Annotated in this window: 58 protein-coding genes and 1 riboswitch (2 of these 59 cut by a window edge); of the genes, 49 read left to right on the top strand and 9 right to left on the bottom strand. The window is 43.0% G+C overall.

What is annotated here, in order from left to right; genetic code table 11:
• On the top strand, positions 1-299 hold the 3' portion of the coding sequence (locus QRN39_RS14710; RefSeq protein WP_003214797.1) for a helix-turn-helix domain-containing protein. The gene continues 169 nt to the left of window position 1, outside the view; the window shows 299 of its 468 coding nt (coding positions 170-468); its start codon lies off the left edge, out of view; its stop codon occupies positions 297-299.
• Positions 300-358: 59 nt separating this feature from the next.
• Here the strand turns inward: QRN39_RS14710 and QRN39_RS14705 are convergent, their stop codons facing one another.
• The gene (locus QRN39_RS14705) at positions 359-706 is read right to left on the bottom strand and encodes a helix-turn-helix domain-containing protein (RefSeq protein WP_003214932.1); all 348 of its coding nucleotides are present in this window, start codon (positions 704-706) and stop codon (positions 359-361) included.
• A 207-nt stretch (positions 707-913) separates the two neighbouring features.
• Here QRN39_RS14705 and QRN39_RS14700 point away from each other — a divergent pair, with 207 nt between their 5' ends.
• The 6 genes from QRN39_RS14700 (at position 914) to QRN39_RS14675 (ending at position 6,639) form a co-directional block, all read left to right on the top strand.
• The gene (locus QRN39_RS14700) at positions 914-1,903 is read left to right on the top strand and encodes an asparaginase (RefSeq protein ID WP_003215391.1); all 990 of its coding nucleotides are present in this window, start codon (positions 914-916) and stop codon (positions 1,901-1,903) included.
• Positions 1,904-1,931: 28 nt separating this feature from the next.
• Positions 1,932-3,353: an aspartate ammonia-lyase gene (aspA, locus tag QRN39_RS14695; RefSeq protein ID WP_050944559.1), complete on the top strand. Its 1,422-nt coding sequence runs from the start codon at positions 1,932-1,934 to the stop codon at positions 3,351-3,353.
• Positions 3,354-3,496: 143 nt separating this feature from the next.
• On the top strand, positions 3,497-4,903 hold the full coding sequence (gene nhaC / locus QRN39_RS14690; protein ID WP_044140314.1) for a Na+/H+ antiporter NhaC: 1,407 nt from the start codon (positions 3,497-3,499) through the stop codon (positions 4,901-4,903).
• A gap of 297 nt (positions 4,904-5,200) precedes the next feature.
• Positions 5,201-5,626: a YwqH-like family protein gene (locus QRN39_RS14685; RefSeq protein WP_050944558.1), complete on the top strand. Its 426-nt coding sequence runs from the start codon at positions 5,201-5,203 to the stop codon at positions 5,624-5,626.
• A 42-nt stretch (positions 5,627-5,668) separates the two neighbouring features.
• Positions 5,669-5,932, top strand: coding sequence for a YwqI/YxiC family protein (locus QRN39_RS14680; protein ID WP_050944557.1), 264 nt, complete (start codon positions 5,669-5,671; stop codon positions 5,930-5,932).
• A gap of 281 nt (positions 5,933-6,213) precedes the next feature.
• Positions 6,214-6,639 (top strand): YwqH-like family protein, encoded by a 426-nt coding sequence (locus tag QRN39_RS14675; RefSeq protein ID WP_003214784.1) that lies wholly within the window; start codon positions 6,214-6,216, stop codon positions 6,637-6,639.
• Positions 6,640-6,684: 45 nt separating this feature from the next.
• On the opposite strand, the gene QRN39_RS14670 is transcribed toward QRN39_RS14675, so the two are convergent.
• A complete protein-coding gene (locus QRN39_RS14670) occupies positions 6,685-6,897 on the bottom strand; it encodes a hypothetical protein (RefSeq protein WP_223251185.1) in 213 nt (70 codons plus the stop codon).
• A 136-nt stretch (positions 6,898-7,033) separates the two neighbouring features.
• Between QRN39_RS14670 and QRN39_RS14665 the strand changes: the two genes are divergently transcribed.
• The 7 genes from QRN39_RS14665 (at position 7,034) to QRN39_RS14635 (ending at position 14,314) form a co-directional block, all read left to right on the top strand.
• Positions 7,034-8,992: a BglG family transcription antiterminator gene (locus QRN39_RS14665; RefSeq protein WP_284907510.1), complete on the top strand. Its 1,959-nt coding sequence runs from the start codon at positions 7,034-7,036 to the stop codon at positions 8,990-8,992.
• 89 nt (positions 8,993-9,081) lie between these two features.
• On the top strand, positions 9,082-10,392 hold the full coding sequence (locus QRN39_RS14660) for a PTS sugar transporter subunit IIC (protein ID WP_284907509.1): 1,311 nt from the start codon (positions 9,082-9,084) through the stop codon (positions 10,390-10,392).
• A gap of 175 nt (positions 10,393-10,567) precedes the next feature.
• The gene (locus tag QRN39_RS14655) at positions 10,568-12,001 is read left to right on the top strand and encodes a glycoside hydrolase family 1 protein (protein WP_284907507.1); all 1,434 of its coding nucleotides are present in this window, start codon (positions 10,568-10,570) and stop codon (positions 11,999-12,001) included.
• A gap of 12 nt (positions 12,002-12,013) precedes the next feature.
• A complete protein-coding gene (locus tag QRN39_RS14650; RefSeq protein ID WP_050944552.1) occupies positions 12,014-12,337 on the top strand; it encodes a PTS sugar transporter subunit IIB in 324 nt (107 codons plus the stop codon).
• A 19-nt stretch (positions 12,338-12,356) separates the two neighbouring features.
• Positions 12,357-12,686, top strand: coding sequence for a PTS sugar transporter subunit IIA (locus QRN39_RS14645; RefSeq protein ID WP_024423898.1), 330 nt, complete (start codon positions 12,357-12,359; stop codon positions 12,684-12,686).
• A gap of 65 nt (positions 12,687-12,751) precedes the next feature.
• A complete protein-coding gene (locus QRN39_RS14640) occupies positions 12,752-13,606 on the top strand; it encodes a polysaccharide deacetylase family protein (RefSeq protein ID WP_284907506.1) in 855 nt (284 codons plus the stop codon).
• 339 nt (positions 13,607-13,945) lie between these two features.
• Entirely contained in the window at positions 13,946-14,314 is a 369-nt protein-coding gene (locus QRN39_RS14635) for a VOC family protein (RefSeq protein WP_050944715.1), read from the top strand.
• Positions 14,315-14,378: 64 nt separating this feature from the next.
• Here the strand turns inward: QRN39_RS14635 and ribD are convergent, their stop codons facing one another.
• Genes ribD through QRN39_RS14620 form a run of 3 tightly spaced genes read right to left on the bottom strand, consistent with a single transcriptional unit; the run spans position 14,379 to position 17,089 of the window.
• The gene (gene ribD / locus QRN39_RS14630) at positions 14,379-15,470 is read right to left on the bottom strand and encodes a bifunctional diaminohydroxyphosphoribosylaminopyrimidine deaminase/5-amino-6-(5-phosphoribosylamino)uracil reductase RibD (RefSeq protein ID WP_284907505.1); all 1,092 of its coding nucleotides are present in this window, start codon (positions 15,468-15,470) and stop codon (positions 14,379-14,381) included.
• Positions 15,457-16,218: a GTP cyclohydrolase II gene (locus tag QRN39_RS14625; protein ID WP_003215082.1), complete on the bottom strand. Its 762-nt coding sequence runs from the start codon at positions 16,216-16,218 to the stop codon at positions 15,457-15,459. Before QRN39_RS14625 ends, ribD begins: the two co-directional genes overlap by 14 nt.
• A complete protein-coding gene (locus QRN39_RS14620) occupies positions 16,196-17,089 on the bottom strand; it encodes a VOC family protein (RefSeq protein ID WP_284907504.1) in 894 nt (297 codons plus the stop codon). Before QRN39_RS14620 ends, QRN39_RS14625 begins: the two co-directional genes overlap by 23 nt.
• A 176-nt stretch (positions 17,090-17,265) precedes the next feature.
• Here QRN39_RS14620 and QRN39_RS14615 point away from each other — a divergent pair, with 176 nt between their 5' ends.
• The 15 genes from QRN39_RS14615 (at position 17,266) to cydC (ending at position 33,755) form a co-directional block, all read left to right on the top strand.
• Positions 17,266-17,598 (top strand): winged helix-turn-helix transcriptional regulator, encoded by a 333-nt coding sequence (locus QRN39_RS14615; protein WP_050944548.1) that lies wholly within the window; start codon positions 17,266-17,268, stop codon positions 17,596-17,598.
• 370 nt (positions 17,599-17,968) lie between these two features.
• Positions 17,969-18,427: an NEAT domain-containing protein gene (locus QRN39_RS14610; protein WP_034620280.1), complete on the top strand. Its 459-nt coding sequence runs from the start codon at positions 17,969-17,971 to the stop codon at positions 18,425-18,427.
• A gap of 20 nt (positions 18,428-18,447) precedes the next feature.
• Positions 18,448-19,101, top strand: coding sequence for a heme uptake protein IsdC (isdC, locus tag QRN39_RS14605; protein WP_284907503.1), 654 nt, complete (start codon positions 18,448-18,450; stop codon positions 19,099-19,101).
• A gap of 18 nt (positions 19,102-19,119) precedes the next feature.
• The gene (locus QRN39_RS14600; protein WP_284907502.1) at positions 19,120-20,937 is read left to right on the top strand and encodes an NEAT domain-containing protein; all 1,818 of its coding nucleotides are present in this window, start codon (positions 19,120-19,122) and stop codon (positions 20,935-20,937) included.
• A gap of 75 nt (positions 20,938-21,012) precedes the next feature.
• Positions 21,013-21,900 (top strand): heme ABC transporter substrate-binding protein IsdE, encoded by an 888-nt coding sequence (gene isdE, locus QRN39_RS14595; protein ID WP_003214804.1) that lies wholly within the window; start codon positions 21,013-21,015, stop codon positions 21,898-21,900.
• A gap of 33 nt (positions 21,901-21,933) precedes the next feature.
• Positions 21,934-22,920, top strand: a complete 987-nt coding sequence (locus QRN39_RS14590; protein ID WP_044140297.1) for a FecCD family ABC transporter permease — start codon at positions 21,934-21,936, stop codon at positions 22,918-22,920.
• Positions 22,907-23,677, top strand: a complete 771-nt coding sequence (locus tag QRN39_RS14585) for an ABC transporter ATP-binding protein (RefSeq protein WP_003214769.1) — start codon at positions 22,907-22,909, stop codon at positions 23,675-23,677. Before QRN39_RS14590 ends, QRN39_RS14585 begins: the two co-directional genes overlap by 14 nt.
• 26 nt (positions 23,678-23,703) lie before the next feature.
• Positions 23,704-24,456, top strand: a complete 753-nt coding sequence (gene srtB / locus QRN39_RS14580; RefSeq protein ID WP_284907501.1) for a class B sortase — start codon at positions 23,704-23,706, stop codon at positions 24,454-24,456.
• Between the two features lie 18 nt (positions 24,457-24,474).
• Positions 24,475-25,413, top strand: a complete 939-nt coding sequence (locus QRN39_RS14575) for an ABC transporter substrate-binding protein (protein ID WP_284907500.1) — start codon at positions 24,475-24,477, stop codon at positions 25,411-25,413.
• Positions 25,410-26,423: a FecCD family ABC transporter permease gene (locus QRN39_RS14570; RefSeq protein WP_050944543.1), complete on the top strand. Its 1,014-nt coding sequence runs from the start codon at positions 25,410-25,412 to the stop codon at positions 26,421-26,423. The genes QRN39_RS14575 and QRN39_RS14570 overlap by 4 nt, the downstream gene beginning before the upstream one ends.
• 1 nt (position 26,424) lies before the next feature.
• The gene (gene isdG / locus QRN39_RS14565; RefSeq protein ID WP_106029455.1) at positions 26,425-27,546 is read left to right on the top strand and encodes a heme oxygenase; all 1,122 of its coding nucleotides are present in this window, start codon (positions 26,425-26,427) and stop codon (positions 27,544-27,546) included.
• 331 nt (positions 27,547-27,877) lie between these two features.
• The gene (locus QRN39_RS14560) at positions 27,878-29,293 is read left to right on the top strand and encodes a cytochrome ubiquinol oxidase subunit I (RefSeq protein ID WP_003214979.1); all 1,416 of its coding nucleotides are present in this window, start codon (positions 27,878-27,880) and stop codon (positions 29,291-29,293) included.
• Complete coding sequence (gene cydB / locus QRN39_RS14555) at positions 29,280-30,296, top strand: cytochrome d ubiquinol oxidase subunit II (RefSeq protein WP_044140290.1); 1,017 nt, start codon at positions 29,280-29,282, stop codon at positions 30,294-30,296. Before QRN39_RS14560 ends, cydB begins: the two co-directional genes overlap by 14 nt.
• Positions 30,296-32,032 carry a thiol reductant ABC exporter subunit CydD gene (cydD, locus tag QRN39_RS14550; protein WP_284907499.1) on the top strand — a complete coding sequence of 579 codons (1,737 nt, stop codon included), beginning with the start codon at positions 30,296-30,298 and terminating at the stop codon, positions 32,030-32,032. The genes cydB and cydD overlap by 1 nt, the downstream gene beginning before the upstream one ends.
• Positions 32,022-33,755, top strand: a complete 1,734-nt coding sequence (cydC, locus tag QRN39_RS14545) for a thiol reductant ABC exporter subunit CydC (protein WP_284907498.1) — start codon at positions 32,022-32,024, stop codon at positions 33,753-33,755. Before cydD ends, cydC begins: the two co-directional genes overlap by 11 nt.
• Before the next feature lie 57 nt (positions 33,756-33,812).
• Here the strand turns inward: cydC and QRN39_RS14540 are convergent, their stop codons facing one another.
• Positions 33,813-34,850, bottom strand: a complete 1,038-nt coding sequence (locus QRN39_RS14540; RefSeq protein WP_226804433.1) for a pectate lyase family protein — start codon at positions 34,848-34,850, stop codon at positions 33,813-33,815.
• Positions 34,851-35,324: 474 nt separating this feature from the next.
• Here QRN39_RS14540 and sigY point away from each other — a divergent pair, with 474 nt between their 5' ends.
• The 13 genes from sigY (at position 35,325) to QRN39_RS14475 (ending at position 46,620) form a co-directional block, all read left to right on the top strand.
• Positions 35,325-35,858 carry an RNA polymerase sigma factor SigY gene (gene sigY / locus QRN39_RS14535; RefSeq protein ID WP_003214662.1) on the top strand — a complete coding sequence of 178 codons (534 nt, stop codon included), beginning with the start codon at positions 35,325-35,327 and terminating at the stop codon, positions 35,856-35,858.
• On the top strand, positions 35,855-36,166 hold the full coding sequence (locus QRN39_RS14530; RefSeq protein WP_050944537.1) for a YxlC family protein: 312 nt from the start codon (positions 35,855-35,857) through the stop codon (positions 36,164-36,166). Before sigY ends, QRN39_RS14530 begins: the two co-directional genes overlap by 4 nt.
• A complete protein-coding gene (locus QRN39_RS14525) occupies positions 36,163-36,375 on the top strand; it encodes a transcriptional regulator (RefSeq protein ID WP_268459130.1) in 213 nt (70 codons plus the stop codon). Before QRN39_RS14530 ends, QRN39_RS14525 begins: the two co-directional genes overlap by 4 nt.
• Positions 36,376-36,687: 312 nt before the next feature.
• On the top strand, positions 36,688-38,058 hold the full coding sequence (gene gdhA, locus QRN39_RS14520) for an NADP-specific glutamate dehydrogenase (protein ID WP_284907497.1): 1,371 nt from the start codon (positions 36,688-36,690) through the stop codon (positions 38,056-38,058).
• Positions 38,059-38,141: 83 nt separating this feature from the next.
• The gene (locus QRN39_RS14515; RefSeq protein ID WP_003214702.1) at positions 38,142-38,255 is read left to right on the top strand and encodes a hypothetical protein; all 114 of its coding nucleotides are present in this window, start codon (positions 38,142-38,144) and stop codon (positions 38,253-38,255) included.
• Between the two features lie 124 nt (positions 38,256-38,379).
• On the top strand, positions 38,380-39,762 hold the full coding sequence (locus tag QRN39_RS14510; RefSeq protein ID WP_284907496.1) for a copper amine oxidase: 1,383 nt from the start codon (positions 38,380-38,382) through the stop codon (positions 39,760-39,762).
• A gap of 76 nt (positions 39,763-39,838) precedes the next feature.
• A complete protein-coding gene (locus QRN39_RS14505) occupies positions 39,839-40,453 on the top strand; it encodes a class F sortase (protein WP_284907495.1) in 615 nt (204 codons plus the stop codon).
• A 236-nt stretch (positions 40,454-40,689) separates the two neighbouring features.
• Positions 40,690-42,633, top strand: coding sequence for a BglG family transcription antiterminator (locus tag QRN39_RS14500; RefSeq protein ID WP_284907494.1), 1,944 nt, complete (start codon positions 40,690-40,692; stop codon positions 42,631-42,633).
• Positions 42,634-42,755: 122 nt separating this feature from the next.
• Positions 42,756-43,061, top strand: a complete 306-nt coding sequence (locus QRN39_RS14495; RefSeq protein ID WP_003214824.1) for a PTS sugar transporter subunit IIB — start codon at positions 42,756-42,758, stop codon at positions 43,059-43,061.
• Between the two features lie 14 nt (positions 43,062-43,075).
• Positions 43,076-44,425, top strand: a complete 1,350-nt coding sequence (gene celB / locus QRN39_RS14490; RefSeq protein ID WP_003214998.1) for a PTS cellobiose transporter subunit IIC — start codon at positions 43,076-43,078, stop codon at positions 44,423-44,425.
• A 26-nt stretch (positions 44,426-44,451) separates the two neighbouring features.
• The gene (locus QRN39_RS14485; RefSeq protein ID WP_003215078.1) at positions 44,452-44,778 is read left to right on the top strand and encodes a PTS lactose/cellobiose transporter subunit IIA; all 327 of its coding nucleotides are present in this window, start codon (positions 44,452-44,454) and stop codon (positions 44,776-44,778) included.
• Entirely contained in the window at positions 44,775-46,103 is a 1,329-nt protein-coding gene (locus tag QRN39_RS14480) for a 6-phospho-beta-glucosidase (RefSeq protein WP_284907492.1), read from the top strand. Before QRN39_RS14485 ends, QRN39_RS14480 begins: the two co-directional genes overlap by 4 nt.
• 118 nt (positions 46,104-46,221) lie before the next feature.
• Entirely contained in the window at positions 46,222-46,620 is a 399-nt protein-coding gene (locus QRN39_RS14475) for a hypothetical protein (protein ID WP_212045700.1), read from the top strand.
• 314 nt (positions 46,621-46,934) lie between these two features.
• Here QRN39_RS14475 and QRN39_RS14470 read toward each other — a convergent pair whose 3' ends face one another.
• The gene (locus QRN39_RS14470; protein ID WP_003215056.1) at positions 46,935-48,026 is read right to left on the bottom strand and encodes a branched-chain amino acid aminotransferase; all 1,092 of its coding nucleotides are present in this window, start codon (positions 48,024-48,026) and stop codon (positions 46,935-46,937) included.
• A gap of 368 nt (positions 48,027-48,394) precedes the next feature.
• Here QRN39_RS14470 and QRN39_RS14465 point away from each other — a divergent pair, with 368 nt between their 5' ends.
• The 5 genes from QRN39_RS14465 (at position 48,395) to ywaC (ending at position 54,638) form a co-directional block, all read left to right on the top strand.
• Entirely contained in the window at positions 48,395-49,822 is a 1,428-nt protein-coding gene (locus QRN39_RS14465) for a DUF1565 domain-containing protein (RefSeq protein WP_284907490.1), read from the top strand.
• A gap of 116 nt (positions 49,823-49,938) precedes the next feature.
• A riboswitch (SAM riboswitch) is annotated at positions 49,939-50,048 on the top strand.
• A gap of 168 nt (positions 50,049-50,216) precedes the next feature.
• Positions 50,217-51,335, top strand: a complete 1,119-nt coding sequence (locus QRN39_RS14460) for a sugar ABC transporter substrate-binding protein (RefSeq protein WP_284907489.1) — start codon at positions 50,217-50,219, stop codon at positions 51,333-51,335.
• Positions 51,336-51,404: 69 nt separating this feature from the next.
• Entirely contained in the window at positions 51,405-52,901 is a 1,497-nt protein-coding gene (locus QRN39_RS14455) for a sugar ABC transporter ATP-binding protein (protein ID WP_106035732.1), read from the top strand.
• Complete coding sequence (locus QRN39_RS14450) at positions 52,898-53,911, top strand: ABC transporter permease (RefSeq protein WP_284907488.1); 1,014 nt, start codon at positions 52,898-52,900, stop codon at positions 53,909-53,911. The genes QRN39_RS14455 and QRN39_RS14450 overlap by 4 nt, the downstream gene beginning before the upstream one ends.
• Before the next feature lie 94 nt (positions 53,912-54,005).
• Positions 54,006-54,638 (top strand): GTP pyrophosphokinase YwaC, encoded by a 633-nt coding sequence (ywaC, locus tag QRN39_RS14445; protein WP_003215004.1) that lies wholly within the window; start codon positions 54,006-54,008, stop codon positions 54,636-54,638.
• Between the two features lie 48 nt (positions 54,639-54,686).
• Here the strand turns inward: ywaC and QRN39_RS14440 are convergent, their stop codons facing one another.
• Positions 54,687-54,827: a hypothetical protein gene (locus QRN39_RS14440; RefSeq protein ID WP_169901775.1), complete on the bottom strand. Its 141-nt coding sequence runs from the start codon at positions 54,825-54,827 to the stop codon at positions 54,687-54,689.
• Positions 54,828-54,846: 19 nt separating this feature from the next.
• Positions 54,847-55,932: a Rap family tetratricopeptide repeat protein gene (locus tag QRN39_RS14435; protein ID WP_284907486.1), complete on the bottom strand. Its 1,086-nt coding sequence runs from the start codon at positions 55,930-55,932 to the stop codon at positions 54,847-54,849.
• Positions 55,933-56,457: 525 nt separating this feature from the next.
• Between QRN39_RS14435 and QRN39_RS14430 the strand changes: the two genes are divergently transcribed.
• Positions 56,458-57,222, top strand: a complete 765-nt coding sequence (locus QRN39_RS14430) for a transporter substrate-binding domain-containing protein (RefSeq protein WP_034620276.1) — start codon at positions 56,458-56,460, stop codon at positions 57,220-57,222.
• Between the two features lie 69 nt (positions 57,223-57,291).
• Positions 57,292-57,671: the 5' portion of an amino acid ABC transporter permease gene (locus QRN39_RS14425; RefSeq protein ID WP_003215015.1), read on the top strand. 265 nt of this gene lie beyond the right edge of the window; 380 of the gene's 645 nt are visible here — the first part of the coding sequence; the start codon lies at positions 57,292-57,294; its stop codon lies off the right edge, out of view.

The raw sequence follows: 57,671 nt of genomic DNA, 5'->3' as shown, positions 1-57,671 counted from the left end.
TATGTGCATTATTCAGAGATAGTGACATTTTAAAAGGGACACTAGGGGATGATCCGCTTGAGATTCTGGAAGTCGTGGCACATGATGAATTGCATCTATCGGTGGAACGGACAATCGGCGGAAAGGTTTGGTGGCGGACTTCTATCAAAAAAGGCACATTTCGTCTTCAGCAAAATGTGCTCAGTCAGCATTACCGCATCTTAGATGATGAGAATTATCGCTATTATAGTTCATTTAATAAAGAAGAAGCGAAGCGGCGGTTAGAGGAATTAAGTCAGCTGTCTTCTCCTTATTCTTAAGCAGCTGAAAAAGGAAAGAGAGGCACCCGATTAATAGGGGCCTCTCTTTTCTATGTTTTTTATACTTTTAGGGTGTTTTTCGCCCGAATAAAGGCAACAAGCTGTTTGATTTCTTCATCATTTAGGGGAACGCCGTCTACAAGAATGGTTCCTTCTTTTGCTTCCGTCAGTTCAATTTTGATGTCAGAGATTTTACGTTGTATCTCTGGCTCGTCCGTTCTACCAAGTAAAAAATCAATGGACGTATCATACAAATCAGCCAGGCGCTTCACTGCTTCAAGCGAAGGTCGTCGGTACCCAGATTCGTAACCGGCATAGGTGCTTTTGGCGATACCTAGGCGATCTGCCGTATGCTGGAGAGACCATTTTTTCTTTTTTCTAAGAGTGGTTAAACGATCGAGTATCATTACATGAACGCTCCTTTATATACAACAACAGTATATCATATTTTGTGATAGAATGTACGCGTTATGCGTAATAATTTCTTGATTAATTCGCGTTATGTGACTATAATGGCAATGAAGGTACGCGTAAAGCGTATATTATAGAATAGCACAAGCTAGCTTATAATATGTGTGACAAACGAAGTAATTTTACTGAAAGAGGTGGACCTGTTGAAGAAATTATTGCTTTTAACCACTGGTGGGACGATTGCATCTGTAGAGAGTGAAAATGGTTTGGCTCCAGGTGTTAAAGCTGAGGACCTTTTAAGCTATTTAAACGAAATTAATGCAGAGTACACAATGGACACAAAGTCCCTAATGAGTATAGATAGTACAAATATGCAGCCTGAATACTGGGTGGATATCGCAACAGCCATTTATGAAAATTATGATCAATATGACGGCTTTGTCGTCACGCATGGAACCGATACAATGGCCTATACATCAGCAGCACTATCTTATATGCTGCAAAATCCGGATAAGCCAATTGTCATTACAGGCTCACAAATCCCGATTACGTTCAAGAAAACAGATGCGAAGAAAAACATCACCGATGCGATTCGCTTTGCATGTGACGGCGTAGGCGGCGTGTATGTTGTCTTTGATGGCAGAGTCATTCAAGGGACACGCGCAATCAAACTAAGAACGAAAAGCTATGATGCATTTGAAAGTATTAACTATCCATATATTGCATCGATTGAAAACCATCAAATTGAATACAATAGCAAAGTAAAAAGATCGTCAATGAAACCGCTTAAATTAGACGCATCCTTAAACACTGACGTTTGTCTCTTGAAATTGCACCCAGGTCTAAAGCCTGAGTTCTTAGATGCAATCAAAGGTGTATACAAAGGAGTCGTCATCGAAAGCTACGGCAGCGGCGGAATTCCTTTCGAAGGAAGAAACCTTTTAGAGAAAATCAACGAATTGCTCGAAGAAGGCATTTCTGTTGTCATCACAACTCAGTGTCTTGAAGAAGGAGAAGACATGAGCGTGTATGAAGTAGGACGCAAAATCAATCAAGAACTAGTGGCACGTTCACGAAACATGAACACAGAGGCCATCGTGCCGAAACTCATGTGGGCACTAGGTAAAACAACAGACCCAAGAGAAGTGAAAAAGATTATGGAAACGCCAATCGCAGAAGATTTAGTGATTTAACTATTCTATAGAAAGCAGGTCATATCAGATGGTTCAAGCAACTTATCGCTATGAGAAGGATTTTCTTGGAGAAAAAGAAATTCCGGCAGACGTGTATTATGGGGTTCAAACCCTTCGTGCAAAAGAAAACTTCCCGATAACTGGATATCGCATGCACGAGGAACTGATTAGAGCCTTTGCCATCGTGAAAAAAGCAGCTGCTCAAGCCAATATGGAAGTTGGACGTTTATATGAAGGAATTGGAAATGCCATCGTACAAGCCTCTGATGAAGTCATTGAAGGCAAGCTGCATGAGTACTTTATTGTAGACCCAATTCAAGGCGGCGCAGGAACGTCGATGAATATGAATGCCAATGAAGTGATTGGAAACAGAGCGCTAGAAATCATGGGACATCAAAAGGGTGAATACATCCATTTAAGCCCAAACACACATGTAAACATGTCACAATCAACGAATGACTCGTTTCCAACATCTATCCATATTGCTGTATTGAAGCAGTTAGACATTCTGCTTGAGACAATGCAAACGATGCAGGACGTATTCAAAAAGAAAGCGAAAGAATTTGATCATGTGATCAAAATGGGACGTACGCACCTACAGGATGCTGTTCCAATTCGTTTAGGACAAGAATTTGAGGCTTACAGCCGCGTGCTCAGCCGTGATATTAAGCGGATCAACCAATCAAAGCAGCATTTATATGAAGTCAATATGGGTGCAACAGCTGTTGGGACAGGCCTAAATGCAGATCCTCGTTATATTGAGATCGTCGTGAAGAAGCTAGCCGATATTTCTGGTCTTCCGCTTGTAGGCGCAGAGCATCTCGTGGATGCAACGCAAAATACAGATGCTTACACAGAAGTGTCTGCTGCATTAAAAGTATGCATGATGAACATGTCTAAGATTGCCAATGACCTTCGCCTAATGGCTTCTGGTCCGCGTGCAGGTCTTGCTGAAATTGCATTGCCAGCTCGTCAGCCAGGATCATCCATTATGCCTGGGAAAGTCAATCCAGTCATGGCAGAGCTCATTAACCAAATCGCATTCCAGGTCATTGGGAATGACCACACCATCTGTCTTGCCTCTGAAGCAGGTCAGCTTGAGTTAAATGTGATGGAGCCTGTTTTGGTCTTTAACTTGCTTCAATCTATTAGTATAATGAATAACGGATTCCGTTCATTCACAGATCATTGCTTAGTGGACATTGAAGCAAATGAAATACGTTTGAAAGAATATGTCGAAAAAAGTGCAGGCGTGATCACTGCTGTGAACCCTCACTTAGGCTATGAAGCCGCGGCTAGAATCGCAAGGGAAGCCATTTTAACAGGACAATCGATCAGAGATCTTTGCTTGCAAAATGATGTGTTAACAGAAGAAGAACTTGATATTATTTTGAATCCATTCGAGATGACAAAGCCTGGCATTGCGGGTGCAGAGCTCCTAGAGCGATAATAATATCAAAAATTTTATTTTATTAATATGTAGAATTGCCTGTGAAATAGAGAAAAACAGGCAATTCACTTTCTTTCGAATTGACACACTTTTTTCACAATATTTTGAAAACGCTTAACGCACGCACAAAGGGAGGAAACACAATGAAATCACCACGTCTGCCGTCTATTTTAGAAGTCGTGTTTGTACTTGGCTTGTTTTTAGCAATTGTTTTATCTTTTACTCTTTATTTCAAATTGGATATTCAACTGGCATTGTTTATCTCATGGTTTATGGTCATTGCTTTAGGTATTCGATTAGGACATTCATACAAAGACCTTCAAAACGCCATTACAAAAGGGATATCGAATGGTTTAGAGGCTGTTTTGATTTTAATTGCAGTAGGTGCACTTGTTGGAACATGGATTGCCGGCGGAGTGGTACCAACATTAATTTATTACGGACTGGAATTTATTCATCCTAATATTTTCTTACTAGCTACGCTGATCATCTGTTCCATTATGTCTGTTGCTACAGGTACATCATGGGGTACAGTTGGAACTGCAGGTATTGCCATGATTGCAATTGGTGAAGGATTGGGAATTCCATTACCTATCGTGGCTGGAGCCGTTTTATCTGGAGCCTATTTTGGTGATAAGTTATCTCCTTTATCTGATAGTACGGTGCTCGCTTCCTCACTTTCAAAAGTGGACGTGCTCGCACATGTTAGAGCGATGATGGTCTTATCCATTCCTGCCTTTGTTATTACAGCCATTATGTTTACAATCACCGGATTTATGTATGGCGGAAAAAATATTGATCAAGGCAAAGTAGAGTTTTTGAAACAAGCACTGCAGGACACATTCACCATTAATATTTGGATGATTATTCCGGCGTTGATTGTTGTACTATTACTTGTCTTGAAAAAACCTTCAATGCCTGTTATTGCTATTGGTGCACTTCTTGGCGCTGTCTGGGCAATGGCATTCCAGGGAATGAATCCAGCCGATGCACTTGGTACAGCTTATAATGGTTTCTCTATTAATTCAGATGTTGATTTCTTAAATACGCTGTTAAATCGTGGCGGTATTGTCAATATGTTAGGATCTCTAGTGGTGATTATTCTCGGACTTGGTTTCGGTGGAGTACTTGAATACTTGGGCGTATTAAAAGTCATCGTCGCTACATTCGAGAAGAAATTGCATAATGCAGGAAATGTGACTCTATCAACACTTGTTGTTGCATTCTTCGCCAATATCTTTGGCTGTGCGATGTATGTATCATTAATTCTTACACCGAAAATTATGGAAAAGAGCTATGATAAATTAAAGTTAGACAGACGAGTTTTATCCAGAAACTCAGAGGTCGGTGGTACGCTGACGTCAGGAATGGTTCCTTGGTCAGATAACGGGATTTACATGGCGGGAATTCTAGGCGTATCGACATTCTCTTATTTACCATTTATGTGGTTGAGCTTTGTTGCCATCGCTCTTGCTATTATTTACGGATACACAGGGAAATTCATCTGGTACGTTAAGAATCCACAAGAATCAGAAGAATCAGCTTCATAAGCCGTTTACAAAAGCCGCTCCTCAACCGGGCGGCTTTTGTTTGTCCTAGGTCTGTATGACTATATGTGACATATAGCCAAGAATCAGGAATTAAGACCCCTTATAAAAGAGGTCTTAAGGGGTAATGTGAAGCGGAATGAAAGCATATTTATCCCATAAAAAGGGCACAAATCCCTATTCAAACATGAGTCTTTGAACCTTATAATAACAATATTGGAAAAAGTGCTATTCACCTTACGCTCGTTTAGAGGATCTCTAAGCAGCGTTTTTATTTTTTGTCAGGAGGAGGAACCCATAATGAGCTTATCGGATATGCTGTCTGCCCTAAACGGTGGCATTACAAGTAAAAAAGCAGAAATCGAAGAGAAAATCGCTCGACTGAAAAAGGCGAAAAGTAAGGTCGAACGTGAACAAGATGCGGCAGAGACAGACCTGAAGCAAATCAAGCAGCCAAAGCTTGGGACCTCTTGGAAAGGTGAGCGAAGCCAGGATTTCAAATCAGAGCGGAATGAAGCACATGATGCGCTGCAAACGATTGTGAACGACAAGTACCCACGCTACGTGAGCCGCATCGAATTCAAAATCAGTACGTTAGAAGCCGAACAAGCTGCGTTATCCTTTGCCAGTTCCTTAGCAGGAGACGCCGCACGTCTTGCTGAAAAAGGAGAAGACGCAGTAGAGGACGCCAAACGCTTGATCTCAAAAGCATGGAGCAGCTTATAAGCTACCTTACCTTCATGCTGAACAAATCTGGAGGATATCACGATGGGACAAATTAAGTTAAACTACCAAACAGTTATGGATCAACTAGATGAAGTTTCCCAAGCAGTCGAAGCATTAACGATCAAAAAAGCAGCAGATAAAGCAGGTGAAAACAGCCTTGAATTTGTGACCAAGTGGACGGCGCGCGAAGCAGAGGTGAACGAAATGGTTTCAAGTTTTAAAGAAGCCTTAATCAAAAATGTTCAGGACACGCGCTCTAATGTGAAAACCTTAAAAGAACAGGACGAAGCGATTGCGGCAAAATAATGGCAATCATTTTTCTAATGGGTTTCATGGGATGATACGAAATATAGTTCTAAGGGACCATATATAATTCGGGAAGTACGACCTTGTGTTATTCCGATTTTCTTCCAAACACGTCACTAAAAGGACACCTTTTCCCTATTTAAGACTGAGGCTTTTCACCTTATACTATACTTAATGAAAGCAAAACGATAGAAATGTCAGGTTTGGAAAAATCAAGTGAGTCGATCGTTTCCAAGGCTCTGATCTGTGCTTTCGTATGAGGTCCGATAGAGGTGGATGACATGAGTTTATCCGAGATGCTACACCATCTGCATATGGGAATTGAAAACAGACGTGCAGAATTTGATGACATGATCTCTCGGTTAAAGACAGCCAAAAGCAATATTCGAACAGAACAAGATCTTGCGCAGTCAGACATAAAGGAAATCAAGAAACCTGCTCTAGATTCGTCATGGAAAGGTGAGAGAGGAACCGACTTTCATCGCCATCGAAAAGATGCCTATCATGTCATGCATGACATCGTGAACAATGAGTATGAAAAATATATCGCCGAGATTGATCAAAAAATATTGCACTTTGAATTAAAAAAAATGGAGCTGGCTGTTGCCAGTAACTTTGCCGGAAGAGCCCAGGACGTGATGGAAAAGGGTGAGGATTTTGCACTCGATGTTAAACATCTGATTGAACGGGGCTGGAAGGCTCTTTAAAATAATAAAAACAGCCAACTCATCAGCGAGCGGCTGTTTTTTTGTTTAGTCACATCCACCACCACTATCCCCGGAATCTCCCCCGCAGGAGGCATCAGAAGCGTGATGAGTATAAGAATCAGTATAGGTACTTGTTGTTGAACTGTGATGTGAAGAACGCTTCGCAGACGTACGTTGATCCTTTGATGTGAATAAATGGGCGATGATTGCTCCTAAAGAAGCCAATATCATAATAACAACAAACATAAAAGAACCCATGATGCATCCCTCCTCTTGTTTCCTATTCATACGAATGAGCCATATCGTGGTTCCCGATTTGAAAGAAAAACTGGGCAAAGAGTTCTACTTTCGTTTATGATGATAGGCAAAAGTAAATGCCAGGGGAGGAGAGCCTATGCTATCTCTACGTCAGGAGGAGCTGCTGAAACGACTGATGCAAGCGGAACAGGAACTGACTAGTGAAGAAATTGCCCGCATGATTGGTGTCACATCAAGAACGATCCGAACAGATATGAAAGCGCTTAAATCTATTTTGGATGAACATGGAGCCGTACTTCATATCAAACGCGGGGCAGGGTATACATTGACCGTAGAGGATTATGGGTCTTTTCGTACATTTTTGAAAAAGTCGTTGAGAGAAAGAAACGAAAAAAAGGAGCAGACCATTCCCAATCAGCCTGAGGACCGTGTAGCCTATCTATTGAAAAGGCTGCTTCTGTCAGAAGACCATATTAAGTTAGACGCGCTCGCAGAGGAATTATTTGTGAGTGAATCGACAGTAAAAAATGATTTGAAAGCGGTCAGACATTTGTTTTCATTACATGGCCTTTCTGTGTCACATCGTCCTAAATATGGGCTGCGGCTGACAGGGGATGAAATGAAATTAAGATATTGTATGGCTGAGCATGTGTTTCAGCAAGCGCATGCGAACCCTGCGCTGTTACCTGAAGAAACGTATCAATTGATTCAGGATATCGTGCGTTCACGTACAAAAGTAAGCGGACTTCATCTGTCAGAAATCGGTTTAAGTAATTTAGTCACCCACATCGCCATTGCATGCAAACGAATTGAAGAGAAAAAACTGGTCATGATGCCAGAAACGGAATTAAAAGAGATTCAAGTGCAGCCTGTTTTCCAAGTAGCTCAACAAATGGCAGAGGATATTCGGCATGTCCTAGCGATTGATTTTCCATTATCTGAAATGGCGTATATTGCGATTCACTTGATGGGAGCAAAAATGATGGCATACGGAGATACCGGTCATACGCTATGTCATCTTCTAGACGAAGATCACTTTCGCTTCATCCACCAACTGCTTGCTTATGTAGAGGAGCACATGTCACTTGATATTCAATTTGATAAAGAATTAATCGTTGGATTAAGTCTTCATTTACGTTCCGCTATTCATCGTTTTAGGTACGGTATGAACATTCGTAACCCTTATTTAACGGACATTAAAAGGCATTATCCCATTGCATTTGAAGCTGGCGTCTATATGGGTAGATGGCTGAGAGAAAAAGAGGGAATTGAGATTCATGAGGATGAGATTGGGTATTTGGCGCTTCATATCGGTGCTGCAATCGAGCGGACAAAATCACAGCATGTGAGAAAGAGATGCCTGATTGTATGTGCGACGGGTGTCGCCAGCAGTCAGCTCCTTCTTCATAAACTGACAGCGGCTTTTAGCGGAGGGCTAGAGATCGCTGGCACTGCAAGTGTTGGAGAAATTCCTTCGTTTGATTTGAGAAGCATTGATTTTATTATTAGTACCATTCCGCTTCAGAACACGTTGCCGGTACCAGTGATTGATGTACATACCATTCTAAGTGACGATGATATTGTGCGGCTGAAACGGTTTGTTCAGGGCGCGCAGGATACAGGGGTTTTGCGGTATGTGAGTCCGGCGCTGACATTTTTTCAGCAAGACCTTCAATCAAGGGAAGAGGTACTGCAATTTTTCGTAAACGTGCTCAAGGAACAGGATCGCATCCCGGAAGAGTTTGAACAATTATTGCTGGAAAGAGAGCAAGTGTCACCGACATCGTTCGGTCATTTGGTTGCGATTCCTCATCCGATGAAGCCGGCAACAGATGACACGTTTTGTGCGATCTGTACGTTGAAAAAACCGGTGCTGTGGGGTAAAAATCGGGTACAAGTCGTTTGTTTGTTAAGTATCCAGAAGACGTATCAAAAAGAATTGCAATCACTTTATCAATTTCTTGTACGGCTGACAGAGCGCAAGGAAGTGGTGGAGCAACTCATCAAGGCCGCTTCATTTGAGGAACTGACGGCGGCGCTTCAAGTATTGGAGCATCCGAATGAAAAAACGGGACACCCATTTCCGCATCTGTGAGGAAAAAGATTAGATGTTAATGAAAGCGCTTTTAAAATAACATCAAAAAGGAGGATGATCACGAGTTTTTGCAAAGGGGGAGACAGATCATGAGCTTCAAGGAGAAAGCGGCAGACGTCATGGGGAATGTGGCTTATCGCATCACGAATCAGAAGTATATTATGGCGATTAAACAGGCATTTGTCACACTGATGCCAATCATCATTACAGGGGCTTTTGCTGTATTGGTGGCAAATATGATCATGAGCCCGGAAACAGGGCTTGCTCATTTTGAGATGTTCAGATTTTTAGCGGAGCTTCAGCCAATTATGAAGGCAATCAATTATGCCACGCTGAACTTTTTAACGATTGGGGCTGTGTTCCTCATCGGGATAGAGCTTGGGAAAATCAACGGGCACAAGTCCCTGTTCCCAGGGCTGATGGCATTGATTTCATTTATATCTGTTATTCCAACGACACTTCTACTTGAAGTGGATGGATCGATGCGTGAGGTTGTAGATGTACTGGCAAGGCAATTTTCCGATCCAAAAAGTTTATTTTTAGGGATGATCATTGCGATCGTATCTGTGGAAATTTTTTGTAAGCTGACCAAGGTGAAATGGCTGCAAATCAAGATGCCAGATTCAGTTCCATCGAATGTGGCAACATCTTTTTCATCACTTTTTCCTTCGATCATTACGATTACGATCATTAGTTCATTCGGCTTTGCATTTCACCGTTTGACAGGCATTTATTTGCATGAAGCAGTGTATAACGTGGTGCAGCGCCCGCTAGAAAGTGTTGTACAGGGTCTGCCGGGGATTTTAACATTGATGTTTGTGGCGCAATTCTTCTGGGTGATCGGCATCCATGGCAACCAGATGATCAAACCGATCCGGGAGCCGCTCTTATTAGGATCAATTGCAGTGAATATGACAGCATTTCAAGAAGGAAAAGAGATTCCGAATATCATCACGATGCCATTTTGGGATGTGTATATGAGCATCGGTGGTTCAGGTGTGACCATTGGGCTTTTGATTGCGATTTTTATTGCTGGAAGAAGGGAAGAGATGCGAAGCATTGCCAAGCTCTCATCTGGGCCGGGCCTCTTCAACATCAATGAACCCGTTATTTTTGGCTTGCCCGTCATGTTAAACCCTGTGATGGCAATTCCATTTATCGTCACACCACTTGTGACAGGAACGATTGGTTACATTGCGACAGCTACAGGGTTTGCTGGAAAAGCCGTCGTGATGGTGCCGTGGACGACACCACTGATTGTGAATGCATGGCTGTCCACCGCTGGCAGCATGGGGGCTGTCATCACACAGCTCATCTGTATTGTGGTCGCAGTCTTCATCTATTTGCCATTTGTCCTCTTGTCTAACCGCAAACCAGAAGCGGCACCAGATTCAGAATAAAAGGAGAGTCATGAATGAATATGCAATGTAGGTGGTTATGATCCCATTTCACTTGACCGTAAATATACGAAAAAAGGGCAGGAAGTCTCGATATGGGGGCAATTGTGAAGGCTATGTATTTGCAAGGAATTTGGGAAGGACTTCACGTTCAAACGAGGAAAGGGAAGGTGGCGACATGAACAGAATCGAGATTCCAAGAGATTTTATCCTAGGTGCTGCGGCCTCTGCTTGGCAAACGGAGGGATGGAAGGGAAAGCAAGCGCATCAGGACTCGTACATCGATTTATGGTATAAGAACGGGTATCACGTGTGGCACGAAGGACATGGCCCGGCTGGTGCGACGAACTTTTACGAGCGCTATCCAGAAGATGTAGCTCTCATGAAAGAAATCGGTCTGACTCATTATAGGACATCGATCAATTGGTCGAGGTTTCTCATCGATTACGAGAAGGGGATTGTGGATGAAGCATATGCCCGTTACATTGATGATTTGATCAATGAATTAATCGCAGCAGGTGTAGAGCCGATGTTTTGCTTAGAGCATTATGAGCTTCCAGCCGTGCTGCTTGAAAAGTACGACGGATGGTCATCAAAGCATGTCGTCGAGCTGTTTGTTCTCTATGCGGAAAAGGTGTTTGAGCGATATGGAGACAGGGTCAAGCATTGGTTTAGCTTTAATGAACCGATTGTTGTCCAAACACGCGTGTACCTAGATGCTATACGTTATCCCTTTGAGCAAAATACGAAGAAATGGATGCAGTGGAACTATCATAAAGCGCTGGCAACAGCAAAAGTAGTGAAGCTGTTTCGGGAGATGGGATTGAAGGAATCAACAGGTGCAAAAATTGGGGTGATTCTCAATCCAGAAGTGACGTATGCAAGATCCTCTGCTCCGCATGATCAAGAAGCGGCACGGATATATGATTTGTTTTTCAATCGAATGTTCTTAGATCCCTCCATCAAAGGAGAGTATCCAGAAGAACTGCTTGATGTGTTAAAAAAGCATGAGATTCTTTTCGATGCGACAGAGGAAGAGCTTCAGGTCATCAAGAATCATACGGTTGATGTCGTTGGGCTCAACTTATACTATCCGCATCGTGTCAAAGCACCGAGTAAGGCGTGGAATGAGATGACACCATTTCACCCGTCTTATTATTACGATATGTTTGAGCTTCCAGGAAGAAAAATGAATCCATTCAGAGGATGGGAAATTTACCCGGACATTGTCTATGATATGGGCATGAGAATTAAAGAAGAATACGGAAATATTGAGTGGTTTGTGGCCGAAAACGGCATGGGCGTAGAAAAGGAAGAACGGTTTAAAAAAGAAGACGGTATCATTGATGACCAGTATCGCATTTCATTTATCAGCCAGCATTTGAAACGGGCACTTCAAGCGAAAGCAGAAGGCTCAAATTGCACGGGCTATATGCTGTGGGCTTTTACGGATAATGTATCGCCGATGAATGCCTTTAAAAATCGCTACGGATTAGTCGAAATCCAGCTGGAAAATGAACGGAATCGTCAGTTGAAGGCATCAGCGTATTGGTACCAGACATTAATTAAAACAAGGGAACTGAAGACCCAAACAGAAGTCAACTATCGATAGGAGTGTTGGGATATGAAACGAATCATTCTCGCTTGTGCCGCAGGAATGTCGACATCCATTGTAGTGTCCAAAATGAAGGCAGCCGCAGAAGCGAAGGGGCTGGATTATGAGATATACGCCATACCTGAAGGGGCTATTGCGGATGAATTAGAAGAGCATGGAGAAGATGTGCAGGTGATTTTACTTGGACCGCAAGTAAGCTTTATGAAAAAGGCAGCAGAAAAAACAGCGGCACCTTACCAAATACCTGTTGATGTCATCAATGTGAGATTATACGGAACAGCGAACGGAGAAAAAATACTAGAGCATGCTCTGAAACTAGCAAATGAATCTTAAGTAATTGGAGGAGAAGCAGATGACGGTATTAGAGGAAATGCAGGGAGCAGCCTTTCAAATCATTGCTCATGCAGGCGAGGCAAGAAGTCATTATGTTGAAGCGATTCGTCTAGCAAGAGCTGATGATTTTGAAAAAGCACAGCAGTTGATTGAAAAAGGGGAGGAAGCGTTTCGAAGCATCCACAACCTGCACTTGTCGCTGATCCAAAAAGAGGCGGCAGGTGAGCAGCTTCCCTTTTCTTTACTGCTGATACATGCAGAAGATCAAATGCTCACAACAGAGACCATTCATCTGCTTGCCATCGAAATGATTGAAATGTGTAAAAAAATGAACACCCTGTCAAAATAGATATCAGGTAGTAACCAATTTCTGTTATAATCATTCGATAGATAGAGAGAAAGCAGGATTGGTGAATGAAAAAAACATGTATGTTGATTGCGGTTGGTCTTGTGGCGCTGCTCATTTCGGGTTGTATGGGAACGAAGGAGCAAACGGAAGGAAACCAGCAAGTAGTCAAAGAGGAAAAGGGTCAATTACAAGCAAAAGAAACAAAACAGATTCAGCAGAAAGAAGAGGCAGAGATAGATACACAAAACTGGATTAAGCAAAAGGAACCGGTAGAGCTTCCGATTTTGATGTATCACAGCATCTCCAGCGGTAACTCGCTTCGTGTACCAAAGAGCGAGTTTGCGGCTCATATGAAATGGCTGAAGGACAACGACTATGTCACGCTGTCGCCAGAAGAAGCGTACCGCGTCTTCACAACAAATACGAAGCCAAGTGAAAAGTGTGTCCTTATTACATTCGATGATGGATATACCGATAACTATACAAAGGCATTTCCGATTTTAAAGCAGTATGGAATGAAGGCAACGATTTTCATGATTGAGCAATCCATTGGCCGTCCGAACCACTTAACGGATGAACAAATGGATGAAATGATGGCAAATGGGCTATCGATTGAGAGTCATACCATTCATCATTTAGAGCTCAATCGTTTATCAAAGGAGCAGCAGAAAGAGGAATTAAAAGGATCAAAGGCATTCTATGATCAACGTTTTTCTCAGCGTACGCGAATGGTCAGCTATCCTGTCGGGCGCTATAACGAAGACACGCTAAAGCTGGCGAAGCAAGCCGGTTATCAAATGGCTGTCACCACTGAACCTGGACATGCGAAGAAGGAACAGGGCATGATGTCCTTGCACCGTGTTCGCGTGTCACCGGGACTTTCACCCGAAAGCTTTGGCAGGCTGGTAGAAGGGAAGTAACTATCAATGTTTCACATGAAACATTTTACGACAAATTTCACCAAAATGAATCACTACACATGATATGTCTTGGTTTCAAATGTCATTACAAGAGACACTTAGATGGACAGAACTTTCATTACAATGGGAGTTCTGTTTTTGAAAAAAATTTTGCACTGTCATTTAGATGAAATCAATCAAACTCTACATCGTATGAAACACCTCACTGAAGGACTCCAAGTATCAAGCCCACCAATGAAGCAAAGAACAAGAATACCCAAGCAAATTTGCTCAGTATCACAAAAATTTAAGAAACACTTCATAGAAAAACCAATTGAGAAAGGAAAGGAAGAGAGGATTATGTCAAATTTTGTTGGAATCGATCATGTTCAATTAGCTGCCCCAAAAGGTAGTGAAGAGAAAGCACGTTTGTTTTTTGGCGGAATTTTAGGAATGGAGGAAATACCCAAGCCTAGTAATCTAGCTAAACGTGGAGGTGTCTGGTTTCAATGCGGTCATCATCAGCTTCACATTGGAATACAGGATCATTTCCAAGCTGCAAAGAAAGCCCATCCAGCTTTTCTTGTAAAGAGTCTATCGGAATTAAAAAAGGCATTATTGAATCACCACATTAGCATCAGAGAAGATGAGCCATTGGAAGGAGCCATCCGGTTCTATGTAGAGGATCCCTTTGGGAATCGAATTGAATTTTTAGAGAGAACAGACTAAAAAAAACTAGATTTTTAAAAACAAGGCGGCTGTTGAGGAGATCTAAACAGCCGCCTTGTTTTTGTTATTGATAAACGGGATAGCCCGTTATTTTAATATCTTTCCCAAGTGTTTCTACTGAGAGCTGATCGAGTTCAATGGCATCACTCATGAGACGTATGCCTTCGCCTCCGAAAAAGGAAGGAGACAGCCTTCCGCCAATGAGTTTAGGTGCCATATAAATGACCAATTTATCTACAAGCTGCTGTTCTAAAAATGAAGCATTGATCTGGCCGCCGCCTTCAATCATGAGGGAGGAGACATTTCTTTCTCCCAGCATTTGAAGCACTTCTTGCAGGGGCACCCGCGTCTCGCTGTCTGTTACAAAGACGCTGACGCCGGCTGCTTCTAAAGCGGCTCGTTTTTCCTCATCGGCTTGCTTTGTTGTAAAGATCCATGTTGGTGCCATCTGATCAGTGACGATCTTTGCTGTCAGCGGTGTTGAGAGCCTAGAGTCTAAAACAATTCGAACCGGATGATGCCCATTTGGAATTCGTGCAGTTAGTGAAGGGTCGTCATGAATAACAGTTTGAGCACCGACCAAAATCGCATCATTGATGCTGCGGATATGATGAGCATCATAACGGGATGTCTCAGATGTAATCCATTTGCTGTCAGACGTAGCAGACGCAATTTTTCCGTCTAAGGTAATACCTGCCTTGAGCGTCACGAAAGGTGTTTTTTTCGTAATAAAATGATTAAACACTTCATTCATGAGAATGGATTCCTGCTCAAGTACGCCTGTAATCACTTGGATGCCAGCATCTTGTAAAATGGCGATTCCGCGGCCAGCGACAAGCGGGTTCGGGTCAAGTGCTGCCACGACAACGGTTTCGACGCCTGCTTTCACAAGTGCCTCCGCGCAAGGACCTGTACGGCCATGGTGGGAACAAGGCTCGAGGGTCACATAAATAGTGGCTCCTTTTGCCTTGTCTCCAGCCATTTTAAGTGCATGAATTTCAGCATGTGGTTCACCGGCTTTCATATGAGCACCGACTCCAACAATTTCATTATCGCGCACAATCACAGCCCCGACGAGCGGGTTCGGTGATGTCTGGCCTTTCATTGCCCGTGCATTTTCTAGGGCTAGATTCATATATCGCTCATGATGTGGCAATCGTACGCACCTCTTGCTCCGCCTTCATGTGACCTGAGCGGTTGATTTTTGTCTGCAAGTATTTTTCATTAAACTCTGAGACATCACCCCAAAGCGGAATACGTCCAGAAAGAGATAAACCTGCATGGCTGATGGCATCTGTCTTTTTCGGATTATTGGTAATGAGTCTGACTGGCTTTGTACGAAGTGTTTGAAGAACCGCGATGGCTTCTTCATATTGACGCGTGTCATCTTCAAAGCCGAGTGCTTCGTTCGCTTCTACTGTATCGTAGCCGTTTTCTTGAAGGATATAAGCCATGGCTTTCGTGAAAAGTCCAATACCTCGGCCTTCATGGTTGGCTAAATAAAACAGGGCACCTGCACCATTGTCCTCAATCATTCGCATGGACTGCTTCAATTGGAATCCGCAGTCGCAGCGCTTGCTTCCGAAAATATCACCAGTGTGACAAATGGAATGCATGCGGATAAGAGCTTCGTCAGCGTGTTCGAAATCTCCATACACTAGCACGCTTGACTGCTGATGATCGGCAAGCTGGCGGGACGAGAGGCTTTCAATTAAAGCTTCATCTGACAATGGCTCTAACCCGTCGTCTTTTAACCATGAATACCAGTTGAACATCACCGTTCTGCCGTCTAAATTCACTGGCAATTTAATGGGTCCAGTGATATATATATACCCGTCTTCTTGCTGTACTCGTTTGATTTTATCTTTTAAAATGGCTGTTTTAAGATCTGTGTGTTTGTCCATATTCTGCACCTTCTTTTTTGTCTGTTTCTTCAATCTGTAAACGAACGAGAACGCCAAATGGATCAACAAATTCGTTACTTTTCCCTATTGTTTTCACTTGAGTGCCTGCTTTTGTTAGGCGCTCAACGACGGACTGTCTGTCTGCTTCTTGTGGGAATACGAGTGTATAGCTTCTAATTCCTGAAAAACGTGGATCAATGGCTCCTTTTCGTCCGCGTCCCCATGCATTAAAGGCAAGGTGATGGTGGTACACACCAGCGGCGATAAATACGCTTGCTGGTGGAGCCATTCGGATATGAAAACCGAGCGTATTGACATAAAAGGAATCAGCTTCTTCTGGGTTCAGATGGAAATGTAAGTGTCCCATTACTGTGCCAGCCGGAAGTCCTTTCCACGTCGTATCAGCGGCTTCTTGCAGGAGACCATCTCCATCAAGAGGTGCATTTCCGCCACCTTTCAGTTCTCCATGCTCACCTACCCAAACGTCCTCAGGGCGATCAGCATATATTTCTACGCCAATGCCGTCAGGGTCACTTAAATAAATGGCTTCACTGAAAAAGTGATCGCTTGCTCCAATTAAAGGATAGCCTTTTTTGATCACATGTGCCAGCCATGTGCCCAGGTTTTTTCTGGTAGGTAATAAAACAGCAAAATGATAAAGTCCTGGCTCGTGATCAGGTTTCTCTTTTAGATGTGCATCTTCTTTTAACAAAAGGATTGGTTCCTTTGCATTGCTGCCAAGTGTCACTGTGGAATCTGTCTTTTCTAATATAGAAAATCCTAAAATGTCTGTATAAAAAGGTAAAGAACGCTCAAAGCTGGATACATGTAACTCTGTTACACCCAATCTTAGCTCCTCAATTGTCTTCAAGCTCGGTCATCTCCTTCATGATATATGCATCGGCATGTTTAAATGTTTTTGAAAATCTATAAAAATAAATACCTTGTTACTTAAAGTAACTAAACTATATAATAGTTAGTAACTTATTTCAAGTAATTAATTATGTTATAATGAAAAAAAGAGAGAAAAGCGGGAGGGAGTAAGGTATGGCTCAAGTAGATGGCTGCCCAATCACAGATGCCATGGAGATTCTAGGCAAGAAGTGGGTCATTCTCATCATCAATCAGCTTCTGACAGGCCCTAAGCGTTTCTGTCAGCTTGAAAATGAAATGAACATCAGCGGCAGATTATTATCTGAAAGGCTGAAGGATTTAGAGGCTGAAGGACTCGTTGAGAAAAACGTATACCCTGACATTCCAGTACGGATTGAATACGAATTAACAGCGCAAGGGAAGAAAATAGAGCCGATTATTCGTGAAATGTATGCTTGGTCTTTAGAACGTAAAAACAGCAAAAAAGGGGAACATGTTCCTTCCTAATCGATTTCGATCAGTCTGTCTGATCGAAATTTTTTTGTGCGATTTTCCAGAAATCTAAGTCAATAGTATGAAAAATGATGTTGACAATAAATTCACTCATCATATAAGATCAAGAAGAAGAGGGTTCTTTTCCCTGTAATGGAATGGAGGTCATGCCATGGTATCATGAATGGGACAGATTGCCTAAAACACGTGTCAAACCATCATTTAGAAACAGACATCTTTGGCTTTTAGGAAGCAAAGATTTATTTTTTCAACTCAATTGATAATGATTATCATAATCATCTATAAGTGTGATCAAGCGCTTATGAAGGTTATTTTTTTTATTATCCGTTGAGAATAATTATCAATATCATTTAGGAGGGTTCACATGAAAGCCATTCGTTCAACATCACACGTATTATTGTTCTTTAGCTTTGTTCTATTATTTGCTCTAGCCCCGATTAGCTCAGCCTCAGCAGCAGGCTTAGCAGATGGTCAACATTCAGCACAATATGTGGTATGGAAGGCAGATAGCGATTCGACTTCAACAGCGAATACGTATTTTGAAAAACCAGCCAAGCTTGTCGTGAAGGATGGAAAAATCAAAGCACAAGTCACGTTAACGAATAGTTCTTGGATCACTAGCTTTAAAACACTTGAACAAGGTGTCTACAAAGATGCGAAGGTGATCAGTACAAACACAGCTGCGAATAAGAGAACAGTAGAATTCAACGTGAACAGCCTGACAGAAGTCGTACCAGCAAAAGTGAGCGTGACTGTACCGGTCATCGGATATACAGGTAATTACGACATCCGTATCAAGTTTGATGCAGCATCTGTTCAGTAAAAAGGGAGGAAATTCGCTTGATGAAAAAAATGATGAGGCTATCAGTCTTCATGACCGCTTTATTATTGGCACTCATGCTGCCTTTTTCAAACGCACAGGCTGCCACGTTAAAGGATGGTACATACTCCGTCAACTATACTGTGCTCAAGGCTGAAGGAAATGCGGTCTCTATGGCAAATGACTACTGGCTGAAGCCAGCAAAAGTGATTGCAAAAAATGGGAAGCTGACAGTACAAATGACCATTAAAAATAGCAGCTGGGTGACGGAATTTAAAGTTTCGGGAAATAGCGGCTATGTTGATACAACGGTTCTCTCAACCAATAAAAAAGCCAACACAAGGATTGTTCAGTTCCAAGCTCAGAGCTTGTCTAAACCAATCAAATCAAAAATTCATGTCACTGTAAAATCTGCTGATTATGATCATGATTATACCATTCAGCTGAAATTTGATGAGAGCAGCATGAAATCACTTTCGTCTAACAGCACAAACAAATCAGCGGGTGAAGCAGAAAAGCAGCAGCCATCAAAAGAATCAACGAAAACATCTGATTCATCCACGACAAAACAAGAAGAGAATCCTCAAACTGGTGATACAAGCCAGACAGGTTGGCTCCTTGTGCTTGCTCTATGCTCAGGCGGATTTTTAGCAAGAAAGTGGATCATCAAGCATTAAGGAAGGAAGTGTCACCATTTGAAACGTCTTTTTCATCTAAAGGCAGCCATTCTGCTCGTTTTATTCAGTTTATTGACTGCATTTCAGATTCCTCAAGGAACGGCTCAAGCTGCATCATTTGTTGATGGTGAATACACGGTCGGATTCACTGTTTTAAAAAATGGCAGCACAGAAGCGTCCATGATGGATACGTATACAGAAAAGCCAGCTAAGCTGATTGTGGAAAATGGCAAGACGACTGCCTATGTCACACTGAAGCAAAGCAAAGAGATTACAGATTTCAAGGTCGAACAAAATGGCGCTCTTGTCACCACTGAAACCGTTAGTGAGGATGCAACTGCCAATACACGTGTGATCAAGTTTGATGTTGCCGACCTATCAGCCAAATTAAACGGCTGGGTGAAAATTTACTGGGATTTAGGCGGCTTTATTTATGACGAAGCATATGACGTACAGCTTGCATTCGATCAAAGCAGCCTAACGCTCGTTACACCTGCAAAGCCAGACGATAACGAAACAAAACCAGATGACCAAAATGGCACAAAGCCAGACGATAACGAAACAAAGCCGGATGACCAAAATGGCACAAAGCCAGACGATAACGAAACAAAGCCGGATGATCAAAATGGCACAAAGCCAGACGATCAGCAGACAACACCAGACATTAACAATGGTACAAAGCCAGTAGATTCCGCGCAAAACCAACTGAAAGATGGCGAGTACCGCATCAATTACAGTGTGCTCAAAGGGGATGAGGACGAGGCATCTCGGATGAACCAATACTTCTCACATCCTGCATCCTTAACCGTCAAAAACGGAAAGCAAACCATTTCCTTTACGGTGAAGGACAATACGTCTGTTGCTTCTTTGAAAATAGAGAAAAACGGCTCTTATCAAGAAGTGAAGACCGTCAGCACAGATCAAGCAAAGAACACAAGAGTGGTGTCATTTGATGTCGTTGATTTGAAAAAAGCGGTCAAAGGAAAAGTTCACATTGTAGTAGCGGCCGCCCACTATGACCAAACCTACGATATTCGTTTTCAATTCGATGCAAAGAGTATCGCGCCACTTAAAGGCGGACAGGTAGAGGAAGAAACACCTGCTGCACCAGAAACACCAAAACCAAACACACCATCACCAGAAACAAATAACGGCGGAGCTCCTCAAGAGACGGCTCAGCTTAAAGATGGTGTATACAAGCTTCCTTTCTCAATGAAGAAAGCAGACAAGGATGAGCTTTCTCGTATGAACGATTACGTCGTGAGCCCTGCGACATTGGTTGTGAAAAATGGCCGCCATTTCGTTTCATATACAGTGAAGAATAGCTCAGCTATCACGTCCTTCCAAGTAGGAACAGGTGGCAAGTTTGAAGAGACGCTTGTTGCAAAAACAGATCAAAAATCAGATACACGAGTGATTCAATACGAAGCCAAAAGCTTAAGCACGGCTCAGGCAGCACGCGTGAAAATTGATATTCCAGCTGCGAATTATCATGAGCAGTACGATGTCAAACTTATCTATGACACAAAAGGAATTGCTCTTGGTGAAGGAAGCGGGATTCGATCGATCATCGGAGACGATGAGAGTATCGGCTTTGTCAAAAATCCAAATGATCGCGATTCTCAATCAAATCAACCAAATCAACTTGAGAATTTAGCGCCAGAGGAAACAGGCGCAGAGCAGCTGACATTTACTCCATCAGATGACCAAACCAAGTCTGAGACTGGACAGCTGAATCCAAAAACAGGAGATACCTCTCTTCTTTGGGTGTATATTCTTTTATTCGGCGGGTCATTATTCGTACTCGTCAGAAAGCATCAAACAAGAACAAGATAGATGGTTTAGTTGAAGTGAGATGCGCCGAGATCATCGACGCATCCACTCTCTTTTTTCGAAAGGGGGCTTCTGTTTTTGAAGCATCGAATGTTATGTACCTTGATCGCTGCCCTTAGTGTGTGCGTGATCTTATCGGGCTGCTCACAGTCAGCTGAAAGCTCAGCAAAAGGCAAAAAAAACGCAGATTCAAATGCGCGCATTGTGGCAACAACTGTAGCTGCTGTGGAGATCATGGATGCCTTAGAGATCGATCTTGTTGGGGTGCCAACAAGCCAAAAATCCTTGCCAGCTCGTTATAAAGGACTGCCAGAAGTAGGCAATCCAATGAGCCCAGACATGGAAATCATCCAATCACTTCAACCGACAGATGTCCTGTCCGTTACAACCCTTCAATATGATTTAGAGACACCCTTTCAACAAGCAGGTGTCCCTGCCACATACTTAAATCTCGAGAGCATGGCTAACATGGAGAAGGCGATTACGAAGCTTGGAGCTCAGTATGACAGAAAGAAACAAGCCGAGCGCATTGTGTCTGACTTTGAGCAAAAAAAGAAAGACATACAAGAGAAGACGAAGGGAAAACGAAAGCCATCCGTTCTGATTTTGCTTGGTGTACCAGGCAGTTATTTGGTGGCGACAGAGCATTCATATATTGGTGATCTTGTGCGTATCGCAGGCGGAGAGAACATTGTCAAAGGCGAGAAGATGGAGTATTTGGCTTCCAATACGGAGTATTTACAAAAAGCCAATCCAGATATCATCCTCCGGGCCGCACATGGGATGCCAGATGAAGTCGTCCGCATGTTTGATCAAGAATTTAAAACAAATGACATTTGGAAGCATTTTCATGCAGTCAAGCAAGACCGGGTGTATGACCTCGAAGAAAGCTTATTCGGGACAACGGGCAATTTAAAGGCAGCAGAAGCACTAGATGAACTAACGCGTATGCTGTATCCGTCATAAGCGGCGAATTTGAATGATAAAAGGACGTTTAAGATGAAAAAAACAGGGATTTTATTTCTGACAGTCAGTGTCTTACTGGTGTGCGTGTTTATTTATTCCGCCATTACGGGGAGCATTCATGTCACCCCGATTGAATTATTGGAAGGGCTCATCACCGGTCAACATGCACAGGTAGAAATCATTAAAGATCTCAGAATTCCTCGCATGCTCATTGCAATGTTTACAGGGGCCGCTTTATCTGTCTCCGGTGTACTGCTGCAGTCGGTCATGAGGAATCCATTAGCTGATGCCGGCGTCATTGGGATTTCATCAGGAGCCAGCTTCTTTTCTTTAATGGCAATAACAGCACTTCCTCAATTTTATTTCTACTCTCCTTTATTTTCGGTGTTAGGTGGAGCCATTGCGTGTTTCCTCGTGTATGTTCTGTCTTGGAAGGGTGGATTAAGCCCCATCCGCATGATTTTGGTTGGGATCGCCATCAATGCCATGTTTACTGGAATGGCTGAAGCATTTGTGACCATTTGCAGCTATTTCAATATCACGATCAATCAGTCAGGACAGTCGAATCTCACGATGAAAACGTGGGGGGATGTCCGTTTAATCGGAGTCTATGGCGTCGTCGGCCTTGTCGTAGCCCTTTTCTTTAGCAGATGGTGTAACCTCTTGGCTCTTCAGGACAAGACAGCGAAAAATTTAGGATTGCGTGTGACCAGAATGCGCCTTTTGATTTCCATCACAGCTGTATTGCTTGCGGCGGTGACAGCAGCGGTAGCGGGCGTGATTGCCTTTGTCGGTTTGCTTATCCCGCACATTTCAAGAAGACTTGTCGGGTCTGATCACCGGGTACTCATTCCATTTTCTGCGTTAAGCGGGGCTTTGCTGATTCTGACGGCTGATACGCTCGGCAGGACGCTTGTCGCGCCAAATGAAATTCCTGCTTCTACGATCATGGCCGTGATTGGCGGGCCATTTCTGATCTTTTTACTAAGAAGGGGGGACCGTCTCCATGGACATTCGTGAGGTGTCATTCTCATATGACCAGCAGAAGGACATCGTTCAATCGGTCACAACACACATTGAAAAGGGGAAAATCACAACCATTATCGGTCCGAATGGCTCAGGGAAATCTACACTGCTTTCATTGATGGCGAATAACCATGCGCCAAACAAAGGGCAAATTCACTTAGACGGCCAAGCACTGAATGCATTTAAGCCAAAGGAGCTGGCAAAAAAGCTGGCTGTCGTCCATCAGCAAAATGAAGCGCCGCTTGATTTAACGATCGAGAGGGTCGTGGCATTCGGCAGAACGCCGTACCAGACGATGCGAGGTGGAGACAAGGAAGAGGATGAGAGAGCGATAGAGTGGGCACTTTCCAGTACAAAGCTAACGGAAAAACGAAAGGTGCCGCTCGCCTCATTGTCAGGTGGTGAGCGGCAGCGAGTATGGATCGCGATGGCACTTGCGCAAAAAACGTCGATCCTTTTCTTAGATGAACCGACAACCTATTTGGATATCTATTATCAATTTGACATTCTTGAGCTGATCCGTGAGCTCAATGTCGTACATGGACTAACAATCGTTATGGTGCTGCACGACATGAACCAGGCTGTCCGCTACAGCGATGTCATCATTGCGATGAAGAATGGCCGGATTATGAGTGAAGGACAGCCAAATGATGTGTTAACAGAAGAAAATGTGCGGCACATTTATGATGTGTCCGTCACGATTAAACAGGATGCAGAAACAGGGATGTATATCGTGCCTGTTGGTATATAAGCTGTGCAAAAAGCAGGTGAGACAGTGTGAAAAGAGGAAAACGGGTCTGGCAGCGGATGCTGACGATCGTCTGTTTAGGTGTATTCATTTATAGCGGGTCAGCCATTGGCTTAGAGCTGTTCGGCTATTATCAAAATCGTCAGGTGCTTGCAAAGGCTCAGACGATGTATGGACATGAGCAAGGAATGAATGAAAGCCGGGGGCCGGGAACCATTCGTACGTCATTTGATGAACTGCGGAAGGTAAACGATGACATTGTCGGCTGGATCAATATGAAGGACACGATGATTCAGTACCCAATCGTCCAATCTCGCGATAATGCGTTCTACTTAACCCGTAATTACTTAAAAAACGACACCCGGGCAGGCAGTATTTTTATGGATTATCGCAATGACGTCTTGCATGAAAGCCCGAATACTGTGGTGTACGGACATCGGATGAGGGATGGGTCCATGTTCGCTGGACTCACAAACTATTTAAAAAAGGATTTCTTCGATGAGCATCGGACATTTCAGTACGATACGCTGTATCAAAGCTATGAGGCGGAGATTTTTGCCGTGTATGAAACAACGGTGGACTTTGATTATATACAAACCGATTTTCAAGATCTTGGCGAATATGCGCACTACTTGCAAGCTGTGCGGAAAAAATCAATCTACCAAACGAAAACAGACGTGTCCACAGATGACCTCATTCTCACTCTATCGACCTGTGATCATGTGCTTGCACCGAAAAACGGGCGTCTCGTGGTACAGGCAAAGCTAAAGAAAGTTTACTAGAAAAGGAGAGACAGACGGTTGAAATTTTCACATGTGATCTTCGTGGGACTTGTCTTGATGCTTCTCCTCAGCGGATGCAGTCAGGCAGCACCTGTAGAGAAAGGGAGCGGTCAAGGTGCGCTGAAGATAAAGGACTTTACCGGCAGAACGCTGTCGTTTGAGGACTCCCCTCAGCGTATTGTCTCATTATCGACTGGAGACATGAGCATCCTATATGCCTTAGGCGGTGAGGTGGTCGGTCGTCCGGCCGCCGAATTACCAGAGAGCTTACAACAGGCTACATCAGTCCAAACAATTGGTACCACACATCAATTTGATGTAGAGCTCATCACAAGCTTAAAGCCCGATGTTGTACTTGGGAATGAACAATTAAACAGCAAGGACATCTCTACAATAGAAGGAATTGGTTCACAGCTTCTTTTGACAAGTGCCAATTCAGTGAAGGACATCCAGCGCCAAATTACGTTATTCGGAGATTTGCTAGGGAAGCAGCAAAAGGCAAAAGCGCTTAACAAGCAAATCGATCAGCGGAAAAAGCAGGTCAAACAGCCTCAGAAAAAAGTGAAGACACTCGTTGTATACGGGGCACCTGGCACATATATGGCGGCACTTCCTCAATCCTTAAGCGGAGATTTACTGCACATCGCTGGAGGGACGAACATTGCTGAGAATGAACCAGCACTCGAGAAATTCCCTCAATACGCTCAAATCAATGCAGAAAAGGTCATCGAAGCTGATCCTGATCTTATCCTGCTTATGACCCACAGCAATCCTGAAGATGTGAAAGCGGGCTTTATGAGTGAAATGAAACAGAATGCCGCATGGCACGATGTATCAGCTGTCAAACATGGACACGTCGAGATTCTGCCTAGTGATCTATTTGGGACGAATCCAGGCGCAGACGTGATCAGAGCGATTGATGAGCTAGAGAAAAGATTGAAGCGATTGTCATCATGAAAATGAATGCAGAATTAGATTTTCAAAAAAGACAGTCGAGGCGAAGATGGCTGATACCCGGACTATTCATCTCGTTAGTTGTAGGCGCATGCCTAGGGCTTGCATTAGGTTCTGTTCAATTATCACTGCAAGATTTACTCGCTGCTTTGACGGGATCAGGTCAGCCTGTCCATGAGAAAATTGTGATGGATTTACGCCTACCGCGCGTTCTCATCGGTTTCATCGTTGGGGCCTGTCTTGCAGCATCAGGGGCGATTTTACAAGGAGTCGTCCGAAATCCACTCGCTGACCCTGGCATCATCGGTGTGACGGCTGGCGGCGGATTGGCTGCTGTGCTTAGCATGATTGTGTTTCCGCAATTCACGTATTTGCTGCCAGCCGCTGCTTTCCTTGGCGCTTTATTAGCGGCACTTGTGGTGTATATGCTCTCATTTGATCAAGGGGTTTCACCGCTGAAGCTGATTTTGGCGGGAGTGGCAGTCAATGCCCTGCTTGGGGCGGTGATGAATGGGTTTATGGTGCTTTATAGTGAGCGTGTGCAGGCTGTTCTGCCCTTTTTATCAGGAGGATTAAATGGACGGAGCTGGCATCATCTAACCTTCGTGTCGCCCTATGCGCTTGCTGGGTTGTGCCTTTGTTTTTTTGCCATCAAGCCGGCAAATCTTCTTTTGCTTGGCGATGAATCGGCTCAGCTGCTCGGTCTCAGAGTAGAGCGCACCCGGTTTTTCTTAATTGCACTGGCGGCACTTTTAGCTGGTGCAGCAGTAAGTGTGAGCGGCTTAATTGGATTTGTCGGACTAGTCGTTCCTCATTTTATCCGTCTTTTAATTGGAGATGACTACCGGTATCTGCTGCCGATCTCGATGCTGGGCGGAGGCGTGCTTGTGGTTTTTGCAGATACAGCCGCAAGGGTATGGTTTACGCCAGTTGAACTGCCTGTCGGTATCCTACTTGCCTGCATCGGTGCACCTTTCTTCCTCTATTTATTAAAAAAGAAAGGGAGGGGTTAAGTTGGATGTGATCGCTATGGATGACGTGAGTCTCAGTCAAGGAGGCTTTCAGCTGTCATCTATTTCAGCAGCTGTTCCTAAAGGAAGCGTGACAGGAATTATTGGACCGAATGGATCAGGGAAGTCGACTTTTATTAAAGCAGCCGCACGTCTTACGTCAATCGAAAGCGGCACGATATACATTCACGATATACCGCAAAAAGAGATGACAGCTCAGGAGATCGCAAAGGAAATCGCCGTTCTCATGCAGTCGAGAACAGCCATTCCATCTATGACCGTACGGGAGCTGGTCGCACTTGGACGCAGTCCGCATCGTTCGATCTGGAAAAAAAGCTCGAAGACAGATCAAGAAGCGATTGAGTGGGCGCTTGATGTGACCAATAGCCGGATCAATGAAAATAGAATGCTGCATACATTGTCTGGCGGAGAAAGGCAAAAAGCGTATATTGCGATGGCGCTCGCTCAGAAGACGGAGACGATTATTCTGGATGAGCCGACAACTTACTTAGATATTGCGCATCAGCTTGATTTACTAGAGCTGCTCAAACAGCTGAATAAGACGCATGGAATCACCATTTTAATGGTTCTTCACGACCTGCAGCAGGCAGCAAAATATTGTGACCGCCTTATTGCGATGAAGCGTGGTCAGATTTATCAAATAGGGACACCAAAAGAAGTATTAACAGAAAGCTTTTTCAAAGAGGTCTTTGGGATTCAGGCTGAGGTTCACTTAGACGGTGAGCATCCGCTTATTATTCCAATCGCTTCGATCCAACAACAAAAGGGAGATGAACAAAACATGATCATTGTCAACAACCAGGTAAGAGTAGAAAAAGGCAGTGCCGACCACCTCGTCAAGCGTTTTAACAAGCAGGGACAAGTAGAATTCATGGAAGGATTTTTAGGCATGGAAGTATGGGTCACACAGCAGACAACCGATTACGATGAAGTGACCATTCATACACGCTGGAATCGAAAAGAAGACTTTGTGAATTGGACAAAATCTCAGGCATTTGGTGATGCGCACGCTCATGGAAAAGCGAAACCTGAAGGTCTATTAAAAAACAAAATTACGTACTATGAAGTGCAAGTCACTAGACCAGCTTTACAGAAAAAAGCCTAAAAAAGAAACACAGCGCTGCAGCTCACGTGCAGCGCTATTTTTTTACGTTTTTTTACTTTCTGTCACATATCTTTGACAAAGTATTCAAACAACTGACACAATACCTCCCAATTTTTAGGTAAAATTTACTTTATTTTTGAAGCGTATGGGTGTAAAGTACAGGTATAAATAACTAACCGAATGAAAAGCAAGAGTAAAATTTCACCGAGTAAACCATTTCAAACAGGCTATTGTTTGTGAACCATTGAACAAATAGTGAACATTTTGTGAAATGGTGAGCATAGACATTTCGAATCATTCGGCATGTGAAAGTAAGGGAGGATGTAAGGCTGTGAGTGAGCTGTTTTTAGCAAGATTTCAATTTGCTTCAACGACATTATTTCATTTTATTTTTGTTCCTATGTCAATAGGTTTGGTGTTTATCGTTGCATTGATGCAGACCCTTTATGTCGTCAAGAAAAAAGAGATTTATAAAAAGATGGCGAAGTTTTGGGGTCATCTATTCTTACTCAATTTTGCAGTAGGTGTGGTGACAGGGATTCTCCAGGAATTCCAGTTTGGGATGAACTGGTCAGATTATTCAAGGTTTGTCGGTGATGTATTTGGTGCACCGCTTGCCATTGAAGCACTGCTCGCCTTTTTCCTTGAATCTACATTTATTGGACTTTGGATATTCGGCTGGGATCGTTTGCCGAAGAAGATTCATTTATTGTGTATTTGGCTTGTTTCCCTTGGTACGATCTTTTCGGCGTTTTGGATTTTACTCGCCAACTCATTTATGCAAGAGCCAGTTGGATTTGTCATTAAAAATGGCCGTGCAGAAATGAATGACTTTGGCGCTCTTGTAACGAACCCGCAGCTTTGGGTTGAATTCCCGCACGTTCTGTTTGGTGCGCTGGCTACAGGTGCATTCTTTATTGCAGGAGTTAGTGCCTATAAAATGATCAAAAAACAAGAAATCGCCTTTTTCAAAAAATCATTCCAGATTGCCATGGTTCTCGCTTTAATTTCTGGTTTAGGTGTGGCATTCTCTGGACATGATCAAGCGAAGCACTTAATGGAATCACAGCCAATGAAGATGGCAGCAAGTGAAGCCCTTTGGAAGGATAGTGGAGATCCAGCGGCTTGGACACTATTTGCCAATATTGATACAGATAAAAAAGAAAACTCTGCGGAGATCAATATTCCGTTTGCTTTAAGTTACTTGGCTTATTCGAAGTTTAGTGGAGATGTGCCAGGCATGCTGACCCTTCAAAAAGAATATGAAGCAAAGTTTGGTCCTGGAGACTACATTCCGCCAGTAAAAACAACCTTCTGGAGCTTTAGAATCATGGTTGGTGCCGGCATGCTGATGATTTTTGCCAGTATGATTGGCTTGTACTTGAGCTTTAGAAAGAAACTCGAAACGAACAAATGGTTTTTACGCTTCATGGTAGGGATGATTGCATTCCCATTTATTGCGAACTCAGCTGGCTGGATCATGACTGAAATTGGGCGTCAGCCGTGGACGGTCTTTGGTATGATGACGACGGCTCAATCGATTTCGCCAAACGTATCGTATGGCATGCTGTTATTCTCAGTCATTAGCTTTACGACGATGTATCTGATTCTTGCCATCTTGCTTGCCTACCTATTCATTCGAGAAATTAAAAAAGGTGCACATTCGGAAGAGGATACAGATCAAAAGGATGAAACGGACCTGTCTACAGATCCATTTGATGGAGGCGCATATCATGGCATATCTTAACGAGATTTGGTTTATTCTTGTCGCAGTATTGTTTGTTGGATTTTTCTTCTTAGAAGGATTTGATTTTGGTGTTGGGATGTCCATGCAGCTGCTTGGAAAGGATGCGCACGAACGCCGCATTTTAATTAACACGATTGGCCCTTTCTGGGATGCGAATGAGGTCTGGCTGATTACAGCTGGGGGCGCTATTTTCGCTGCTTTCCCTAACTGGTATGCCACGATGTTCAGTGGATACTACATACCGTTTGCGGTTCTCCTCTTAGCACTCATCGGGCGCGGCGTCGCCTTTGAATTCCGAGGGAAGGTTGAGAAAGCCTCTTGGATCAAAGCATGGGACTGGGTCATCTTCTTTGGCAGTCTTCTGCCGCCGTTTTTACTCGGTGTGCTATTCACAAGTATTTTACGCGGGATGCCAATTGATCAAGACATGAACATGTACGCTGGTTTTACGGATTTTGTGAATCTTTATTCAGTGATTGGCGGGTTAGCTGTGACGGTTCTTTGCCTTCTGCACGGATTGATTTTCGTCACACTTCGTACAGAGGGTGATTTAAGAGATCGTGCGAGAAAGCTTGGCAAGCGTGTCCTGCTGATTGCGCTGCCAGTTCTTGTCCTATTTGTTGGTGTATCTATCATGGAAACAGACATTTATACGGTACGCCCGATCATCACCATTCCGTTAACTGTCCTCATTGTGGTTTGTTACGTAGCGGCGCTATTCTTTATGAAAAAAGAACGTGATGGCTGGACATTCCTATTCACAGGTGCGGGAATCATGGTGACAGTGACGATGCTGTTCACTGCACTGTTCCCGCGCGTTATGATTAGCTCAATCAACCATACGTTTGATCTGACCATTCAAAACGCTGCATCTGGATCTTATTCACTGACGGTGATGACGATTGTTGCCATTTCTTTGCTGCCCTTTGTGCTTGGGTATCAAATTTGGAGCTATTACGTCTTCCGTAAACGTGTAAGCGGTAAGGAGCCAATGACCTACTAATGGATAAACGTTTGCTTCAATTAAAAGGAATGAGAGGGCTTCTTGCCCTCTTAGGTATTGTGTCACTCATCCAAGGAGCAAGTATTATTTTCCAAGCACAGTGGCTGGCACATGCCATTACTACGCTGTTTGACGGGAAAAGCCTTTCGCAGGCAACGCCTTATGTCCTGCTGTTTCTTGCTGCCTTTCTGGTGCGGCACGGTCTCACCTTGATTCGGGAGAAGGTCATGTTTACCTACTCTTCCCGAATTGGAGCAGACGTCAGAAAACAGCTGTTAGACCAACTCTTTCGTTTAGGTCCAGCTTTTACAAAGAAAAAGGGTACAGGAAAGCTTGTCACATTAGCGATGGAGGGAATTGCTCAATATCGTCAGTATTTACAGCTATTTTTACCGAAGATGGTGAACATGGCTGTGATACCGGCAATGGTCCTCATCTATGTTTGGACATTAGACGAAACATCTGCCGTCATTTTAATCGTGACGCTGCCGATTTTAATTATCTTTATGATTTTGCTAGGTCTTGTCGCTCAGCGTAAAGCGGCCAAACAATGGAGATCGTATGAGAAATTATCCAATCATTTTACTGATTCTCTCCGCGGCCTTGAAACGCTTCGTTATTTAGGCATTAGCAAAAAACATTCCCGCAATATCGGGGAAGTGTCAAAGCGATATCGAAAGGCGACCATGAGCACGCTGAAGGTCGCATTTCTTTCATCATTTGCGCTTGATTTCTTTTCCATGCTGTCGATTGCAACCGTCGCTGTCTTTCTCGGCTTGCGATTAATTGAAGGAGAGCTTCTGTTATTGCCGGCTTTGACGGCGCTCATGCTGGCACCGGAATATTTTTTGCCAGTACGTGAAGTGGGCAATGATTATCATGCCACGCTAAATGGAAAAGAAGCGAATGAGGCGATGCAGGTCATTTTAGAAGAAAAGGGCTTCCGCGCGCAGGAAACACAATCAGTGCAGTTGAACGAGTGGAATGAACAGTCTGCGCTCACCCTGCAAGATGTGAGTGTCCAGCATGACGAACATGCCCCTTATTCGATTCAGGATGTAGATCTCACTGTGAAAGGGAAGAAGAAAATCGGAATCATTGGTGCCAGTGGTTCAGGGAAATCGACATTAACCGATGTGCTCGGCGGCTTTGTTGAACCGACCTCAGGTCAAATCACACTAAACGGCCAGCCGCTTGTTCATTTACAGATGAAGGAATGGCAAAAGGAAGTCGTCTATATGCCGCAGCACCCTTATTTATTTCACATGACATTAAGAGAAAACATTCGTTTTTATGAACCGCATGCAACAGATGAAGATGTGGAAAGAGCTACCAGTGAAGCTGGCTTATCTCAGCTCGTGGCGCAGCTGCCAAATGGTCTTGATGAGGTCATTGGAGAACAGGGAAGAGGGCTAAGCGGCGGACAGGCACAAAGAATTGCGCTTGCGCGAACGGTGCTGGGCAAGCGGTCCATTATGCTGTTAGATGAACCAACGGCACATCTCGATATTGAGACAGAGTATGAATTGAAGAAAACAATGCTTCCGCTGTTTGAAGATAAACTTGTGTTCTTAGCGACACATAGGCTTCATTGGATGCCAGACATGGATGAGATCATTGTCATGGATCAAGGAACGATTGCGGAAATGGGTACACATGAATCATTGATGCAAAGAAAAGGCGTGTATTATCAATTGGTACAGGAGCAAATGGGGGCGGTCACACATGGTAAGTAAAGGCTGGTTTATACCTTATATCAAGGAGAATCAAAAGCTGTTTGCGCTGGTTTTATTTCTAGGGGCAATTGCAGTATTCTCTGCTTCTATGCTGATGTATATGTCAGGATTTCTCATTTCAAAAGCTGCCACAAGACCTGAGAATATACTTATGGTCTACGTCCCAATTGTAGCTGTCCGTACCTTTGGTATATCACGCTCAGCTGCCCGCTATGCAGAAAGATTGGCGAGCCACCAGCTCATTTTGACCATGATTGAAAAAATGCGTGTCCGCCTATATGACATGGCTGAACGAAGTGCGAAACAGACAAAGCTGGGTACAGGTGAAATGCTGGGGCTCTTGTCAGATGATGTTGAGAGACTGCAGGATGCCTATTTAAAAACCATCTTTCCATCTATCGGTGCGCTGCTTTTATATGCCGCATCGATTGGGGCACTTGGCCTATTCTCATGGCCTTTTGCTGGCTTGATGCTGCTTTATATGGCACTTCTCGTATTTGTTTTCCCATACGTCACAGTGCTAGTGAACCGGGCGAGACAAATTCAAATGAAAAAAGGCAGAAATGAACTGTACAGCCATTTAACAGATGCCGTCATGGGCGTGAGTGACTGGTTGTTTAGCGGTAGGCAGAAAGATTTTGTTGGTGAATATGAACAGAAAGAAGCGCAGCTGTTAGCGCTTGAAGCAGCTAAGCACCGATTTATCCGTCTGCGCCAGTTTTTTGCACAGCTTATCATTGGAGGAGCTGTCGTGCTTGTCGTGTATTGGAGCGGTTCAGTTGTGCAGTCAGGCTCGATGTCACACACCCTGATTGCAGCCTTCGTGCTTGTGCTTTTTCCGTTAACAGAAGCCTTTCTTCCACTCTCAGATGCAGCAGGTGATATTCCAGTCTATCAGCATGCTGTCAGCAGATTACATCATTATGAAAAGCTTTCGTATGAAGGAGAATCAGAGCGCAAGACAGCGGATCAGTCAGCTGTTTCTCAAAATGACGCTGTTTCTTTTGATCGAGTGTCCTTTGGGTATGATTTGCACCAACACGTGCTAAAGCATCTGTCATTTTCATTGAAGCAAGGAGAATCGCTTGCTCTCTTGGGAAAAAGTGGTGCAGGAAAATCGACTATTTTGAAATTGTTAGAAGGAGCTGTCGTGCCAAATCAAGGAGCTGTCAGTATCCAGGGGAAACCGGTCGAAAGCATTCGAGAGAACGTGTCCACCTATGTGTCAGTACTCAATCAACAGCCGTATTTATTCGATACCTCTGTTTTAAACAATATTCGCTTAGGCTCTCCTAATGCGACAGAGGAGCAAGTAAAAGAAGCAGCGAGACAAGTGCAGCTGCACGATACCATCGAATCTTTGCCAGAGGGCTATCACACCGGTGTGCAGGAGACAGGAATTCGTTTCTCAGGTGGAGAAAGACAACGGATGGCGTTAGCCCGGATTTTGCTGCAAAACACCCCGATTGTTGTATTAGATGAGCCCACCGTCGGACTTGACCCACGCACAGAGCGTGAGCTGCTTGAAACCATTTTCCATGTGTTAAAAGGAAAAACGGTCATTTGGATTACCCATCATCTCACTGGCTGTGAGGCATGTGACCGCATTATGTTTATTGAAGATGGACAAATTGAGATGCAGGGGGAGCATCAGGATTTACTGAAAGAAAACCCGCGCTATCAAAAATTGTATGAGATGGATCGTCCGTTTTCTACAATATAAATAGATGAAATGACAAGAGCGTTCGGACAGAGATTTCTGCCCGAACGTTTTGTGGTTTTAAGGATTTACCTTTCCAACACCAGCATTTGATACAACTTCTGATTTGACATTGTTCACGTTAAGCAAGGAGTAGTTATAAGGAGGGTTGTACGTACCTGTAGAAGACGTTGGCAGACTGCCTGTGCTGTTAATAAATGAGTTGTTGATGACATGCCATGTACCGACTTGACGGCTGTCCCAGCTGCCGATCGCATTTTTTGTATTTTCAAATACGTTGTGCTCAATTCTCATTTTTGCGCCCATACGAGAGTTAATTGCAGTTGTCAGGATGCCTTTGTAATAGTTGTTATAGACATGTCCTTCCCCAAAGCGCATAGATGGTACACGAGAATTCAGGTTTTCGAAACGGTTGTTGTGGAATGTGATTTTTCGGTTGTAGTTGTCGTTATCAGAGCTGCCCATGAGCATCGTTTTCCAGCTGTCATGAACATAGTTCCATGAGAAGGTAATATAATCGGAGTCATTTTTCACATCGAATAATCCATCATAATCATCTTTACCAGAGTTTAATGTATTGTACAGTTCATTATGATCGACCCATACGTTTTTAGAAGCGCCTTCGATTCCGATGGCATCCTTGTCACCGATTTTGCTGTGATGGATTTTCAGGTTGCGGATGATGATGTTATTGGCACGCCATACTTTAATGCCAATTCCATTAAATTCACCTTTTGTGCCTTTGCCGACGATTGAGACATTGTTTGTATCTTTCACATCGATTTTATTGGCAGATGTATTAGAAGGGGTAATCGTCCCGTCGACAACAATTTTTAATTTTTCGTTTGTTCCTTTACTTTTGAGGGCAGCCAATAGTTCATTTCCAGTTTTGACTGTGACGGTTTTACCGCCTTCACCGCCTGTTGTACCGCCATTTAATGTGGAGAATCCTTGTTGATTAAAATTGGCCATAATAGAAGGGCTTTCGGGATACTTTACTGCCGCCTTTGCCTCCCCATTAGGTGCAAATAATGAAGTCACGAGACCAACCGCTAACACACCAGCTAACATTGGAACTTTTTTCTTCAAAGTCAACATCTCCATTCATTTTTGTTTTAATGTAAACGTTTCCAAAAATAAGCTGCAATTCAACTGCTCCTCCTTTCTTCGCCAGTATCGCCTTTTTCGGAATGTAGGAAGAGCATAGCATGCAAAAAGGTATCATCGGCTAAGAATTGGCGCTGTGTATTCCATGATTTTCTAGAAAACTAAGGCCATGATTATTTTATTTTCGTCTAAATGAGACAAGGATCATTGACGATAGGTATTGGGATGACCTAGTGATTATGGGGGAGAGCATCTCCGCTTGACAGAAAATCAGAACGCATCATTTTGTTAGAGCCGAAAGAATGTCATAATCATTACATAAGAAAAAACTGGATATTTAACGCTTCAATTGCTGGATCAACAGGGAGAAAAGCAGACAAGCTAAAAAAATAAAATCTATTTTGAACGATATCGTCATACGTGTCGTCTCATGAATAAGAGAAGAAAAAGGAAGGAGGGGTGTGTTTGGAGCAGACAGAAGAGACATTATTGATTCAGCGGGCAAAACAGGGGGATGATGCTGCATTTACAGCTCTTTATCGCCATCATTATTCCTTTCTTTACCGTTATATAATGAAGCTCACCCTTCAACAAGAGCTTGCAGAAGAAATCATGCAAGAAACGATGCTGAAAGCGTACATGAAACTCTCATCTTTTAGAGGAGATTCCTTATTTTCAACATGGCTCATATCCATTGCATCTAGACAATTTTTGGATCACCAGAAGAAAAGAAAACGTGAACAATTGAGGGAAGGAAAGGCGAATCAAGAGACGATACGCCGTTTTAAATGGGAGATTCAGCAAAAGGGACATACATGGCATGAGATGTGGGATGCTCTTAACGAATTGAAGGCTCAGGAGAGAGCGCCGATTATTTTGCACTATTATTATGGCTTTACTTATCCAGAGATTGCTTCAATGCTCGGGATGAGAGAAGGTACTGTGAAGTCGAGGGTTCATCATGGATTAAAGAAAATTCGAAAGGAGTGGTCTCAATGAAGGAAGATCAGTTCACCGAACGTTTAAAGGAAGAGTTACAGCAGCTAGATGATCAAATCGAAGTGAAAGAGCCAAGTGAACAGGCTGTCATGATGATGCTGAAGCAGGCGAAGGAACAAGAGAAAAGGCGTTTTAAACAAGAAGTACTGGCGTACGTTCTCATCAGTCTGACCATTCTCACACTATTTGTCGCTGCCATCACCCATTTGCCTATCATCTTCATTCTTCTTCAAGTAGTGAGTGTGCCGCTCTGCGTTGTTGTCGGCATCAAGGAATATCAACACATTAAAGGAGGGTCTTCCTTATGAGTCAGTCGGAGATGATCATCTTATTGTGCGCATTGCCGTTACTATTTGCGCAGGGCCTTCTTTTATTTATGGATGCCAAAAAAAGAGGACGTTATAAGTGGTTTTGGGGCATTGTCGGTTTAATTAACTTCCCATCGTCTTCTATTTTATATTGGTTTTGTGTCGTGTACCCTGATCGAAAAAAAGAGAAGGAGATCCGAAAAGATTGAGCAGAGGTCTATAAAACTTTAGGCCTTTTTTCTTGTTGAAGATCAACTAGAAATCATTCATGGTTCATCTAATTGTCAAAGAGTGCGGGATATATAACGTCTAAATCATGATTTCTAGCTCAATAGTCATTCTGTAAGGGATACTTTCTAAAAACGATTGCGGCGGCTGCTTGATCCATCTCAAATCGGCATCATTTTCATCTGTTATCAGTATTGATCAGTTTTTACAAATGGTGTTAAATTAATCTCAATATGCGTTAGAAAATCTAACAGGATAAATGTGTGAAGATATACAAAGGAGGCAGATGAGACATGTTGACCTTAGATCGAGCAGCACAAACAGCACAAAGCTACATCGACCGTGTGTTAGAAGAGGTGGAAAAACGAAATCCTGGTGAGGAGGAATTTCAGCAAGCCGTAAGAGAAATTCTCGAATCACTCGTTCCCGTTTTTGCAAAGCATCCAGAGTATGAAAAACAAGGCATTTTAGAACGACTCATCGAGCCTGAACGGCTTGTGGTATTTCGCGTACCATGGGTAGATGATGAGGGGAAAGTACAAGTTAATCGGGGATTTAGGGTTCAATTCAACAGTGCCATCGGTCCTTATAAAGGAGGCATTCGTTTCCACCCATCTGTCAATGCAAGCATTATTAAGTTTTTAGGATTTGAACAAATCTTTAAAAACGCACTGACTGGTATGCCGATCGGTGGAGGAAAAGGTGGATCAGATTTTGATCCTAAAGGGAAATCGGATGGAGAAATCATGCGTTTCGTTCAAAGCTTTATGAGTGAGCTCAGCCGATATATTGGACCTGATCAAGATGTGCCAGCAGGTGATATTGGCGTAGGGGCACGCGAAATTGGTTATATGTTTGGGCAGTACAAGAAAATGCGTGGTGCTTATGAAGCAGGTGTGCTCACAGGGAAAAGCCCTGGATTTGGAGGCAGCTTAGCGAGAAAAGAAGCGACAGGCTATGGATTGGTGTACTTTATGGAAGAAATGTTAAAAGCACATGGACTTCAATTTGAAGGACGTTCAGTTGTCGTGTCCGGCTCAGGGAACGTGTCTATTTATGCGATGGAAAAGGTCATAGAGCTAGGTGGTAAGGTCGTTGCGTGCAGTGATTCAAGCGGAGCGATTTATGATCCACAAGGCATTTCACTTGAAACAGTGAAGCAACTGAAGGAAATAAGCAATCAACGGATTGGGGCATACATAGACATTCACCCGCATGCTGAATTGATTGAAGATTGCGAACAAATTTGGTCTGTTCCTTGTGACATTGCGCTTCCATGTGCAACGCAAAATGAAATATCTGAGATGCAGGCACAGCAGCTCGTGGAAAATGGTGTCATTGCGGTAGGAGAAGGAGCGAATATGCCTTCTACTCTAAAGGCAGTCAAAGTTTTTGAACAGAATGATATTCTATTCGCGCCGGCAAAAGCGGCGAATGCAGGCGGGGTAGGTGTCTCAGCGCTGGAAATGGCGCAAAATAGTGCAAGAATGTCTTGGACATTTGAGGAAGTAGATGATCAGCTGAAACAAATGATGCAGACGATTTATCGTCAGTGTACAGAGACAGCGGACGAATATGGACACTCTGGAAACTTAATAGTAGGAGCAAATATTGCAGGATTTCGCAAAGTGGCAGATGCGATGATCGCACAAGGCGTGATTTAACTCCTGCTCTCCCGCACCTGTTTATTTCATGACAAGATGGGGAATCTTCCTTGTAAGAATGACAATAAGGAGGCGCGGGAGAAATGAAAAAATGGCTGAAACAAATTTTTAAATGGGCACCTGTGATTTATCCAGTGGTGAGAAAAATATATAAAGAGCGGAAAGCATCTAAACGTCGTAACGTATCAGCCGGATAATCCGGCTTTTTTTATGCAAGCATGACCGATTGTGCGCTAAACAAAAAAGATGATAGATTTGAATGATCCATTTCATGCTTCTTTCCGTTAAGTACATAACAAACGGAAAGAGGAGGAAAAACAGATGAACATGAAAAAAGCGATTTTAACCATTCCGCTTAGCGCAGCATTACTATTTCCGGCAGCCCATAGCGCAAGTGCACACGAAGGACATATGCATGGAGAGGCAAAGAAGACATCTTCGTCACAAGAGGTGTCAAACAAAGCAACCGATCTTCGAGCAGCACTAGACCAGTTATTTTCGGAGCATGCCTACTTAGCAGTCATCACAATGCAAAAGGGAATTGACGGCAGCAAAGATTTTAAACAAGCAGCGGCAGCGCTAAATGACAACACAAATGACTTATCGGAAGCCATCGCTTCTGTGTACGGAAAAAAAGCAGGGAAACAATTCAAAGACATTTGGTCAAGCCATATCGGCTACTTTGTGGATTATGTACAAGCAACCGCAAAGAAAGATGAGGCAGGTAAAAAGAAAGCTGTCAAGCAGCTTGATCAATATCGAGTCAAACAAGCCGACATGCTCGATCAAGCAACAGGCGGGAGATTGAAAGCAAGTGAGCTTGAAGAAGGCTTGAAGATGCATGTGAACGAATTATTAAAAGCGTTTGACAGCTACACAGAAAAGGATTTTGATACGACCTATGAGACTGTTAGAAAATCCATTCATCATATGTTTGAAGTAGGCAAAGGCGTATCGTGGGCGATCACAGATCAATTTCCTGGGAAATTTGATCATAAATCTGTCGATACACCAGCCGCAGATCTTCGTGAAGATTTAAACTACTTGTTCTCAGAGCATTTGGCACTTGCGGTCGTTGCCATGCAAAAAGGAAATGATGGTAGCAAGGACTTTGATCAAGCAGCAGCAGCTTTGAACGAGAATACAAATGATTTATCTAATGCGATTGCATCTGTTTATGGTAAGGATGCAGGAAAACAATTCAAATCCATTTGGTCAAGCCATATTGGTTACTTAGTTGATTATGTCAAAGCGGATGCGTCAGGAGACAAAGAAGCGAAAGAAAAAGCTGTGAAAAACTTGGATGCATATCGGATGAAGCAAGCGAAATTTCTAGATCAAGCGACAGATGGCCGTTTAAAGGCGGCGGATTTAGAAGCTGGCTTAAAAATGCATATTGATGAGCTGATCAAAACATATACGTCTTACCATAATGGCGAATATGATCAGCTTTATCCAACAGTGAGAGAAGCATACGGTCATATGTTCATGGTCGGTCAAGATGTCGCAGCAGCGATTGTTGATCAGCATCCTGAACTGTTCAAATCTAACATGCCTAACGAAATGCCGAAAACAGGTATGGGAGGCACAGCCGGTCCTTTAGGTATGTCATATGAAGCATTTGCGGGATTAATCGCAAGCTTGATCCTAGCAGGCGGTGCAATGGGTGCGTTCTTCCTAATTCGTCGTAAGACATCAAATTAAGCTTATATCAAAACAAAAGGGGGGGGGGAACGTGCACAATCGTGCCGTTCCTTTCTTTCAAAGGAGGCAGACTGACTTGAAAAGGTGGCTGTTTGGTCTTCTGATGCTTCTTGTCATCACGGGCTGTGCATCAAAATCGATGGATGATTCGTCATCCGCTAAAACAACCTCATCTCCTGAAAAAATGACAACAAACCAAGCCACAAAACAGTCTCATTCAAAAGCCATGTTAAAAGACGAACCGTCCGGTATTGTCCCGGCTGAAATTGCGATTCCGGCGATTGATGTCAAAGCAAAAGTAGAGAAAACCACTTTATCAAAGGATGGCAGTATGGGCGTTCCAAAAAATACGGACAACACAGCTTGGTTTAAGGATGGTCCGAAGCCAGGAGATAAAGGAAATGCCGTTATGAATGGTCATGTTGATCATAAGTGGGGACCTTCTGTTTTTTATCGATTGAAGGAGCTGAAAAAGGGAAACAAGGTAATCGTGACATCCATATCAGGTAAAAAGCGAACCTTTGAAGTCGTCAAAGTGCAAAGCTATCCGCGTGAAGAAAAACCAAATGCGTTTTTCGGGTATGCTTTTACACGGAATCTCAATTTAATCACGTGTACAGGGACATTTGATCATGCAGCAGGGACTCATGAAAAAAGATTGGTTATCTTTACGCAGCTGATTTCTTCATAAAAGGCGATGATACGGAGGTGTATCGCCTTTTTTTCATGGTTTCCCCAGCGGTCCTACCAAAAGATTCATAGGTCATTGGATAGGGTTTGTTGTATAAATAGGGGCGTTTGTCATATAAATGAGATGGCAATTTTTATTTCTTTTCAGTAGAATATGAGTAATGAAGAGAACTGCAAGCGTATACACCTTGTCCAGACAAGGCAGATTCTCCACCCTTACATAAGGAGGCCGATCTGATGCTGAGTAAAAGACTGGCGCACATCTTAAGTCAGCTCATGGCAGCGGAGACCCCGCTCACAAGCGCTGCGCTTTCTGTCAGTTTACAAGTGACAAGCCGCACCATTCGTACAGACATCAAGGAACTGAACGACTGTCTTGCTCCTTATCAAGCGTCTGTAACAGCTGTTCGAGGAGCTGGTTATGAGCTGTTGATCAACGATGAGAATGCCTTTCGCCGTTTTATGAAAGAGGAGGTCGAACAGGAAGAGCCGCTGGCGGTCCTTCCGGAGGAGCGAGTCCGGTTTATTTTAAAAAAGCTGCTTCTCGCAGAGTCTTATGTGAAACTGGAAGACTTACAGCAGCTGCTGTTTATTAGTAAATCGACGATGAGTAACGATATGAAATGGGTCAAACGCAAGCTTGAGCCCTTTGATCTGAAGCTGGAAGCGAAGCCGAATAAAGGCTGCCGGATCAAAGGATCGGAGATGAAAATTCGTTATTGTATGTCAGAATATTTATTCAGTGAACGCCGATCCTGCCAAACGATGCTGAACACGGCAGTCACCATTTTGCCAAAACATGAACTGGAATTGATTCAGAAAACAATCATTGATTATATCAATGAAGAACGAATGAATCTATCAGACATTTGCATGAATAATTTAATCGTTCATGTCGCGATTGCCTGCAAACGAATTAGACACGGAAACTATGTATCTGTTTTGCCAGAGGAAATCAATGAGATTCCACGGGCAAAGGAATACGAGGTGGCTAAAAAAATGGTGGAATGCCTTGAAGGACTGCTGGACGTCTCTTTTCCACAAGAAGAGATCGTCTATATCGCCATTCATTTATTAGGAACAGCCAAAATGGTGCAGTCCTTTTCATCGAGCGCTCAAAAACAAATTGTGGATGATGACACGAGCCGTCTTGTCCAGCTGATGCTCCAAGCCATTGATCAAAAGCTGCAGCTTGATTTAGCCGGTGATGCGGAATTAATGATTGGGCTGAGTCTGCACTTAAAGCCAGCCATGACCCGGTGTAAATATGGGATGAACTTAAGAAATCCGATGCTGGATGAAATAAAGGCGGGGTATCCACTTGCCTTTGAAGCAGGAATTATCGCCAGCCGGTTGATTGAAGAAGAAACGGGTCTATGTATTCATGAGAATGAAATCGGATATATGGCGCTTCATTTTGGTGCGGCTTTAGAACGGAGAAAGATGGAGATTCCACCGAAGCGATGTCTCATCGTCTGTGCGTCTGGTGCAGGAAGTGCAAGACTGCTTCAAGATCGTCTGCGGTCACAATTTGGGTCGAAGCTGACCATTTTAGGAACAGCAGAGCTTTATTCGCTTCCGCATGTCTCTTTACATGCCATGGATTTGATTATTACAACGGTCCCGATTCAGATGGATTTACCGATTCCAGTCATACAAGTGAATACCATTTTGGGAGGCGGCGACTTTTTAAAAATTGAAGAAGCCCTGACGAGTGAAACAAGGGTGACATTGGCCTCTCAATATATGAAAAAGGAATTGGTCTTTACAAAACGCGCCTTTCAAACAAAGGAAGAGGTCATCACTTTTCTCACGAAACAAGTTATCGATATGGGATTAGCACCAGCAGAACTTACACCTTCTGTGATGGAAAGAGAAGAGGCTGCACCGACATCCTTCGGGCATTATACAGCCATTCCGCACCCTATGACGCCGCTGACAGAAGAGACATTTTGGGCGATCTGTTCATTAGAAAAACCGATCATATGGGGAGAGAAAAAAGTTCAATTTGTTTGCTTGCTTTGTGTCGAAAAAGAGAATGCCAAAGATTTAAAAGGGATGTATCGTCTGCTGGGCGAGCTTGTGCACAATGTGAAATTCATTCAGCATCTCATCGCCTGTGATACATTTGAAGACATGCTCGATATCATGTATAAAAAGGCCCCTTCGTACAAGAGCTAACAATGTGATCTTAACTTTTTCCGCTTCCTAAAGGAAAAAGTATAGGTGTTTATGAAAGCGGTTTCATAATATGATGAATGTGTAAAGAAAAGCTACACACTTTCAAAAGGGGGCGTTTACACATGAACATCTTATTGGTTTGTGCAGCAGGTATGTCAACAAGCTTACTAGTCACAAAAATGGAGAAAAGCGCACAAGAACAAGGAAAAGACTATCGTATTTGGGCAGTATCTGGAGATTCAGCAAAAAATCATATTGATCAAGCCGATGTGCTTTTATTAGGACCACAGGTTCGATATTTATTACCACAAATGAAAAAGCTCGGAGAAGAAAAAGGGATTCCAGTCGACGTCATCAATACCGTGCATTACGGCGTATGTAATGGGGCTGAGGTTTTAAAATCTGCTGAACAGTTAGTGAACGGATAAAGGGGGCGGAAGGGATGAATGGATTCAACCGATTTCTAGAAGAGAAGGTCATGCCGTTTGCAGGGAAGATTGCCGCTCAAAGACATTTACAAGCATTGCGTGACGGAATTGTTTTAACCATGCCTCTCATTATTGTCGGTTCACTGTTTCTCATTTTAGCCAACCTTCCGATCCCAGGATACAGCGATTTTATGGCAAGTATCTTCGGAGCAGAATGGGCCACGAAACTATCCTATCCTGTTAATGCGACCTTTGACATTATGGCACTTGTTGCAACCTTCGGGATTGCCTACAGGCTTGCTGAAAAGTATGCAGTGGATGCCCTATCATCTGGTGCGATCGCTGTTGCAGCTTTCCTTTTGGCAACACCATATCAAGTTCCTTTCACACCTGAAGGCTCAACAGAAGCCATCTTAGTAGGTGGGGGAATTCCAGTTACATTGATGGGCAGTAAAGGGTTATTCGTTGCCATGATTATTGCCATGCTTTCAACTGAAATTTACCGATTCATCGTCCAGCGGAATATCGTCATTAGGATGCCTGATGGTGTACCGCCAGCAGTGAGTAAATCGTTTATCGCACTTATTCCAGGTTTTGTGGTCATCACGCTGATCTGGGTCGCTAGACTTTTGATTGAGATGACACCATTTGAGAGTATTCATAATATCATCACGGTCTTAATTGGCACACCGCTTTCCATTCTTGGTGGAAGCTTAGGCGGAAGTATTGTCGCCATTGGTGTGCAAATGCTCCTCTGGGCATGTGGTATTCACGGAGCAACCATTGTCGGCGGCGTCATGGGCCCAATTTGGCTCGGTGCGATGGATGAGAACCGTCTCGCATTCCAAGCAGGAGAAGTGCTGCCAAATATCTTCACAGCGCAGTTCTTTGAAATCTTCATCAATGTCGGCGGTAGCGGTGCAACGCTTGCCTTGGTGCTGACGATGATCTTACGTGCCAGAAGTAAACAAATGAAACAGCTTGGCCGACTTGCCATTGGGCCAGCCATCTTTAACATCAACGAACCGATCATCTTTGGAATGCCGATTGTTATGAATCCAATGCTTCTGATTCCGTTTATCCTTACGCCTATCATGATGATCATCACGACATATATCGGAATGAGCACAGGGCTTGTCGCAAAACCGGCGGGGATTGCGGTCCCATGGACGATGCCGCCTATCATTTCAGGCTATCTCGCCACAGGAGGCAAAATCTCAGGTGCTGTCATGCAGCTGATTAACCTAGCGTTGTCATTCGCTTTATACTACCCATTCTTTAGAATGTGGGATAAGCAGAAATTAAAAGAAGAAAGTGAACTAGAAACAAATGCAACAACTGATGAAAATGTCGTCAGCATGTAATAGAGGAAACAAGGGGGATGCGGCCGATGGAAATGGAACAAATTGTGTTTCAACTCATCTTACACGGCGGGAATGGCAGAAGCTCTGCGATGGAGGCCATTACATGTGCAAAGCAAGGGAATTTTGATGAGGCGAAGCAAAAATTGCAGGAAGCACAAGACGCGTTAAATGAGGCGCATCACGCACAGACAGAGCTGATCCAAGGAGAAATTAGAGGAGAAAAGACCGATATTAGCCTCTTAATGATCCATGCACAGGATCATCTCATGAACGCAATGACCGTCAAGGAGCTTGCGGCGGAAATCATCGAGCTCCATGAAAAAATGAAGCAACTCGGAGGTGTCAATTCATGAAAGATAGAATCAAAATTGTCACAATAGGCGGAGGATCAAGCTATACGCCTGAGCTTGTCGAAGGATTTATCAAACGATATCATGAATTGCCTATAAAGGAATTATGGCTCGTGGATATTGAAGCGGGTCAGGAAAAGTTAAACATCGTGGGTGCTCTCGCGAAACGCATGGTCGAAAAAGCCGGTCTGCCGATTGAGGTACACCTGACGCTTGACCGCCGGGAAGCCCTGAAGGACGCAGATTTCGTGACAACACAATTTCGTGTAGGACTGCTGGAAGCACGGGCTAAGGATGAGAGAATCCCACTTAAATATGGCGTCATCGGTCAGGAAACGAACGGACCAGGCGGCTTATTTAAAGGCCTTCGAACCATCCCAGTCATTCTAGATATCGTGAAGGATATGGAAGAGCTTTGTCCAGATGCATGGCTTGTGAACTTTACAAATCCGGCGGGCATGGTCACAGAAGCTGTGCTACGCTACACAAATCTAAAAAAAGTAGTTGGACTATGCAATGTCCCAATTGGGATAAAAATGGGGATTGCCAAGGCGCTTGATGTGGAAGTTGAACGGATCGAGGTACAGTTTGCCGGTCTCAATCACATGGTCTATGGATTAGACGTATATTTAGACGGGGTCAGCATTATGGATCAAGTACTCGATGAATTAGGAAACCCGAATAGTCAGTGGTCTATGAAGAACATTGAAGCGAAAAACTGGGAACCTTCTTTTGTAAAAGGATTAGGAGTGATCCCATGTCCGTATCATCGCTATTACTATAAAACAAAAGATATGCTGGAAGAAGAGCAAAAAGCGGCCCAAGAAAAAGGAACAAGAGCAGAGGTAGTCCAGCAGGTCGAGCACGAATTATTTGAGCTCTATAAAGATCCTGATTTATCGATTAAACCACCACAGCTCGAAAAAAGAGGCGGGGCATATTACAGTGATGCGGCATGTAACTTAATCAGCTCCATCTATAATGATAAGCATGACATCCAACCAGTCAATACAGTGAACAGAGGGGCGATTGCAAGCATTCCGGCTGAATCAGCGGTTGAAGTGAACTGTATCATTACGAAGGACGGACCAAAACCAATCGCGACGGGTGATCTGCCTGTAGCTGTGAGAGGACTCGTTCAACAAATCAAATCATTCGAGCGTGTGGCAGCAGAAGCGGCAGTCACAGGAGATTACGAGACGGCTCTTGTGGCAATGACGATCAATCCGCTTGTCCCTTCTGACGAAATTGCAAAGCAAATTTTAGATGAAATGCTCGAAGCACATCGTGAATATTTACCGCAATTCTTCAAATCAGTCAAAGCGTAAAACAAAATGGCCCCTTTATGGGGTCGTTTTTTTATCATGACCCCATATGGAAATTCAAGAAAGAAGTGTATGATATAAAAAACAGCATGTATGGCTTCAAAGAAAGGACGGTTTGAGTATGGTTGCAATTGGTTTAATGCTTTACGGCTTTATCGTTCAACCTCTGTTGAGTTATGGCACAGTGGTCTTGTTTTTGTATGGAATCATCGCTTCATTTATTGGTCTTATTCGTCATAGACAGTATGTGTGGATCTATGTTCTTCGCCTGCTCGTTTGTTTTACCATTCCAGTAACCAACCTGTTGATGTATTTCGCAACGATTGGTGGAGATGAAAGAGACTTTGATTTCCAGCCGATGCCGTTTGTTTATTATCTTGTCTTTATCCTAGAAATCATCATCGTTTTTTTACCAGAGATCTTTCTACTAATCGAAAGAAAGCGGAGCATCAAAGGGAAACAGTGGATATATATAGGGGCGATTGTGGGTGTATCGGTCTTGTTTTGGTGCACGATTTGATGGGAAGGCTGACTGGACATCTAAGTCTATTTCCCCTTCTTGTTGCGTAACCTTTTTCGTCTAACCTTTACAAAAGTAATAGAAAGAGCAAGGATAGAAATTCCGAGAAACTTAAATAGAAACCGGGTGTGGAACGGTGAATCGTCGAAGCCTGTAGCGATGATGATCGATCCGATGCAAATACCAAAGAACGCTAGTAGATAAGTAAAAAACATACCATCACTCCTCAATGTGTTATTACCATTATAAGGTATATCAGAGAGGTAAATAAACAAAAAAAGAACCCTTCATGATTGAAAGGTTCTTTTACATGCTTAAGCTTGTTTGACGACCGAATCGACTTCTACTGTCCAGCCGAAGATATCTGGTTGTGTTCCTTTTTGAATACCCGTAATGGCTTCATACAATTTCTTCGATACTTCACCTGTTTGACCATCTTGAATCACATATGGCTGATCGTGATAAATTAATTCCCCGACAGGAGAGATGACGGCCGCTGTTCCAGTTCCAAAGATTTCTTCAAGCTCGCCTGATTGATGTGCTTCAATTAACTCATCAATCGAAATTTTACGCTCTGTCACTGGAATTCCCCAGTGTTTTAATAGCTCAAGTACAGAGTTACGTGTGATTCCTTCTAAAATGCTGCCGTTCAATTCAGGCGTCACGATTTCTCCATTGATTTTAAAGAAGATATTCATACTCCCGACTTCTTCAATGTACTTTTTCTCGACCCCATCAAGCCAAAGAACTTGTGAAAAACCTTTCGTTTCAGCAACTTGCTGTGCCTTGAGGCTTGAGGCGTAGTTTCCAGCTGTTTTGGCATTTCCTGTTCCGCCTTTAACGGCACGGACAAATTCGTTTTCAACGGCAATTTTGACAGGATGGATGCCTTCTTTATAGTAAGACCCCACTGGAGATAGGATAATGAGCAGCTTATATGTGCTTGACGGCGCAACGCCTAAATACGGCTCAGTGGAAATAATGAATGGACGGATATACAAGGAAGTGCCCTCTGCATCAGGTACCCAATCCTTATCAATGCGAATGAGTTCATTTAAGCCCTCTAAAACCGTTTCTGTATCAATTTGTGGGATGCACAGGCGGTCATTGGATCTGTTTAAGCGTTCCATGTTCTTTTCCGGACGGAATAAGAGAATTTTCTGATCCTCAGAAACATAAGCCTTCAAGCCTTCAAAAACAGATTGCCCATAATGGTAGACCATCGAAGCTGGGTCCATTGGAATGGCCTGATAAGGGATAATTCTTGGATCATACCAGCCTTGATCAATGGAATAATCCATCACAAACATGTGATCTGTGAAGATTTTTCCGAATTCAAGTTGATCAGATTGAGGTTTTGGTTTTTTTGTTGAACTAAGTTCAACGCGGATGGGTTGTTTTGGCATCGTAAATCTCCTTGCTGTTTGATTATTTGAAAATTCTAATAATATGAAATAATTATGATTCTATTCTATACCTTCACAAAATATTAGCAATAGGTTTTCTGGAATTCAGACAAGAAAAATCTGTTAAAGCGCTTTCCTTCTCTCTGCCGTCAGTCTGCCTCATGTCACCCCTTTTTAATAAAGAAATAAAATCCAAATACATTATTAACTGATTAATCTGACAATTTAAAAGCGGATAAATTACCTGTAAGATATTCTTTCAACCATACACCTTTTGACTAGTACATTGCAAGGGGCATTGTCATATTTTAATCCTCTTTTTTTTAACCGATAAAGAAAGAAGGGAAGTGAAAGGAGCAAACAACAAGATGAAACGAGCGATACCAAGCATTTTACTCATTTTATTCATGACCGTGATCAGCTTCGGCTGTCAAGCGATGACAGAGGAGGCTGGCGCCAAGCAGGGAACTGCCTATTACGTGGCGACAAACGGGAACGACAAAAGCCCAGGAACGAAGCAAAAACCTTTTCGCACGCTGAAAAAAGCGGCAAGTATGGCGAGAGCTGGTGCAATCATTTACGTGAGAGGCGGCACATACAAAGAGAAATTGATTGTCCGCCATTCAGGTACAAAGAAAGCACCTGTTATCTTTCAAGCTTACGGAAAAGAAAAACCTGTCATTAGCGGGGCTTCACTCAAAGGAAATCAAGCAGATGGCGGTCTTGTCTCGATCGATGAAAAAAGTTACATTACCCTCAAAGGTCTGACGGTGGGACATCTCAAGACGAATAAGGAAGATCTGACCCCAGTCGGTATTTTCATCAAAGGAAGCGGGAAAGGCGTTAAACTTCTCAACAACCGAGTGTATGACATTCAGACGACACACACAAATGGGAATGCGCACGGTATTGCGGTCTATGGAACAAAAGCTCCTGCAGCCATTGAAGACATCGAAATCAAAGGAAACACTGTTGAAAAATTAAAGCTTGGCTTCAGTGAAGCGCTTGTGCTCAATGGGAACGTCAAAAAGTTCCGTGTGACACATAACACCGTCCGCCACACTGATAATATAGGCATTGATTTAATTGGTTTTGAGAACGTAGCACCTTCTAAAAAGTACGATCAAGTCAGAAATGGTGTCGTATCTAGAAACAAAGTGTATGAGATTACGAGTGTAGGAAATCCAGCCTATGGCAAAGACATCTCCGCTGGCGGAATTTATGTGGATGGCGGGAAGGACATTGTGATTGATCATAACATCACACATCACAATGACCTAGGGATTGAAGTCACAAGTGAACATAAAGGAAAAATGGCAGATCGCATTCGCATCGAACACAATCAAGTGTATTTGAACCGTTATACAGGCATTTCAATTGGCGGCTATGATAAAAAGCGAGGCGGAACAACAAATACGACGATCTCACATAATATTTTATACAAAAATGACACAGCCGGCTTAGAAGGCGGTCAATTGTTGATGCAATATCAAGCTGTGAACAATCGAATCACGAGCAATATCATGACAGCGAGTGCCTCGCATTACTTAGTCGTGAATCTTTATGGAGTAAATCAAAAGAATATCTTCCAGAAGAACGTATATGACGACCGCAAAGGTGCAAAAGCATCACAGTGGGTATGGCGCGGGAAATGGATGGAAGGCTACAAAACGTATCTCTCTAAAAGCGGTCAAGATAAAGGATCAGCACATCTCAATCCACAATTTATGAATGAGAAAAAATATGATTTTCGCCTGAAGAAGTCATCACCTGCTAAGAAAATCATCGGAAATTAAGCAAGTCTGAATCGCAAACTCATTGTTTTAAATTTTCAAAAAAATCATTGACATTGATGTGACATCACATTAAAGTAAAGAAGACATTTCAACGAAAACAAAATTTCATAACGGATCTCTTATCAAGAGAGGCAGAGGGACTGGCCCTATGACGCCCGGCAACCGTTTCTACTATAGAAATTGGTGCTAATTCCTGCAAAGCTGTTACAGCTTTGACAGATAAGAGAGGAAGAATCCCGATACATGTTTCATGCAACGGTGATCAAGCCTCTCTTTCCAAGAGAGGCTTTTTTTCGTCTCTTTTTCAAATGAAAGAACAGTTTACTGGCGTTTTCCCACATTTTTACCTAGTTTTCCGATGTGAAAAATAAAAACAACTTGAGGAGGAACAGCAATGAATCGTAAGTATTTTACATCTTGTCTTATATTTTTAACGGTATTGACCGTCCTATTAACAGGCTGCGGCACTGGATCAAGTGCAGGCTCAAAGACAAATGCGAACGAAAAGGTCTCCTTTGACAATGTACCGAAGCGATTTGCAAAGGGACAGGGAGCAAAAATTAAAGTCATTCGTAAAATTGGAGGAGATGATCATACAGCGCAGTTTTTAGCTGGGACGAAGGCAGAAGGTGAAGCGCTTGGCTTTACGGTAGATGTCTACACCGCAAATGGAGATACAGCGAAGTTCCATGACGCGATCTCTCAGGCGCTGGAAGAAAATTATGATGGCTTTATCATCTCTCATGGGGACGACGAGGCGACCGTCGCTGACGTGAAAAAGATCACAGCGAAGGGTATTCCAGTCGTAGCGTTCGATTCAAATCCTAAGCTGAAGGACATCAAAGGAGTCACAGTGACGTCTCAAGATGACGAACAATTAGCGAAAAAATCACTAGACGCACTCGTGTCTGACTTTAAAGGAACAGCAAATATTGCGTACCTCTGGGTAGATGGATTCCCGCCAATGGTGAGACGGAACAAGGTCTATCAAGAAACGCTCAAACAACATGCAGGGATCAAGGAACTTGACCGCTTTGGTATTGCCTCCTCTGATACGTCTGTTCAAACACAAAATGCAGTGGCAGCGATGCTGAATAAATATCCAAAGGGCAAACTTGACGCTATTTTTGCTACGTGGGATGCCTTTGCCATTGGCGCAGCAAGAGCGCTAAAGGAAGCAGGAAGAACAGAAGTGAAGATTTATGGGATTGATGTGTCAAATGCGGATCTTCAAGAAATGACAGCAAAAGACAGTCCATGGAAGTACACAGCAGCGGTTGATCCGAAGCTCATTGGCGCAGTTGACGTGAGAATTCTTGCGAAGAAAATAGCGGGTGAGAAAACCCCGTCTTCCTATGACCTTGAGGCCTCTCTCATCTCACAAAAACAGCTTCAACAATCAGGAAAGGCCATCAATATGGTCAATCTTGCAGACGAAGTGAAGGGGTTCGGTTCATCTACTGCCTTTGAAGAAGATTGGATGAAGACCTTGAAGAAGCATTATTCAAAATAAACGCCGTGCACTCTCTTCTATAGAGGGTGTTTCGTTTTTCAGATGATGATCATGAGAAGGAGGACATCTATGACTTCGCCGCTAGTTTGTATGAAACATATTTCGATTGAATTCCCAGGAGTAAAAGCGTTAGATCAAGTGAATTTCACATTAAAAAAAGGGACAGTTCATGCACTGATTGGAGCGAATGGTGCTGGGAAGTCCACGTTAATGAAAGTTCTTTCTGGCGCTCATTCGCACTATGAAGGAAGCATCCAAATCAATGGTCAGGCGGCATCGATTCAAACCCCAAAGGATGCGGCCTCATATGGTGTGCAGACGGTTCATCAAGAAGTGGATACAGCTCTCGTTCCCTACTTAAGTGTTGGTGAGAATATGATGATGCATCAGATTGAGAAAAAAACATTTGTCGACTGGAAAGAGCTGCACCGTAAGGCAGCTCAACGATTAAAAGAACTGGACATCGACATCTCCACAAAACGCCTTGTGAGTGATCTGACCCTTGCGGAAAAACAGATGGTGCTCATCGCCAAAGCCGTTTCAATCAAATGTAGCATTTTAATTTTAGATGAACCAACAGCTCCGCTAAGTCATACAGAAACAAACAAATTATTTTCAATGATTGACCGGCTGAAACAGAATGGAACGGGCATTGTGTTTATCTCTCATCGCATGCCTGAAATTTTCACCATTTGTGATGAACTGACAGTGATGCGAAATGGAACCGATGTCGCAGCTCATCTTGTTCAAAATACAAATCCGCAGCAGATCATTGAAGAAATGCTAGGTGCGCCATTAGAGGAGCAATTCCCGCTCCGTACACCGTTGAAGGATGCACCTATTGCCCTTGAAGTGAAGCAGCTAAACGACCAGCATAAATTACGCAATATTCATCTTCATGTGAAAAAGGGTGAAATTCTCGGAATTGCGGGCCTTGTCGGTGCTGGAAAAACGGAATTGTGTAAAGCCCTTTTCGGCGCCTCAGAAAAAACGACAGGGACTGTGAAGCTTCATGGTCAAACCGTTCGCATCACATCGCCTCATCAAGCGGTGAGAGCTGGAATGGCCCTTGTGCCAGAAGAACGGAGAAAGGAAGGGATTCTGACAGAAGAGAGCGTGGGGTGGAACTTAACGGCCGCAAGTCTTCGTTCATTCTCAAGCGTGTTCAGCTTTTTACATCGTTCGAAGGAAAAGCGGAAAGCAGACGAAATCGTCAAACGACTAGGTGTCAAAACCCCATCTCTTGAAGCAAAGGTGAAGCATCTATCCGGTGGAAATCAACAGAAGATTGCCATCGGAAAATGGCTGCTGGCTGAAGCGGATGTCTATCTCTTTGATGAACCAACTAAAGGTGTTGACGTTGGAGCGAAAAAAGATATTTTCACGCTGATTGCAGAGCTTGCCGCCCGCGGGAAATCTGTGATTTATGCGTCAAGTGAGCTGTCGGAGATTGCAGGGATCGCAGACCGAGTCTATGTGCTGTATGATGGCAGCATTGCCCGGGAAATGACTGCCCCAACGACTGAGGAAGAGCTTTTATATCATTCAACAGGAGGACAATCATGAGTGAACAACAAATTCCAGCCCCTGTGCAGCAAACGAAAAAACAGCGGCCATCCTTTCATCTATTTGATTTCTTTTATCGATATGGCACGATCTTAACCATTGCTGTATTGATTGTGGTATTTGCGGCAGCGAATCCAGCGTTTTTGCAATCAGGGAATATCATCAATATTTTACGGTCTATCTCCATTGTGACCATTATTGCGGTGGGCCTTACCATCTCCTTGGCAGTCAACGGCTTTGATCTATCAGTCGGATCAGTCGCAACGTTATCGAATGCAATCGTGATTTCTATGTTTGTGTGGCTTTCGCAAAACCCGCTGATTGCGATCCTCTCTGCGCTAGCGGCTGCCCTTATTGTTGGTTTACTCAATGCCTTGATGATTGTCAAAATGAAAATTCCAGATATGCTCATGACATTAGCCATGATGTTTATTATTCAAGGGCTGGCTCAGACGTATACGAAAGGGGCGACCATTTCTGAAAACATGGTGCTGCCTGATGGTACATTCTCAACGGGTACAATCCCTGCCTTTTTCAGCAAAATCGGACAGGTGCCATATATCATTCTCTTAATGGCAGTGATTGTGCTATTTGCACATGTTTTCATGACCTACACAAAGCACGGACGATTTATGTACATCATTGGAGGGAATAAGGAAGCAGCTCGATTGTCCGGTATTCATGTGAATAAATATAAAATCACGGCATATCTGCTTTCGGCTTTATTTGCAGCAATCGGCGGTATTGTGCTGGCATCAAGGGTAATGACAGCGGAAATAAATGCGGGCACACCATATTTAATGGATGGCGTAGCGGCAGCTTTTATCGGTTTTTCCGTCATGGGAGCAGGAAAACCAAATGCATTTGGTACTTTTATTGGGGCTGTGCTCATCGGTATTTTGCAAAATGGACTTGTGATGATGTCTGTCCCTTATTACGCGATGGATATTGTGAAAGGCTCTGTACTCGCGCTTGCGCTGGCGTTGACGTATTACAAACAGCGAGGCTGACGACGTATTTTTTAAAACCTTTCGAGTCCCGTCTCCGTCTAGTAAACGGAAAGCGGTGCAGCCGCCGTTTCCCAAAAGGAGATGACAAAAAGAAATGAATATGTCAGCAACTCATGTAGAAGATTTGAAGAACGTCATGGAAGACTGGAAAAATGAATTATTAGTATATAAATTTGCATTAGATGAAATGGATACGAAGTTTTCAATCATAAGCCAGGAATATAATTTAATCCATGGCCACAATCCAATAGAGCATACAAAATCACGGATCAAATCCTTTGAAAGCATTGTAAATAAATTAGCAAGAAAAGGATGCGACATCACAACACAATGTGCCAAGGAGTATATTCATGATATCGCAGGTGTCCGTATCATCTGCTCCTTTATTCAAGATATCTATAATATTATGGATGTATTGAGGCAAAGAGAGGATCTAAAAATCCTTGAAGTGAAGGATTACATTCAACATCCAAAACCAAATGGCTACAGAAGTCTGCATTTAATTGTGGAAATCCCTGTGTACTTAACGAATCGTGTGGAGCATGTGAAGGTTGAGATTCAGGTGCGGACCATAGCGATGGATTTTTGGGCGAGCCTTGAACATAAAATCTATTATAAACTGCAAAACGATGTCCCTCATCAGCTAACCGATGAATTAAAGGAAGCGGCAGATATCGCCCATTACTTAGATGAAAAAATGCAAAATATTAAACGAGAAATCGATTAACGTATAAAAAAGAGTAGCTGTGATATTCACAGCTACTCTTTTTCTTGTTTAAGGATTGGTGCCGCGGTCTCTCTTTTGAATGATATCTTGAGATTGTGCAGATTGGCTCTCTTTTTGGATAGAAGCGCCAATAGAAACACCTGTTATCAAGAGTGTCAAAATCGCAGTTGTGATAAGCCATTTTTTCATCATACATCACTCCATATTCTTAACAAGTTTTTAAGGACAACGCCTTGTTCCAGAAATAAGTGGATTCTTCATGAAGTCCAATATCTGTTAAGTAAGCAGCTGCATCCTGACAGATGGCTTCAAGATCGACAAGAAAATTCATAGATTCTAATTGATCACAATAAGACTTGATTTGCTCTATCATGTTGTCTTGCTGAAGCATAAGTGTTTCTAGAATAGATAATTTAAGAGAAATGTTTCGTTGTTTTAAATTTTCTGCTTTTTGAAGTGAAAGCTGCACATAATAGTGGAACAAACCAGGCTTTTTCAGCTTGAATAGTGCTTTTGTGTAGGCATACATGGCAAGTAAGTAGCCGCCTGGAGAAGACGTTTCAAATGTCTCGATCAATAAAGCCTTTTCTAGGAGCGGCACAGCTTCACTGTATTCGTTTCTAAGACTTTTAATAAAAGCTGCATTGCAATACGCGTGACCAAGTAAATCTGGGTCTTCCATTTGTTCTAGTGAATGAATCACTTCTTCAAATAATGACTCTGCCTCATCATATTTTGATTGATCAGCATAATTCAAAGCGAGCATCATTTGACAGCTGATTGATTTTTTCACATAACATGGATCTGCGTCATAAATAGATGAAGCCATTTTCAAGTGGTGTATGGAGAGGAGCGTGGATCTTATATTATAGTAAAGACACCCTGTTTTATAATGAAATTCTGCTTTTTCAATGTCATCGTGGACGAGATCTAATTTATCCTCTGCCAATTTTAAAAGGTGAAATGCCGTATCCTGATTGCCTCTGCGCATTTCATACATCCCTTTAAAGAAATAGAAATAGTAGCTGAGCATGTCATCTGTACGGATTGCATTTTCATCAACAAAAAGACTGTGATCCAGCGAAGCTGTATCTTCAATGAGATCCTTAAAACGGTACTCTAGCAATTGATAGTAAAGTAGGACATCTTGATTCTCTTCCATGCGATCAAACGCTTGAAGAATCTCTTCTTTTAGCTGGATCGCATCTTGTATTTCTCTTTTTTTCATCATGACATACCAGTCATTTAACATATTCGCTACATCAACGGACGACAAAACACCTGTTTCTGCCAATTTATATCCTCCTTTCTTCATCTATCCATCTCGTTCGATTCCCGCTCATCTGAATTCACTTTCCATATTCAGTATCTTCTTATATTTTAAGCGCTCTCTCGCAATTTGTAAAACATGTTTTTTGATGTAAATTCAACCAGTTGTGAAAGAAATAGGGATCATGTGCCTTTTGTATACGCTTACATATTTTTAGGTAAAAAGAGGGTTTTAGAGAAGATATATTACGATATCAATAGAGAGAAGAAGATCATTCAAGTGTCTGTTTTTGTATGTTAGAAAAAACGGCGGTTTTCAAGGTGGTATCTCGTTTTTTGTGAGATTATCTCACATTATGATTGTGAATCGCTCTTCTTTTAGAATAAAATGAGTTATTCGCAAAAAAGTAAAATTTAAAGAGACTATTGATCTGGAATTGTATGGATCTTTGGTATTGATAAAAAACATCACACACTATAGCTTTAGCGTGGTATAGTATTATTGGTATTGCGAATATTTAGATAAAACTGACAATAGGGGGCGTGTTTTATGAAAAAATCGATGTTACTGATCATGGGACTCATAGTTGTGCTCGTCATGGCAGCCTGTGGATCAAAATCGGACAGCGGTTCGGGAGAAGGCAAAGGCACATATAAAATTGGGATAGATGTAACATATCCGCCATTTGAATTTGAAAAGGGTGGTAAAACTGAAGGAATCGACGTTGATCTGATTAACGCCATCGCGAAAGACCAAGACTTCAAAGTGAAACTTGAAGCGATGGACTTCTCAGGCATTATCCCGGCAATGCAGGCAGGTCAGCTTGATGTAGGGATGGGCGGAATGAGCATTACAGATGAGCGTAAGAAGAAGGTAGATTTCTCAGATCCGTACTTCGATGCTGGATTGACAGTTGTTGTGAAAAAGGACAGTAGCATCAAATCAATTGATGATTTAAAGGGGAAAAAGCTAGCTGTTAAAAATGGGACGACGGGTGCAAAATTTGCATCAGATAACGCAGATAAATATGGGTATGAAGTGGTTCAATTTAATGACAGCCCATCGATGTTCCAAGAAGTTTCAAACGGAAATGCAGATGCCTTAATTGAGGATTATCCTGTCATTACGTATGCAATTGCACAGCAAGATTTAAAATTGAAAACAGTTGGAGACCGATTGAATGGAGACCAGTATGGTATCTCTGTGATGAAGGGGAAAAACCAAGACCTATTGAAAAAGATTAATAAAGGTCTAGAGAACCTAAAGAAAAATGGTGAATATGACAAAATTATTGATAAATATTTGAAGTCATAATACAAGCGAGGCGCGCTCCGAGCGCGCTTTCTTTATGATGCGTCGTATGTGAATTAGGGAGGGAGAAACATGGACACGATTATTAATGCATTTCCGTATTTAATGGATGGTTTGCAAACCACTTTATATATCTTTGTTGTTGCCATCATTTTAGGATTTATCATCGGTTTAATAGTGGCATTATTCCGTCTGTCACCTTTTAAAATCTTAAATTTCATCGCACTTGTCTTTGTCAATGCCATCCGAGGCACACCATTTATCGTACAGCTATTCTTCATTTACTTTGGTTTGAATACACTTGAATTCATATCGCTTGATCGAGTGCCGGCAGGGATTATTACAGTAGCGATTAATGCAGGAGCTTATTTCTCAGAAATTATTCGTGCTGGGATTCAGTCCATTGATAAAGGACAAACAGAAGCTGCGCGTTCCTTAGGTTTTACAGGGGG

Origin of the sequence: Bacillus sp. lyk4-R2A-2 (assembly GCF_030209735.1) — a bacterium.
Taxonomy (GTDB): domain Bacteria; phylum Bacillota; class Bacilli; order Bacillales; family Bacillaceae; genus Bacillus; species Bacillus pumilus.
This window is presented reverse-complemented; position numbering and strand designations above follow the sequence as displayed.

Coding starts and splice junctions, on each gene's coding strand:
- QRN39_RS14705 (WP_003214932.1), bottom strand. CDS start 706: ATGATACTCGATCGTTTAACCACTCTTAGAAAAAAGAAAAAATGGTCT.
- aspA (WP_050944559.1), top strand. CDS start 1,932: ATGGTTCAAGCAACTTATCGCTATGAGAAGGATTTTCTTGGAGAAAAA.
- nhaC (WP_044140314.1), top strand. CDS start 3,497: ATGAAATCACCACGTCTGCCGTCTATTTTAGAAGTCGTGTTTGTACTT.
- QRN39_RS14685 (WP_050944558.1), top strand. CDS start 5,201: ATGAGCTTATCGGATATGCTGTCTGCCCTAAACGGTGGCATTACAAGT.
- QRN39_RS14680 (WP_050944557.1), top strand. CDS start 5,669: ATGGGACAAATTAAGTTAAACTACCAAACAGTTATGGATCAACTAGAT.
- QRN39_RS14675 (WP_003214784.1), top strand. CDS start 6,214: ATGAGTTTATCCGAGATGCTACACCATCTGCATATGGGAATTGAAAAC.
- QRN39_RS14670 (WP_223251185.1), bottom strand. CDS start 6,897: ATGGGTTCTTTTATGTTTGTTGTTATTATGATATTGGCTTCTTTAGGA.
- QRN39_RS14665 (WP_284907510.1), top strand. CDS start 7,034: ATGCTATCTCTACGTCAGGAGGAGCTGCTGAAACGACTGATGCAAGCG.
- QRN39_RS14660 (WP_284907509.1), top strand. CDS start 9,082: ATGAGCTTCAAGGAGAAAGCGGCAGACGTCATGGGGAATGTGGCTTAT.
- QRN39_RS14655 (WP_284907507.1), top strand. CDS start 10,568: ATGAACAGAATCGAGATTCCAAGAGATTTTATCCTAGGTGCTGCGGCC.
- QRN39_RS14650 (WP_050944552.1), top strand. CDS start 12,014: ATGAAACGAATCATTCTCGCTTGTGCCGCAGGAATGTCGACATCCATT.
- QRN39_RS14645 (WP_024423898.1), top strand. CDS start 12,357: ATGACGGTATTAGAGGAAATGCAGGGAGCAGCCTTTCAAATCATTGCT.
- QRN39_RS14640 (WP_284907506.1), top strand. CDS start 12,752: ATGAAAAAAACATGTATGTTGATTGCGGTTGGTCTTGTGGCGCTGCTC.
- QRN39_RS14635 (WP_050944715.1), top strand. CDS start 13,946: ATGTCAAATTTTGTTGGAATCGATCATGTTCAATTAGCTGCCCCAAAA.
- QRN39_RS14625 (WP_003215082.1), bottom strand. CDS start 16,218: ATGGACAAACACACAGATCTTAAAACAGCCATTTTAAAAGATAAAATC.
- QRN39_RS14615 (WP_050944548.1), top strand. CDS start 17,266: ATGGCTCAAGTAGATGGCTGCCCAATCACAGATGCCATGGAGATTCTA.
- QRN39_RS14610 (WP_034620280.1), top strand. CDS start 17,969: ATGAAAGCCATTCGTTCAACATCACACGTATTATTGTTCTTTAGCTTT.
- isdC (WP_284907503.1), top strand. CDS start 18,448: ATGAAAAAAATGATGAGGCTATCAGTCTTCATGACCGCTTTATTATTG.
- QRN39_RS14590 (WP_044140297.1), top strand. CDS start 21,934: ATGAAAAAAACAGGGATTTTATTTCTGACAGTCAGTGTCTTACTGGTG.
- QRN39_RS14585 (WP_003214769.1), top strand. CDS start 22,907: ATGGACATTCGTGAGGTGTCATTCTCATATGACCAGCAGAAGGACATC.
- QRN39_RS14570 (WP_050944543.1), top strand. CDS start 25,410: ATGAAAATGAATGCAGAATTAGATTTTCAAAAAAGACAGTCGAGGCGA.
- cydB (WP_044140290.1), top strand. CDS start 29,280: ATGGCATATCTTAACGAGATTTGGTTTATTCTTGTCGCAGTATTGTTT.
- cydD (WP_284907499.1), top strand. CDS start 30,296: ATGGATAAACGTTTGCTTCAATTAAAAGGAATGAGAGGGCTTCTTGCC.
- cydC (WP_284907498.1), top strand. CDS start 32,022: ATGGTAAGTAAAGGCTGGTTTATACCTTATATCAAGGAGAATCAAAAG.
- QRN39_RS14540 (WP_226804433.1), bottom strand. CDS start 34,850: ATGTTGACTTTGAAGAAAAAAGTTCCAATGTTAGCTGGTGTGTTAGCG.
- QRN39_RS14530 (WP_050944537.1), top strand. CDS start 35,855: ATGAAGGAAGATCAGTTCACCGAACGTTTAAAGGAAGAGTTACAGCAG.
- QRN39_RS14525 (WP_268459130.1), top strand. CDS start 36,163: ATGAGTCAGTCGGAGATGATCATCTTATTGTGCGCATTGCCGTTACTA.
- gdhA (WP_284907497.1), top strand. CDS start 36,688: ATGTTGACCTTAGATCGAGCAGCACAAACAGCACAAAGCTACATCGAC.
- QRN39_RS14515 (WP_003214702.1), top strand. CDS start 38,142: ATGAAAAAATGGCTGAAACAAATTTTTAAATGGGCACCTGTGATTTAT.
- QRN39_RS14510 (WP_284907496.1), top strand. CDS start 38,380: ATGAACATGAAAAAAGCGATTTTAACCATTCCGCTTAGCGCAGCATTA.
- QRN39_RS14500 (WP_284907494.1), top strand. CDS start 40,690: ATGCTGAGTAAAAGACTGGCGCACATCTTAAGTCAGCTCATGGCAGCG.
- QRN39_RS14495 (WP_003214824.1), top strand. CDS start 42,756: ATGAACATCTTATTGGTTTGTGCAGCAGGTATGTCAACAAGCTTACTA.
- celB (WP_003214998.1), top strand. CDS start 43,076: ATGAATGGATTCAACCGATTTCTAGAAGAGAAGGTCATGCCGTTTGCA.
- QRN39_RS14485 (WP_003215078.1), top strand. CDS start 44,452: ATGGAAATGGAACAAATTGTGTTTCAACTCATCTTACACGGCGGGAAT.
- QRN39_RS14480 (WP_284907492.1), top strand. CDS start 44,775: ATGAAAGATAGAATCAAAATTGTCACAATAGGCGGAGGATCAAGCTAT.
- QRN39_RS14475 (WP_212045700.1), top strand. CDS start 46,222: ATGGTTGCAATTGGTTTAATGCTTTACGGCTTTATCGTTCAACCTCTG.
- QRN39_RS14470 (WP_003215056.1), bottom strand. CDS start 48,026: ATGCCAAAACAACCCATCCGCGTTGAACTTAGTTCAACAAAAAAACCA.
- QRN39_RS14465 (WP_284907490.1), top strand. CDS start 48,395: ATGAAACGAGCGATACCAAGCATTTTACTCATTTTATTCATGACCGTG.
- QRN39_RS14460 (WP_284907489.1), top strand. CDS start 50,217: ATGAATCGTAAGTATTTTACATCTTGTCTTATATTTTTAACGGTATTG.
- QRN39_RS14455 (WP_106035732.1), top strand. CDS start 51,405: ATGACTTCGCCGCTAGTTTGTATGAAACATATTTCGATTGAATTCCCA.
- QRN39_RS14450 (WP_284907488.1), top strand. CDS start 52,898: ATGAGTGAACAACAAATTCCAGCCCCTGTGCAGCAAACGAAAAAACAG.
- ywaC (WP_003215004.1), top strand. CDS start 54,006: ATGAATATGTCAGCAACTCATGTAGAAGATTTGAAGAACGTCATGGAA.
- QRN39_RS14440 (WP_169901775.1), bottom strand. CDS start 54,827: ATGAAAAAATGGCTTATCACAACTGCGATTTTGACACTCTTGATAACA.
- QRN39_RS14430 (WP_034620276.1), top strand. CDS start 56,458: ATGAAAAAATCGATGTTACTGATCATGGGACTCATAGTTGTGCTCGTC.